The organism is Maribacter sp. C-4077, assembly GCF_055378385.1.
In genome coordinates, this window is sequence record NZ_AP038807.1 from 3,681,888 (window position 1) to 3,738,964 (window position 57,077).

At 37.5% G+C, this 57,077-nt stretch carries 61 protein-coding genes and 1 tRNA gene (1 of these 62 only partly in view); 29 read left to right on the plus strand and 33 right to left on the minus strand.

The features are described 5' to 3' along the window. The 3 genes from ACZ41C_RS15905 to ACZ41C_RS15915 all read left to right on the plus strand — a co-directional run. Positions 1-1,841: the 3' portion of a hypothetical protein gene (locus ACZ41C_RS15905; RefSeq protein WP_464562843.1), read on the plus strand. Its footprint begins 1,189 nt before the window's first position; the window shows 1,841 of its 3,030 coding nt (coding positions 1,190-3,030); its start codon lies off the left edge, out of view; the stop codon is at positions 1,839-1,841. A 129-nt stretch (positions 1,842-1,970) separates the two neighbouring features. After that, a complete protein-coding gene (locus ACZ41C_RS15910) occupies positions 1,971-2,504 on the plus strand; it encodes a hypothetical protein (protein ID WP_464562845.1) in 534 nt (177 codons plus the stop codon). A gap of 243 nt (positions 2,505-2,747) precedes the next feature. Beyond that, a complete protein-coding gene (locus tag ACZ41C_RS15915; RefSeq protein WP_464562847.1) occupies positions 2,748-3,221 on the plus strand; it encodes a hypothetical protein in 474 nt (157 codons plus the stop codon). On the opposite strand, the gene ACZ41C_RS15920 is transcribed toward ACZ41C_RS15915, so the two are convergent. The 18 genes from ACZ41C_RS15920 to ACZ41C_RS16005 form a co-directional block, all read right to left on the minus strand. Beyond that, positions 3,222-5,903, minus strand: coding sequence for a hypothetical protein (locus ACZ41C_RS15920; protein ID WP_464562849.1), 2,682 nt, complete (start codon positions 5,901-5,903; stop codon positions 3,222-3,224). Between the two features lie 27 nt (positions 5,904-5,930). Continuing rightward, positions 5,931-6,488 carry a conjugal transfer protein TraO gene (locus ACZ41C_RS15925; protein ID WP_464562851.1) on the minus strand — a complete coding sequence of 186 codons (558 nt, stop codon included), beginning with the start codon at positions 6,486-6,488 and terminating at the stop codon, positions 5,931-5,933. Then, entirely contained in the window at positions 6,485-7,441 is a 957-nt protein-coding gene (locus ACZ41C_RS15930; RefSeq protein WP_464562853.1) for a DUF4138 domain-containing protein, read from the minus strand. The genes ACZ41C_RS15925 and ACZ41C_RS15930 overlap by 4 nt, the downstream gene beginning before the upstream one ends. Next, the gene (gene traM / locus ACZ41C_RS15935) at positions 7,438-8,466 is read right to left on the minus strand and encodes a conjugative transposon protein TraM (RefSeq protein WP_464562854.1); all 1,029 of its coding nucleotides are present in this window, start codon (positions 8,464-8,466) and stop codon (positions 7,438-7,440) included. Before traM ends, ACZ41C_RS15930 begins: the two co-directional genes overlap by 4 nt. Continuing rightward, positions 8,467-9,114 carry a hypothetical protein gene (locus ACZ41C_RS15940; RefSeq protein WP_464562855.1) on the minus strand — a complete coding sequence of 216 codons (648 nt, stop codon included), beginning with the start codon at positions 9,112-9,114 and terminating at the stop codon, positions 8,467-8,469. Positions 9,115-9,196: 82 nt separating this feature from the next. After that, the gene (locus ACZ41C_RS15945) at positions 9,197-10,102 is read right to left on the minus strand and encodes a type IV secretion system protein (protein WP_464562856.1); all 906 of its coding nucleotides are present in this window, start codon (positions 10,100-10,102) and stop codon (positions 9,197-9,199) included. 7 nt (positions 10,103-10,109) lie between these two features. Continuing rightward, complete coding sequence (locus ACZ41C_RS15950; protein ID WP_464562857.1) at positions 10,110-10,718, minus strand: hypothetical protein; 609 nt, start codon at positions 10,716-10,718, stop codon at positions 10,110-10,112. Then, complete coding sequence (locus tag ACZ41C_RS15955; RefSeq protein WP_464562858.1) at positions 10,715-13,264, minus strand: TraG family conjugative transposon ATPase; 2,550 nt, start codon at positions 13,262-13,264, stop codon at positions 10,715-10,717. The genes ACZ41C_RS15950 and ACZ41C_RS15955 overlap by 4 nt, the downstream gene beginning before the upstream one ends. Continuing rightward, positions 13,252-13,572 carry a DUF4133 domain-containing protein gene (locus tag ACZ41C_RS15960; RefSeq protein ID WP_097440250.1) on the minus strand — a complete coding sequence of 107 codons (321 nt, stop codon included), beginning with the start codon at positions 13,570-13,572 and terminating at the stop codon, positions 13,252-13,254. The genes ACZ41C_RS15955 and ACZ41C_RS15960 overlap by 13 nt, the downstream gene beginning before the upstream one ends. Positions 13,573-13,574: 2 nt before the next feature. Beyond that, entirely contained in the window at positions 13,575-13,934 is a 360-nt protein-coding gene (locus ACZ41C_RS15965; protein ID WP_464562859.1) for a hypothetical protein, read from the minus strand. Then, positions 13,864-14,040 carry a hypothetical protein gene (locus ACZ41C_RS15970; RefSeq protein ID WP_464562860.1) on the minus strand — a complete coding sequence of 59 codons (177 nt, stop codon included), beginning with the start codon at positions 14,038-14,040 and terminating at the stop codon, positions 13,864-13,866. The genes ACZ41C_RS15965 and ACZ41C_RS15970 overlap by 71 nt, the downstream gene beginning before the upstream one ends. Positions 14,041-14,213: 173 nt before the next feature. Beyond that, positions 14,214-14,660, minus strand: a complete 447-nt coding sequence (locus tag ACZ41C_RS15975) for a hypothetical protein (protein WP_464562861.1) — start codon at positions 14,658-14,660, stop codon at positions 14,214-14,216. Between the two features lie 2 nt (positions 14,661-14,662). Next, positions 14,663-15,346 carry a ParA family protein gene (locus tag ACZ41C_RS15980; RefSeq protein WP_464562862.1) on the minus strand — a complete coding sequence of 228 codons (684 nt, stop codon included), beginning with the start codon at positions 15,344-15,346 and terminating at the stop codon, positions 14,663-14,665. Between the two features lie 310 nt (positions 15,347-15,656). After that, positions 15,657-16,058: a helix-turn-helix domain-containing protein gene (locus ACZ41C_RS15985; RefSeq protein ID WP_097440245.1), complete on the minus strand. Its 402-nt coding sequence runs from the start codon at positions 16,056-16,058 to the stop codon at positions 15,657-15,659. Further along, positions 16,055-18,517 (minus strand): TraM recognition domain-containing protein, encoded by a 2,463-nt coding sequence (locus tag ACZ41C_RS15990; RefSeq protein ID WP_464562863.1) that lies wholly within the window; start codon positions 18,515-18,517, stop codon positions 16,055-16,057. Before ACZ41C_RS15990 ends, ACZ41C_RS15985 begins: the two co-directional genes overlap by 4 nt. Next, a complete protein-coding gene (locus tag ACZ41C_RS15995; RefSeq protein ID WP_464562864.1) occupies positions 18,501-20,018 on the minus strand; it encodes a hypothetical protein in 1,518 nt (505 codons plus the stop codon). The genes ACZ41C_RS15990 and ACZ41C_RS15995 overlap by 17 nt, the downstream gene beginning before the upstream one ends. A 103-nt stretch (positions 20,019-20,121) precedes the next feature. Continuing rightward, positions 20,122-20,934, minus strand: coding sequence for a hypothetical protein (locus ACZ41C_RS16000; RefSeq protein ID WP_464562865.1), 813 nt, complete (start codon positions 20,932-20,934; stop codon positions 20,122-20,124). A 117-nt stretch (positions 20,935-21,051) separates the two neighbouring features. Then, the gene (locus ACZ41C_RS16005; protein WP_464562866.1) at positions 21,052-22,260 is read right to left on the minus strand and encodes a hypothetical protein; all 1,209 of its coding nucleotides are present in this window, start codon (positions 22,258-22,260) and stop codon (positions 21,052-21,054) included. 89 nt (positions 22,261-22,349) lie between these two features. Here ACZ41C_RS16005 and ACZ41C_RS16010 point away from each other — a divergent pair, with 89 nt between their 5' ends. From ACZ41C_RS16010 to ACZ41C_RS16100, 19 genes are all read left to right on the plus strand, one after another. Then, positions 22,350-23,171 carry a M23 family metallopeptidase gene (locus ACZ41C_RS16010; protein ID WP_464562867.1) on the plus strand — a complete coding sequence of 274 codons (822 nt, stop codon included), beginning with the start codon at positions 22,350-22,352 and terminating at the stop codon, positions 23,169-23,171. Next, on the plus strand, positions 23,161-23,544 hold the full coding sequence (locus ACZ41C_RS16015) for a hypothetical protein (protein ID WP_464562869.1): 384 nt from the start codon (positions 23,161-23,163) through the stop codon (positions 23,542-23,544). The genes ACZ41C_RS16010 and ACZ41C_RS16015 overlap by 11 nt, the downstream gene beginning before the upstream one ends. Positions 23,545-23,547: 3 nt before the next feature. Further along, positions 23,548-28,569, plus strand: a complete 5,022-nt coding sequence (locus ACZ41C_RS16020; protein WP_464562871.1) for a helicase-related protein — start codon at positions 23,548-23,550, stop codon at positions 28,567-28,569. Positions 28,570-29,179: 610 nt separating this feature from the next. After that, on the plus strand, positions 29,180-29,794 hold the full coding sequence (locus ACZ41C_RS16025; RefSeq protein ID WP_464562873.1) for a recombinase family protein: 615 nt from the start codon (positions 29,180-29,182) through the stop codon (positions 29,792-29,794). A 24-nt stretch (positions 29,795-29,818) separates the two neighbouring features. After that, a complete protein-coding gene (tcmP, locus tag ACZ41C_RS16030; RefSeq protein WP_464562875.1) occupies positions 29,819-30,658 on the plus strand; it encodes a three-Cys-motif partner protein TcmP in 840 nt (279 codons plus the stop codon). Position 30,659: 1 nt separating this feature from the next. Then, positions 30,660-31,385, plus strand: a complete 726-nt coding sequence (locus tag ACZ41C_RS16035) for a DUF5131 family protein (RefSeq protein ID WP_464562877.1) — start codon at positions 30,660-30,662, stop codon at positions 31,383-31,385. 155 nt (positions 31,386-31,540) lie between these two features. Then, positions 31,541-31,879, plus strand: coding sequence for a hypothetical protein (locus ACZ41C_RS16040; RefSeq protein ID WP_464562879.1), 339 nt, complete (start codon positions 31,541-31,543; stop codon positions 31,877-31,879). An 81-nt stretch (positions 31,880-31,960) separates the two neighbouring features. After that, complete coding sequence (locus ACZ41C_RS16045; RefSeq protein WP_464562881.1) at positions 31,961-32,362, plus strand: hypothetical protein; 402 nt, start codon at positions 31,961-31,963, stop codon at positions 32,360-32,362. 16 nt (positions 32,363-32,378) lie between these two features. Continuing rightward, positions 32,379-32,651, plus strand: coding sequence for an Imm27 family immunity protein (locus ACZ41C_RS16050; RefSeq protein WP_464562883.1), 273 nt, complete (start codon positions 32,379-32,381; stop codon positions 32,649-32,651). 123 nt (positions 32,652-32,774) lie between these two features. Beyond that, complete coding sequence (locus tag ACZ41C_RS16055) at positions 32,775-33,170, plus strand: hypothetical protein (protein WP_464562885.1); 396 nt, start codon at positions 32,775-32,777, stop codon at positions 33,168-33,170. A gap of 3 nt (positions 33,171-33,173) precedes the next feature. Then, a complete protein-coding gene (locus ACZ41C_RS16060) occupies positions 33,174-33,416 on the plus strand; it encodes a hypothetical protein (protein WP_464562887.1) in 243 nt (80 codons plus the stop codon). 21 nt (positions 33,417-33,437) lie between these two features. After that, positions 33,438-33,986, plus strand: coding sequence for a hypothetical protein (locus ACZ41C_RS16065; RefSeq protein ID WP_464562889.1), 549 nt, complete (start codon positions 33,438-33,440; stop codon positions 33,984-33,986). Positions 33,987-34,006: 20 nt separating this feature from the next. Further along, positions 34,007-34,453 (plus strand): hypothetical protein, encoded by a 447-nt coding sequence (locus tag ACZ41C_RS16070; RefSeq protein WP_464562891.1) that lies wholly within the window; start codon positions 34,007-34,009, stop codon positions 34,451-34,453. A gap of 14 nt (positions 34,454-34,467) precedes the next feature. Beyond that, positions 34,468-34,863 (plus strand): hypothetical protein, encoded by a 396-nt coding sequence (locus ACZ41C_RS16075; RefSeq protein ID WP_464562893.1) that lies wholly within the window; start codon positions 34,468-34,470, stop codon positions 34,861-34,863. 18 nt (positions 34,864-34,881) lie between these two features. Further along, a complete protein-coding gene (locus tag ACZ41C_RS16080; RefSeq protein ID WP_464562895.1) occupies positions 34,882-35,592 on the plus strand; it encodes a hypothetical protein in 711 nt (236 codons plus the stop codon). Next, on the plus strand, positions 35,592-36,077 hold the full coding sequence (locus tag ACZ41C_RS16085; RefSeq protein ID WP_464562897.1) for a hypothetical protein: 486 nt from the start codon (positions 35,592-35,594) through the stop codon (positions 36,075-36,077). Before ACZ41C_RS16080 ends, ACZ41C_RS16085 begins: the two co-directional genes overlap by 1 nt. Before the next feature lie 168 nt (positions 36,078-36,245). Further along, the gene (locus ACZ41C_RS16090) at positions 36,246-36,587 is read left to right on the plus strand and encodes a plasmid mobilization protein (protein WP_464562899.1); all 342 of its coding nucleotides are present in this window, start codon (positions 36,246-36,248) and stop codon (positions 36,585-36,587) included. After that, entirely contained in the window at positions 36,584-37,606 is a 1,023-nt protein-coding gene (locus ACZ41C_RS16095) for a relaxase/mobilization nuclease domain-containing protein (RefSeq protein ID WP_464562901.1), read from the plus strand. The genes ACZ41C_RS16090 and ACZ41C_RS16095 overlap by 4 nt, the downstream gene beginning before the upstream one ends. Before the next feature lie 7 nt (positions 37,607-37,613). Continuing rightward, on the plus strand, positions 37,614-37,811 hold the full coding sequence (locus tag ACZ41C_RS16100; protein WP_464562903.1) for a hypothetical protein: 198 nt from the start codon (positions 37,614-37,616) through the stop codon (positions 37,809-37,811). 9 nt (positions 37,812-37,820) lie between these two features. Here ACZ41C_RS16100 and ACZ41C_RS16105 read toward each other — a convergent pair whose 3' ends face one another. Continuing rightward, positions 37,821-39,086 carry a tyrosine-type recombinase/integrase gene (locus ACZ41C_RS16105; protein WP_464562905.1) on the minus strand — a complete coding sequence of 422 codons (1,266 nt, stop codon included), beginning with the start codon at positions 39,084-39,086 and terminating at the stop codon, positions 37,821-37,823. A 43-nt stretch (positions 39,087-39,129) separates the two neighbouring features. After that, a tRNA-Met gene (locus ACZ41C_RS16110) sits at positions 39,130-39,203 on the minus strand. 133 nt (positions 39,204-39,336) lie between these two features. On the opposite strand from ACZ41C_RS16110, the gene ACZ41C_RS16115 reads away from it, so the two are divergent. Together ACZ41C_RS16115 and ACZ41C_RS16120 are read left to right on the plus strand one after the other, a co-directional pair. Continuing rightward, positions 39,337-39,720, plus strand: a complete 384-nt coding sequence (locus tag ACZ41C_RS16115; protein WP_138258050.1) for an START-like domain-containing protein — start codon at positions 39,337-39,339, stop codon at positions 39,718-39,720. 52 nt (positions 39,721-39,772) lie between these two features. Then, positions 39,773-40,618 carry an aminotransferase class IV gene (locus tag ACZ41C_RS16120; RefSeq protein ID WP_464562908.1) on the plus strand — a complete coding sequence of 282 codons (846 nt, stop codon included), beginning with the start codon at positions 39,773-39,775 and terminating at the stop codon, positions 40,616-40,618. 407 nt (positions 40,619-41,025) lie between these two features. Here ACZ41C_RS16120 and ACZ41C_RS16125 read toward each other — a convergent pair whose 3' ends face one another. The 5 genes from ACZ41C_RS16125 to ACZ41C_RS16145 form a co-directional block, all read right to left on the minus strand. Next, on the minus strand, positions 41,026-41,586 hold the full coding sequence (locus ACZ41C_RS16125; protein WP_138258052.1) for a YqgE/AlgH family protein: 561 nt from the start codon (positions 41,584-41,586) through the stop codon (positions 41,026-41,028). A gap of 111 nt (positions 41,587-41,697) precedes the next feature. Then, entirely contained in the window at positions 41,698-41,970 is a 273-nt protein-coding gene (locus ACZ41C_RS16130) for an HU family DNA-binding protein (protein WP_138258053.1), read from the minus strand. Between the two features lie 176 nt (positions 41,971-42,146). After that, the gene (fmt, locus tag ACZ41C_RS16135) at positions 42,147-43,094 is read right to left on the minus strand and encodes a methionyl-tRNA formyltransferase (protein ID WP_464562911.1); all 948 of its coding nucleotides are present in this window, start codon (positions 43,092-43,094) and stop codon (positions 42,147-42,149) included. Continuing rightward, a complete protein-coding gene (locus ACZ41C_RS16140; protein ID WP_464562913.1) occupies positions 43,094-44,989 on the minus strand; it encodes a RecQ family ATP-dependent DNA helicase in 1,896 nt (631 codons plus the stop codon). The genes fmt and ACZ41C_RS16140 overlap by 1 nt, the downstream gene beginning before the upstream one ends. Further along, on the minus strand, positions 44,990-45,550 hold the full coding sequence (locus ACZ41C_RS16145; protein ID WP_464562915.1) for an AAA family ATPase: 561 nt from the start codon (positions 45,548-45,550) through the stop codon (positions 44,990-44,992). It abuts the gene before it with no gap. 87 nt (positions 45,551-45,637) lie between these two features. On the opposite strand from ACZ41C_RS16145, the gene ACZ41C_RS16150 reads away from it, so the two are divergent. The 3 genes from ACZ41C_RS16150 to murA all read left to right on the plus strand — a co-directional run bounded on the left by ACZ41C_RS16150 (position 45,638) and on the right by murA (position 48,093). After that, entirely contained in the window at positions 45,638-45,925 is a 288-nt protein-coding gene (locus ACZ41C_RS16150) for a DUF493 family protein (RefSeq protein ID WP_464562917.1), read from the plus strand. A 194-nt stretch (positions 45,926-46,119) separates the two neighbouring features. After that, complete coding sequence (locus ACZ41C_RS16155; RefSeq protein ID WP_138258058.1) at positions 46,120-46,770, plus strand: DUF4290 domain-containing protein; 651 nt, start codon at positions 46,120-46,122, stop codon at positions 46,768-46,770. 15 nt (positions 46,771-46,785) lie between these two features. Next, positions 46,786-48,093, plus strand: a complete 1,308-nt coding sequence (gene murA, locus ACZ41C_RS16160; protein ID WP_464562920.1) for a UDP-N-acetylglucosamine 1-carboxyvinyltransferase — start codon at positions 46,786-46,788, stop codon at positions 48,091-48,093. 10 nt (positions 48,094-48,103) lie between these two features. On the opposite strand, the gene ACZ41C_RS16165 is transcribed toward murA, so the two are convergent. Genes ACZ41C_RS16165 through ACZ41C_RS16185 form a run of 5 tightly spaced genes read right to left on the minus strand, consistent with a single transcriptional unit; the run spans position 48,104 to position 51,681 of the window. Then, a complete protein-coding gene (locus ACZ41C_RS16165; protein ID WP_464562922.1) occupies positions 48,104-49,105 on the minus strand; it encodes a pirin family protein in 1,002 nt (333 codons plus the stop codon). Between the two features lie 54 nt (positions 49,106-49,159). Then, on the minus strand, positions 49,160-49,564 hold the full coding sequence (locus ACZ41C_RS16170) for a GNAT family N-acetyltransferase (protein ID WP_138258061.1): 405 nt from the start codon (positions 49,562-49,564) through the stop codon (positions 49,160-49,162). Between the two features lie 41 nt (positions 49,565-49,605). Next, entirely contained in the window at positions 49,606-50,052 is a 447-nt protein-coding gene (locus ACZ41C_RS16175; RefSeq protein WP_138258062.1) for a VOC family protein, read from the minus strand. Positions 50,053-50,071: 19 nt separating this feature from the next. Beyond that, positions 50,072-50,236 carry a Lacal_2735 family protein gene (locus ACZ41C_RS16180; protein WP_138258063.1) on the minus strand — a complete coding sequence of 55 codons (165 nt, stop codon included), beginning with the start codon at positions 50,234-50,236 and terminating at the stop codon, positions 50,072-50,074. A 17-nt stretch (positions 50,237-50,253) separates the two neighbouring features. After that, entirely contained in the window at positions 50,254-51,681 is a 1,428-nt protein-coding gene (locus tag ACZ41C_RS16185) for an amidohydrolase (protein ID WP_138258064.1), read from the minus strand. 258 nt (positions 51,682-51,939) lie between these two features. Here ACZ41C_RS16185 and ACZ41C_RS16190 point away from each other — a divergent pair, with 258 nt between their 5' ends. After that, positions 51,940-52,998, plus strand: coding sequence for a DUF6340 family protein (locus tag ACZ41C_RS16190; RefSeq protein WP_464562926.1), 1,059 nt, complete (start codon positions 51,940-51,942; stop codon positions 52,996-52,998). On the opposite strand, the gene ACZ41C_RS16195 is transcribed toward ACZ41C_RS16190, so the two are convergent. The 3 genes from ACZ41C_RS16195 to ACZ41C_RS16205 form a co-directional block, all read right to left on the minus strand. Further along, positions 52,999-54,315 carry a cryptochrome/photolyase family protein gene (locus ACZ41C_RS16195; protein ID WP_138258066.1) on the minus strand — a complete coding sequence of 439 codons (1,317 nt, stop codon included), beginning with the start codon at positions 54,313-54,315 and terminating at the stop codon, positions 52,999-53,001. After that, positions 54,316-55,002 (minus strand): SDR family NAD(P)-dependent oxidoreductase, encoded by a 687-nt coding sequence (locus ACZ41C_RS16200; RefSeq protein WP_464562928.1) that lies wholly within the window; start codon positions 55,000-55,002, stop codon positions 54,316-54,318. Positions 55,003-55,185: 183 nt separating this feature from the next. After that, positions 55,186-55,683, minus strand: a complete 498-nt coding sequence (locus ACZ41C_RS16205; RefSeq protein ID WP_154919578.1) for an SRPBCC family protein — start codon at positions 55,681-55,683, stop codon at positions 55,186-55,188. Positions 55,684-55,885: 202 nt separating this feature from the next. Between ACZ41C_RS16205 and ACZ41C_RS16210 the strand changes: the two genes are divergently transcribed. Then, positions 55,886-57,070, plus strand: coding sequence for a T9SS type A sorting domain-containing protein (locus ACZ41C_RS16210; RefSeq protein WP_464562931.1), 1,185 nt, complete (start codon positions 55,886-55,888; stop codon positions 57,068-57,070). The last annotated feature ends 7 nt before the right edge of the window (positions 57,071-57,077 follow it).

Below are 57,077 nucleotides of genomic sequence, written 5' to 3' on the forward strand. Positions count from 1 at the left end.
AGAATCTTTTCACAAAATCTTATAGTTTAAAAATCCCCTTATCAACGCAAAAAGTTAATGATGATATCGCACACTTTTTATGGCGTCATCAAATTTCTGAGCGACCAATTATTTTAAAAATTTATGAAGATTACTGGCAAAATTTTATAGATACATTTAAAGAAAAAGATTTTAATGATTATAAAATACTTAATAGGAGATTCTCCAAAGATTTGGAAAGGTTGACAAGCGAAGAGACCACTAATCTATTGGCTGCTCATTTTTATGATTTAGAGACTATCGAAAGGCAGGATTATCAGTTCTTTAAAGCGCTTCTTGAATTCAATCTTTCAGAAATACATCGAAGTTATTTAATTAAAACCTTAGAGAAAAAATCGGATATTTATGTGAAATTACTTTTGTTTATAGATGACTTTATACCTTGGATAGACTATGAAGAAACTGTCCTATACACAGGTTTGTTAAATAGTGATAAACAGAAGTTATTTTTTAAAAAATGTTTATCTCTGGTTGAGAAAAAACAAGCCTTTTTAACTCTAACAGATTTTCATCGGATTTTAGCCATAGATTATAAACTTTACTCACAGGCAAGGAATTTGGGTGTTTATAATTTGGATTTTAGTTTGGCACTTATATTAAATATTGCTTCAAAGGTTAAAGAAGGAGAGGAGATTAATCAAAAAAGCATATTTGAAATTGTATCCCAAATTATTAATGACCCGAAGGAATTATTACAAATCACTGGATTTTTCGATAAATGTCACGGAAGACAAAGTTTAAAAATTGTTAAAGATACACTCCCTCAGGAATATGAACTAATAAATAAGCCAGATAGTAATCCACGCTTTGCAGTATATTGTGAGGGGCGCTTGGCGATTGATAGAAATACCGACCAACCTACATTTTGTGAAAATTCTAATAATAAATTTTATTGGTGTGAAAATTCTAAGTGTTATGATATTGCAAGAAAAGCGCATGGAAATAGCGAATGGAGAAACTATTCCTTAATGGACATTTTTCGAATTTTAAACATCCCGTTTTCCGAAAAGCAATACGAACAGTTAGTTGGTACTATCAATAAAGCTAACAGGTTTTTTGAACATCTAAATTGTAGGGAATGTGGTCATATTCTGCATCCATCTGGTTTAAATAATTACGGTTTTTATCGCGTAAGTAATTTCTGTTGCAAAAACACGGAGTGCAGTAATAATGAAAATATTTATCTATCACATTGTGCCAATGGTCGATGTTTAGATATTGTAGATAGCAGAACTAGTGTACGCTGCAGCACAGATGGTTTTGGTAATGCCTGTGGCTGGTATGTTTGCAACAATTGCCATGCTTGTTGTACTACTAACAATATATTAGCAAGAGCCGATCGGCTAAGGCAAATGAATCAAGACTTTAATTGCCCTACCGAAGGTCACAGGGATAGGCAAAAGTTATGCTGCAATAAGTGCGGTACGGAGATGGTTCAACCTGCATTGAATTACGATACATTGTTGAATTGGCTATTAGATAATAGAGATACACATCCATGTATTACTAATAGTGGTACAAACCAATATGGAAGACATTGGTTCCTTTGGCAACAAGGTGACTTTTCTAGCGAGAAGTATCGTGAAACTGTTGTTAATTTCAAGAGAAACGGGTTTAATGTTCCAGATTTTGATGACGAATTTAGAAACTCCTATTTAATAGCGGAACCCAGATATAATAATGCCATTGGCCATTATTACAAATGTAAAAAATGCTCCCATGAGCTATATATTAGTAGAGATGTACTACCTCTTGATCAATATTTTGCAATTAAAAGCTATCATATTGACAGAAAAGATTAAGGCGATTTATCCCTTTGATGTCCTATTTTTATAGCTTTGAGCTCATCTTATAAGGTTATAACACTTGCTTAATTATAGCATGAAATCAATTTTTTAAAGCAACCTATAAAGGGGGCTTTTTTTTGTCAGATGGAATTAAAAGCAATAAAATCCTTGGCCGATACAGTCCCAAACTCTATAAATAAAATAGAATGGTGGTTGTTAAAGTATTATGATCATTATAAAATCAGTCATAAAGCTGAATATGAAAAGTATAGGTTTACTAACCACGACGGGTCAAAAGTTAGACTCCCCCGATTTGAAAAGGAAACCAACAATCAAAAATTTATGGAGTTATATGAAAAGCTAGATGAACTTTCTAGTTTCCATAAATTTGAAGACTACTTTGTAAAGCAAATGTTAGATTTTAATAAAATAGGTTCTAATATTACAAAAGTTCAGGATTGGTTAGAAAAAAATGAGGCGCTAGGTAAAGATAAATTTGTTTGTTTTCTAATGGATTATTTTGATGAAGAAGACGAGGAAAATACTGGATATTTAAAAATAAGTTTAAAGCTTGAAAAGGCTTATAATATTTACGTCGATAGCGCAGATTTTAAAAATACTGTAGAATTTTTAAAAACTTTTAATGAGTTATATTGGACTCTCAAAATAAAGGAATAATTCCCATGCGGAAGTTGGTCATTGCACCCTCCTAAAGTCGGGTACCACGACCAACCTCCTCGGGTGCGCAGCAAGAGCTTTCTTTGGTACACGTCCTCTTTGCGGTTTCAAAGCTCCAACGGCACCACCAAATACCCTTTAAAACCGCAAGGCGCATACCAAAGAAAGCACTTGCCTTTAGCCATTCCAGCCAAATTGAACAGCCATAATTTTGTTATCTTTAAACTAATCATTGAATAGATAATGAAAAATAATTTTCTTTTGATTTTCTTCTGTTTTCTTTTGTCAGCTTGTCAAGACGATGATTTTGCCTTGGAAAATAGGGATGAAGCCATCAAGGGGCAATGGAGCTTTAGGGCCATTACCCTAACTCCATCAATTGACCTTAATAATGACGGTATTCCAAATACCGATGGATTTGAAGAGGTTGAAACCTGTTTGTTGGACGACCTGTTCTTTTTTGGCGATACTGGGGGAGAAGCCAATGTCTTTAGAATTGATGAAAACGCAAGTAGATGCAATGACACCCCGCAAGGAAGCTCAACCAAGTTCCGCGATAATTATATGTTCAATGATGACAAAACGATTTTAAGCTTTGTTGAAAGCGATATTATATACTTTGTTCAAGAAATATCCTCAAACACCCTTGAGTTAGAGTTTGATGAAGTCATTGATGGTCAAACCATTCGAGTCAATTATATCTTTAATCGAGATTGATTAAACACGTATGACGGACCCAAAACTCTTATCCGACCAGATACCATCGCTATCCTGTACTTCAATTTCAAAATCCTGGTCCAAGTAACGAAGCCTACTTTCCCTATTTTCCTCCTCCAGGCGCCAATAGATATCCCCTTGGGTGTTGGTTTCCAATTCATTAAAATTTCTGACAATTGTATCCCAACGATTGTCCTGCCTATTGTATATCCTGATTCGGACTGTAGTTATAGTTGCACCATCAAATGCTTGGGATTCCCCAAAGCCTGACCTCCTTATATACATTCGTACGCGGTAATCACAGCCATTTAACCCTCCACAACTCACATTTTCTTTTTCAGCTCGTCCAAAAGCAACAGGTCTTCTATTCACATTTACCGTCATATTTTCAACTTTGGTGTTGCCTAAGTTGTCCCGCACCGAAACCGAAATAATATGGGTTCCATTGGCATAATCCAATGGTGTGTAGTTAAATGAATTGTTTCCCGTTGAAGCAGGTCTAAAAATTCCTGGACTGATGCCACCGTAGTTAAAACTGCCGTTTTGATCAGTTACCAATTGGATCTCATAATTCACATTCAAATCAGTTCTGTCTGGATTAATAACCACATTAAAGTTTTCGGTCAATGTTTCTTTAATAGATAGATTTGCCGGTACACTAATTTGAAATCCAATTGTGTTAAAATTAATATTTACAGTCTTATCTTCGGTGATATTATTGGATGATACCACTCTAAATGTCACTTGATGGTTTCCGACAGAATTACCGGTATAAGAGCCATTAAACGTTCCAGGTACACTCGTCAAGGCAATATTTTCACCGGGATTATAATCCACTCCTCCAATAGTTAGTACCCCATCACCGTTGCTGGAATAGGTCTTATTGTAGTTTAGTTGTTCCACACCTTGTTGGTTTAGAGTATAACTTAATGGTACGGTTTGTAAAACAAAATCATTGGTGTTTGCTGCTACTACATCTAAACTGAAATCCGTGGCTTCTACATCAATGAACAACCGAATTTCTTCTTCTTGTCCTGTTACGTTTTTAGTAAAGAAGGTAATATCCGCTCTACCGGCCTTAGTGGCCTCAAAACTCCAAGTATAGTTACCTGGACCTTCCGATGTCCCATAATACGTATTTGGTGTTAATAGTGTGCCATTTGAACCACGAACAAGACCTTCTCCTTGATTTATGACATACCGGGATTCATAGGTTGTTGCACCTATGCCTGTTTGGTTTATTATAAAGTTGAGGTTTGTTGATTCGGTAATGAACAAATCATTATCCGTGACACTACCTGAAAAATCAAAGTCAATACTGACAAAATCAACCTCAGTAGTTACTTCCTTTTCAATGTTTGATGACGATTTTACTTTAAAAGTCAATGCATGCCTCCCCTCACTTATTCCAGTATATATAAGTGTATTTGATTCTTTGGTGAGTACAAATTGCTGGCCTGCTGTATATTCATCCCCTGCTATTTTTATAGACCCAGTGCCGGTGGAAGAATAAAATCCGGTATATGTGTCTCCGGTTGCACCTAATTCGTTTATTAAAAGTGTAATGTTAATGGAACTGCCCACGAAGGCTTCAATGGCGGCCGGTGTAACGGTAAGGTCATAATCCCTTTCTGAAACTACTAAAGTGACTGTACGCTGGCTTTCAACTCCTGTTTCATTTCTGACAAAGAATATCATTTCAACATTGCCAGGTGTACTGGATTCAAAATCCCATGAAAAATTGCCAGTTGGCACTACTGTAAATGTATTGGGAGCAACAGTCTCGCCTCCTGATGTAATAATGCCACTCCCTGATATAATCTCATACCTCATTTGGTAGGATGTCCCTGAAGGATTTGATTCCGTAATATTGAAATTTAGATTGGTGTTTTCGCTTATGTCAATTTCATTTTTCTGTGGCGAAGCGGTAAAGGAAAACTCGATTTCTTCCACCGTTATGCTCAATGTGTCTTTCTGGGATTGACCATTTTTATCTCTAGCTTCAAAAATCAATTTATTGACACCTGTTTCCTTAAATTCTCCTTTTAAATTGAAAGAACCGGGTTGCATTTCAACAAATTTTCCAGTTTCAATTGGGATTTCCGATGCTTCTTCTTCATTGACAAAGGTTAAATTTCCAGATCCTTGGATAAAATATATGTTTCGCTCATACGTAGCATTTTCATCAATTCCTGTATTGGTTAATAACAATGAAATAGGTACATCTTCATTAATGTTTATCGTATTGGTTGTTGTTGATACTTTCCAAATAAATGGATTATGCGCTACTAAAAAGTTTAAAGTTTCGGTTTTTTCAAGTCCATCGGCATCTGAAAAAGTTACCTCGATTTCTTTTGAACCAATTGTAGGTGCCACAAAGTCAAGGGAAAGTGTTAATTCGTTAAGAGGCATCCACTCTCTTTGGGGGAGTATTGACCCATCCGATACAAAATACCCCGAACCGTCTTTCGACTCATACTTAAATTGGTACGACTGTGTTTTTACCAATCGCTCAGGTACAACGGAAAGAGATACGTTTTCGGGAAGGTTTACTGTAGCCTTATCCCTAAAATTCATAGAGATGGTATAATCGAAACTGCTAATGATTTCAACATCTTTGTCACAAGTTGTAAAAATGAAAAGGCACAAAAGACCAAATAGTGGGTTAATTCGTTTTTTCATATGTTCTCAATTTTGCAGGGGATAACCCTAAAACAGTATATACCGAATACCGACCCCACCGAAAAAGGCGAATTGACCTAAATCACTTGAGGGGTGATAGTATTGATTTGCTTTTCCAATTATTGAAAATGACTCACTCAAATAAAAATCCAATTCTGCACCAACGAAGCCGCCATAGATGAATTCAGAACTATTATTGACCAAGGCTCCGGTAGAAAGTTCCTGTTCCCCGTTATTTATAATTTCATACCCAACTACCGGCCCAGCACCTAAAGAAGCGGCAAATTTTCTATTAAGGGCCTCAATGATATTATTGAAATAACCAATATTTAGGGTGAAATTATTGTAGGGTACACTGAAACCCTGTTGATTATCTTCAGCAAAGGATAAGAACACAGCCCCTTGAATATATCTGAACCTATTTAGGTAATAATTATACCCAGCATTTATCCCATAACCATCCTCGACTACACCTGAGGATAATTCTAAACTACTGGCATAGTTTTGCGCTTTTAAATGCTGACCTCCTAAAAGAAAGGAAAGTATACCAATTAATACGAAAGCATATCTTTTGATTTTTCTCATTTTCCAAATTTTTTAGGTCGATTTATCAATAGATGTTCAATGTCAAGACCAATATTTCTATTGCCATTTAATTCATCCAGTTCTAGTACTAAGTGCTTGTTTTTATCTAAGGTGAATTTTTCAAAAACCATGAAAAATGCGGCCGATGTATTTCCTTCTACCCTGGAAGGTTGGGCATATCTGTATATTGGCTCGAACTCACTTTTTTGGTTGCTGCTACTTTGTCTGTAATTTGTGCCGATGAAAGATTTGAGAAAATTGATATCCAAGTCTATCGGCTCTTTGTTTTCTATGTTAAATAAAAAATATAGCTCCTCACGATCATAATACACTCCCTTTAGCCAAACAAAAACGTCCCCTATTTTAGAAAAATACCGGGCTATATTTCCTTTATCACCAATATGGTTCTCGCATTTTTGTTTCAGATAGGCAATTCTGTCTTCGTCATATAAAGAAGTTGATAGTGGGGTAATTTTAATATTTTCTATACCGTCATTGGCTGAAGTTTCAATCTGGTTGGGCAATGCTACATCCGCTATTTTAATGATTTCTTTATCGATATTTTCGGAATTATTTATTGCTAAATGTTCCTTGGATACGTTATCTGCCATTTCTTTTTTGATATTCCATCGTTTAACTTTTGGGATGTCTATCAAATCAAGAATAAAATCGTAAGCCAATCCGTCTTTTGTATAAACCGTATAATTGGTGTAATCCTGTTTGACCGGTGCAACATCGTTATAGGTAAGCATTACGATGTGGGTGGCCTTTTCGGAAGTGCTCTTAGGGAATGATTCAATAAAGTTCAAATCTTTCCCATTTATTGAGAATGAAAAGGGTTCCGGTAAAACTAAAATAGTTTTATAATCCTTTGAAACCTGAATGGTATCCGCTTGTCCGAATAGAACATCGTAAGGATAGATGATTAATAGTATAAGGTAAATATGCCTCATTCAATTGTCATTAGAAGTTCATGATTATTGATCAATAGAATTTTATCTCTTTCCCTTAATTTTTTCCTTTTCAAAAAAGACCCTAAGCCTGTCATCAGGCTGTTTACATTCCCGCCCAATCCAGTGGTTAATTCATTTGTCAATTCGGTTACCGCCCTATTTTGAGATTCGGCCATGTACTCGCCCCAAAGACCCCCAGCTCTTTCACTATAAATTCCTTCCATTCCATCCCTTAGGTCTTTCAATGTCGCCTTAATCGGTATATGGTTTATGTTATCCGCATCTAATAGCACCCGATTTCCTTGTACAGATGCGAGGGCATAAAAAAATGTATTCTTAGGAATAATTTTGCCATCATACTCAAATTCTTCCGCTACAATAAGTTGGACCCTATCATCGGGCAACACGAATTGATCTCGGTATACTTTGACCTTAGCTTGAACGAAATTGGATATTTGAGTCCCTTTTTCGGCTAGAAGTGAAGGGGGATTCGCATTACTGGTTTCGAGCATTTTTTCTTTGCTCTCCCGCAGTAATTCTTTATAGTTAATGCGAGCTTCCAAAGTTTCATTCATTTGGCCTCCTTGTCCTCTGGTGCTCTTACTTCCCATTTTTTCTTGAGTTAGACTTTCGTCGGATATTAAAAGTTGATTTTGTTCTAAGTCAAATGAAATATCTTCCAATTCCTTTAAAACCCTTTTAATGGAATCCTCTTTTTGAGATTTTTCAAGCAATTCTGGAGAGTTTTCAAAATTGGAATTTTGGTAGTCATTATTCGTAGAAGATTGTTTCCATAGCGCCTCGTCTTCTAACTGTGTGGATTTTTTTGTGTTTGGTGAAGGAAGGTTAGGATTAAATCCATTTGATTCTTCTGCTTCTAAGGAAATGGATTGAAAATCCTTTATATTTTCAATAACAAAAAAACTACTGAGAACAAAAACTATCGGCAGTGCAATGGAGAGGGTTTTATGTTTTACCACCCAATCCTTAAAATGATTTATTTTAGATTTTATATCTCCCATCATTTACTTTGTTACATCAGAATTATCGACTACCTCAAAGTCCATAATTTTCATTCCGTTTAAATTATTTGCCGTTATTCCGGTTTCTTTTACAAATCCCTTAGTAAGCAAATTTCTGTAGGTCATATTTTTTCCTTTTTCTATAGATTGTTTTCCATAGTAGGTAAATGGAAACGGATACTTTGAATAATCAACTACAACTGAATCAAGCTCAATAAGATAGCGATAGTCGTTCATTACAACATCGTGGAAATATTTTTTTTCGACCAACCGAACATATAACCGTTTACCTGAATTGTCGATCATGTAAAGAGCTCTTTGTTCAATATTATTTCTTATATGGTTTAAGTCGGGCTCAAGGGAGAAAAAAAGCTCGTGGAACTGACGAATATGTCCTTCAGTAAGTAACCGAAGCTGCTCTTTATTGTCTGTGATAGGTTCAATAGGTGTCCGAAGGCCTCCTTGGATAACATAGGCATTAAAGCGCGCCTGTTTATGTGCGGTATGGACTAGATACATTGAAACGATAGCGGTTATCAGGACCACTGCCAATGCTAAATAAACCAAAATCTGATTTCTCTTTTGATTCCTTTGGATATCATTAAAAATGTAATACTGATGTTTCATCTGTTTATTTTTATCGTTTTTCATGGGTCATATGCAATTCGCCATCCCGATAGCTGTCGGGACATCTCAATGCTTGACAGAACTTGTTATGGCCCATTTCATAATATCATTGTGTTAAGGTTCGTATCCCCTTTGATGCACCCCCAGTTTTGGCATCGATTACGGTATTTATTGCTTTTTTACCATAGTGTTTAGGTTTTGAAACCATATTACCCCCCGAAATGTTCAAACCTTGCACAACAAAATTGGCCAGGGTAGGGGCTTTGATATAAAAAAACGAGGTCATTAATATTAAAAGGGATGCGGTCAGGACTATACCAATATCCTTTGCATTATTTTGAAGCAAATGCGTGGTCAACAAGTCAACTAGTTCTACCATAAATGCGTCTACGACGTATAACATGGGAACCCATAAACAAACACTCATGAATTTCTGGAGCCATGCTTTGAAAAGCCCTGAAAGGGCTGGGATAAAGGAAAGCCCAATGTTTATGGGTCCAAAAATGATGAGAATGAATAAATAAATAATAGAGAGTGATTTGATACCTACAAATATTATGGACGACACTACATGCGCAATTGAAGTTATACCCCCAGATAGCCCTGCCATAGCAAGGGATTGTATCGCATTTAGGTCAATACTAAATAGATTCCATTCCGCTGTGGATTCTGAAAAGGACTCGATTTGAGCTTTGGCCACCTTCATATTAATACTGTCCCAATTTTTTTCAGTGCCAACAAAGGATTTTCCCAAGTTGTCATAGAACTCAAAAATGGCTAAGGCAAACACTTCGTAATTGAATAGTATAAATAACAAGGGGAACCATTTTAATGCTTTCCATAAATCGCCCCTGTCTGGGCTGGCAAAGTGCTGTATTGCAAATATGCCGATACCAATCTTCGCAAAATGGAATCCAACCGATAAGGTGGGGCCCAATGAATCAAAAGCTTCCTGAAGGTATTCATCAAAAAGTGTATTGACCAAGAAACGGAAGCCGGAACTTTCTTGCATGCTCTAATCAGTTTACGGAAATTATAGATTGTATCGCCCTACGGTGCTCGTTTCTTTGCGCCAATTTCCTGTTGAGTTCAATTACACTGTTCAAAACATCTTCCATTTTTTGAACAATATTTTGGAGTTTGTTGAGGCGTGCAGAGGAATCTATTAGTTCAGGAGTTGAAGCCATCGTTTTTGCATGCGCAATCTGTGTGGATAACATTGCAACCATTTCACTTAGAAATTGCTCTGCTTCATGATGCTCTTTTTCCGTTAAATGGTTATAATCATTTAAGTTCTTCTTTACACCGCTATACGCTTCTAAAAATTTTTTCTTGATAGTTATAAGCTGTGATATTTCAGGAGATCCAAGCACAAAACTTGCTGCTGTTCGCTTGGCTGAAATATCTTGGGATATATCTTTGGATGTACTGGTGGTCGCCGTTACGTTTTTTTGCATCAATTGAATTAAGGTCGCCATATTTCCGTTTAAAGAACTAACCTGACCTTGAAGGGCAAGGATGTTCGTATTTAAAAGTCCCAATTGACCATTTGCCGCAACGTCCGTTACAGGTATTTGAGCAAAGTTTAATATTGGACAGAGTATGAGTACTAGTGTCGTTTTTTTCATAAAGACTCGTTTTTTGTAGTTAGTTCTTTATAGTCAAGTGCAGTTTTTTTCCAATCGTTCTTATTTTTTTCCAAAAGAGAATTGATAAGCGCCTTTTCATTGGGATTAGTTTCAAAGAGACATTTTGTAGAATAAGAGGTTTCCAGACCATATACTCCTACCTTTTCTTTCCAACAAATGGCAATTTCCCTACATTTTCTTTTTTCAGATATGTCCTTGTTTAAGGACAGTACCATTTGTTTTTGCTTAGCGTTCAGACCCAATATTTCCTGAATGTCATCAAAGGAATTGGAGTACTCGGCCATGTCAAGTAAAACCTTTATGTGACTATTTACCACAAGTGTTTTTCCGATATGTTTTGATGTGATGAAATCGTCCACTTTTTGGGAAATGAATATAGGCTGGCCTCCATATTTCCGAGCCATTCTAGACTGGGCATTTAAGTACTGCGCCATGATTTCATTATCAAAAAGGTTCCAGGCTTCGTCTACATTAAGTATTTTATTGATGCTTAATTTTTTGGGGTCTTTAAGCTTTTTATTGAAGACATCCATAAGTAAAAAGGAGATAATGGGAAATAACTGTTGATTATCTATTAGGTTACCTAGTTTGAAGTAAATCCAGCGTTCTCCCGTTAGCTTTGATATTCTTTCGTCTTTACTGTTCAAAAGGTATTCACGGGGGCCTCCTTCAGCATAATTCCCTAAAATCATTAAAGCGGTATTGCAATCAAAAGTATCGGTGTTGATTTTATGCTCACTAAGTAATAAAGGCAGTGCATCAACACAATAGCTATAAAAACTATTGAACCCGAAATTGGAATTATCCGTTACTTCTGAATTTTGGTAGTAACCGTTGATTAAACGCTCAAAAATTGTCTGGTGTATGATACTGTTTGAAGTGCTTCTTTTGGTTTTTTCATGTCCTAAAATAAGTTGTAACAATACGATCAATTGTGTCAATTTATGCTCTCCCAATTGTAGGTTGTTTTGATTCATATGATAGTCCTGTTCGTCCAGAACAAAGGGATTGAACGAAAAGGGCCTATCATCATCGTGTTCTATGGTAACACCTTCCAAATAAGCTGTTAGCTTGTCATAAGAATTGCCATTTTCCAAAATGATGACCTCTGCACCCTCCCGATATTCGGCATATAGGTAGGCATTTGCAAAATACGTTTTGCCGCCACCTGAGCCAGAAGCAATCAGCATCCCTCGATTGAATATCCAATGGTTCTTTTCTGGGTCTTTATATAGGCTAACTAACAAAGGTTTGTGTGTAGCGCGGTCAATCATTCGAAGTCCATGTAATCCATGAACTGGATTTTTATAACCTCCCTCGGAATAGAGAAGGGAAGCAGCCATTTTGGATGACATTGGGCTATATAATTCTGAACTTATCCCGATACCATTTCCTAGAATTCCGCCAAAGAATAAATTCTTTCTATCTACAGAATTGGTCTTGACATGAACCCCTATTTTTTTAAAAGCTGATTTTATGGAATTGCACATCATGCCAAAATCATCAAGGTGTTCAGAATACCCCAAAACATTTAAATGATAATAGACCAGTTCTTGATGCTCTTCAATCAAATTCTGCTCAAACTGATGAATTTGATTTCTATAGATGCTATTTTTATCCCCTTTACGATTGTTTGCATATTTATTCAACCTTTTTGCCCTTTTCTTAAGATTATTAACACCTGCATCCTTGGGCGGTAGATATATATACTGGTTGATAATGTGTTCGTAGGGTATTTTGAACCCTAAGGAGAAAAGGTTTCCAATAGGAAAGGGATGCTCATCAGAGTGATATTTACCGTAATAGCTATGATCAAAAATGGCTTCCGTATCAAATTGATCCAAATTTTCCAATGTGAAAAATTGACCTTGTTTTTTCCCATTGAATAAGGTTGCATTTTCAAAATCAATATCAACACCGGAGCCCTCCTCAAATGTTGCCTCTAAATAATTCGAATAATAGCCGTCCTTTTCAAATAAGTGGTCAAAATTGGATATTGTAGAAGTTAAAAGCTCACTTTCATTAATAAGTTGATTAATCGCCATTGCCTTTAACCTAAAAGTCTCTAAGACCGTCGTATCAAGGTACTCCTTAGGTATTGGACCATCGAAAAGACCATTTTTTGATTTTTTTAAATAACCATTTGCGCTTAGCGGATTACATTTAAAATAATTCTTTGGAACTAGATGGAGTCCAAGAAAACAGCGGTGTTTCAAAAAAGGTCTGTTTACAAAGTGTAACTCGTCCTCCAATTCAAAAAAATCCCTATCAACTCTCGTTTTGTCCAGTTTGTAGCTGTCGGTAAGGAACAAATCTTGTTTATGAACCAAAGTATTTTCTCCCAAAGTGGTTATAATATTGGCGAATAAGCGATTGAACTTGGCATATTCATTCTTGTCCAATGAGAATATTTCCGGGAGTTTTAATTCGAGTGGAATACAAAGACATCCTTTTTCTTTGGAAACTAGGATCGGGGATTCATATCCATAAATTGGAAAAGCATCCATTAAGCTTAGTGTATCCATGTCAAGAGCGTTTTTTTATTTGAGGACCCTTTAATGGAGGTCGGTCTGGCTTTGTTTGCCCTTGCCTTTAAATAACCACTTTCACCAAATGAAAATGAATAGTAAAGCATTAGAAAAAAGTAGCTAAATGCTGCTATTAACGAAACTAGAAACCCCAGTAAGGTTGTGGTGAAGGCACCTAAAATCATACCAAGTACAAGCGAAATGAATATGCCTTTAAATGCTTGGTCTACATATTTAGCCTTTAGGCCAAAGAAGGTCACGTCCTTCTGTAAGGCCTTAGGGATAGGATAATATTTATCTTCCATGACTACCTAGATAGGTTCTCGCCTATTTCCAATAGTCCATAGAAAATTACCAAGCCAAGAATGATATTCCCGACTTTTTTGGTCAAATCCTGACTTTGTTCCCGAACAATCAAAAAAGTAATTGCGGCGATTCCTAGTAATACGGCTGCAGCAATTTTGATTATTCGAAAAATGCTATTCCCAATTTGTGATGCACCTTGCTCGGCAGCATTTACTTGATTTACCAGCTCATTAATTTGAGCATGGGTTTCAAATGGTAGTAATAATAGGATACCACCAAAAAGAAGATACTTAATCTGGTGGGGGCTGACCTTCCTCGTTCTCAGGAAGGTCTTCATTTCTGATAACCTTGAGTTTTTCATTTTTTTTAGGAATTAAGGATTCGGTATCCTTTTCAGACGTTCCAAAAATGTCCAACAGTTCGGAACTGCTTACATTCTTATCGACTTGGTTGAGTAAATGGTCCATGTCTAAATCTTCAAAAGATGAATTATTTACAAATATATTAGAATTTTGCACATTTGAAAGAGAATCGGAAACTTTTTTTTGTTTGCTTTTTTTCAAAATAACAAATACGATGATATACCAAAGAATACAGAGTACACCAATGATTAACCAAGCGATATGTTCCCACTTCCAATTCAAATGTTATGTAATAGTCTTAATAAATCTTCCAATTCATTGGTATGGTAATGTTCAAGTACTTTTCGCATAATATCGTTTCTCGATAGCTTTTTATGTAGCTTATAATTAACAGTCCTGGTCAATTCTTCATAGTCATCAAAACACTGTTGGCTCAACCTAAAGATAAATTGTTCTTTTCTGTCTGAAAAGTTTTCCTCCGCCAAAAGGTGTTCCAAGCCTATAATCTTAGGATGTTCCTTAGTTGCTGTTATATTCCGATGGGTAGAAATAGAAGTATTGGATATTTCATCAAAATTACTATTGCTTCGGTTACTACCTGGATTTATGTCGGGTGAGGTTCCCTCATTCCGCTGAGCCTTTAAGTTCTTTACAGTTTCTGCCGGACTCATATCGTCGATCATTGCCGCGGTAAGCAAGCTGCTAACATTTATTTTTTTTCCCATGGTCAATCATTTAAAATTTCGATTACTTCGTTTATGAATTCATTCAATTCCATTTCACCGTTTTCACGGGATTCAGGAATGGGTTGTAGGGTATTGCGATACTTCTCTCTGTAAATAGTCCTATCCATCACTACTGATTGCATTAGCGGCATGCCTGATTTTTTAAAACCTCGCCTTATTGCTGCAAACTTGTTTACTTTGACTTTTTCGTAGCGATTAAAGAACAAGTTGACTCCTCTTAATACCCTACCATCGTTTTCTAAAAAATTATTTTTTAATGTTTTATAAAAAATTACGGTGCTATTGATTTCTAGTTCATCCAAAAAGAAAGGAATAAATATATGTTCTACATAAAGAAGGCCTTTCACCATTTCTTCGTTAAGATTACCTGGGAAGTCTAAAATGATGAAGTCAACGGTTCCATAGTAGGTTTTGATAATGGAATCCAACTCTTTCACAGTTGATTTTTCTATTGGGTAAAATTTCGCAGCTAGCTGTTCCGCTTCGGAAAGTTCCTTTAAATCCCTTTGCCGTTTCTTGTAAACCGAGTATTGTGGATTATCCAAGTCTATTAGAACCACTTTTTTATCGTGCTTAAAGAATAAGTTAGTAGCCAGTATAATATTAATGGTCGTTTTGCCACTGCCTCCCTTTTCACTTGCACAAGATATAATTGTTGTTTTCATAGTATTAATTTTAGGCATCATATGACAATAGGGTCATATGAACATATCGTCATATGATGCTATATAGGTTTGATTATATGTTTATAGATGTAATGGTTGCACTATTGGACTAATGCTAGCCTCAATGCTTTGTTCAACTATAGGTATCGCTATTACTATATGTAAATATTGCTATATACAAATAATGCTATATCTATTGATTTAGTACTTCAAATGAATAATGCCCTATAGCTATATATATAGCATTTAATTAGTTCAAGAAATGCTGAAAATAAGGAAGTGAACGTCGTTAATATGAAGTTCTGGTGTATTACAATGAAGATTTGAATTCGTTCATGGCCTCTATCATCTGAGATTCCATTTCAAGGAATTTCTTTTGAAGATCATCCTTGTAGGCCATGTTTTCAATCAAACTACGTTTTGGCACAAATTCATTATCCGGGAGTAAAATCCAGATAGGATTATAGCCTAAAGTATAATAATAAAGGATAATTTTTATAGAATTGACCGTGGACATTCCCCGCTCTACGTTTACTAAAGTATTACGGTCTATTTGGAGCTTATCACTCAGTTTCGTCAAGGAAAATTCGCTGAACCGTTTATCTGAAATATCATCTATTTCAATTAATTCAAGACGTATCTCCTTTAAACGTTCTCCAATATAACCAAAGTCCTTTGAGTCAAGTTTTATTATACCTTCAATATCCATCATTCATAACTTTCTATGGGATAGGAAGAAAAAGGCTCTTCCATTTCCGTATCATATTCTTCGTGCAATGTAATCAAAGTTTCTAAATCATCCTCGGACAAGTTCTTTTGGAAGTTCTCCATAAAGGATTTGGCTGCTTCATCAGAATTACTCATTGCACTGGCCATTTCACTATTTATTTTTTCTTCATCAAATATTGCATTTTTTAAAACTTCACCGGTTAACGATGAATATTCATTTTTCACTAAGGTGTCAACCTCTCTCATAATGTTTTCAAAGTTCTGGCTGGACACGCTCTCTATTTCGCATGCAATAAGATATTCTCTAATAATATCGGAGAAAAATTCTCTTATCGCCTTATCTGGATTTCCACTGGACATTACATTCATTAGATCGTACCTATGTTTCACCAAGTTGTAGCGCTTGGCTAAGCCTTTCATCTGAACTGCTTTTGTAGCATTGTTTTCATATTTATCTATGTATTCAAAGAAAAATGAACTTCCTAAAACTACTTGCCTTTTCGTTTCTTCAAAAAGTGATTTAAAAAAGGGAACCTTGTAAACAGTGTTCAATTCATTGAGAAGCATATCATGCTTCATTTGAAAGTCTTTTGGGACGAACTCATTGATTATAGGTAATTCATATCCCATAGCTGAGCTTTTTGCACGAATATCTGGTTCTAATTGTCCAAAGCACTTTTTTTCCTTGATTTGATGCTCGAACGTATCTGCAACAATGCCTGCAAAATATCCAGTGGACATGGTCGCAATTTTACTTCTTGGTAATAGATCCATCATTTGTGTACTTATGTTGGTGCCAACTTCATTGGAACTCGTGTTTTTACTTATCTGTTCTTGATGTATTTTTCCGAATAGTTCATTCAATCTTCTTGCTGTTTCTCCTTTGGCAGCTCCACAGATAACATTTGCGCAGTTATCATAAATTACCTCTGCCATATCTTTACCGTAATCCAAAACCAATTGGGTAAAACTTTGTATACCTAAAATCGTGGCTATTTTATTTTCCCTACCGGTATCAATAATGGTGCGTAATAACATGATAAATAGTGTCGGCAACTCATCTAATATTAAAGCCATGGGCCGTTTTTGTGGTTTGTTGACTTTTTTCATGAGTCCGTTCATGTACATGCCCAAAGCTGCGGAGTATACTTGTTTACGTTCAGGGTTGTTTTGTAGGGATAGTATTTTGGGATGGTCGGGGTCATTAATCTCCAATGTGAAATCATTGCCCGACATCACGTAAAAAATCTCTTTGGTTGCCAACTTGGATAAACTGATTTGAACCGTACTCGTTTGACCGGATAGCTGTTCCATAGCTTTCTTTTCCAAGGCATCCTTAAAGGGTATTAAGATTTGACGTACCTCTTTGTCCTGCATCATTATTTGCATAAGCAGGTCTACTTTAACCGTAGAAAGTATCGAAAGATGTCCAGGAGTACATATATCCAATTTTAATTCATCTGCTTTCTTTTTCAAATACCAAATGCATGCTCCCGTAAAACTAATTGCACTCCTAGAGAAATAGTCCTGTTTTTGAATCCATTCCGGGTTCAAGTTTTTTAGTAGGGTTTCAGCAATGTCTATAGCATCCGATTGGTTGGTTATAAGGTTCTGATGCATGGGGTTACAACGGTGGGTCATTCGAAGATCATCAAAACAGATATAGAACATTTCAGGATAATTGCCTTGTGAACTTGTGCCTTTTGTTTTGGAATCCATCAAATAGCCATATGCCTTTTTAGAGAGAGAGTTGAATTTGAAATCATAAATGACCATTGCAAATCCTTTACGGATCAATTGACCCATTATTTCCTCGATAACGGAAAAGGACTTACCACTGCCTGGGGTTCCAATTACCAATAAGGCACGGAATAAATTGACATAGTTTATCCAGCCTTTTCGCTTTTTGTTTTTATGAATATAAGAGTAAGGGATGTTTGCGGAATGAGGAGTGTCGATATAATCTTCGTTCTGTAAAAACGTTTCATTACGTTCATTAAAAGGGTCGGTTTTGGATAAATTATCAAAATTCATAAGTTGAAATAAACGCATACCATACGTCATAGCTCCTATGTAGCCTAAAGCAAAAATTATGAATCCGAGCTTTTGGGTTAGTTGGGTTACATGGATATGCCAACCTGATAGAAACAGTAATCCAATGGAGAGTAAGAAACCAATTAAGGTTGGTGTTTTTGATATTTTATCATCTCTTTTTGGCTTGTAAATCATAATGCCACCCATTAAAAGCCCGACAAGAATGTATCTTGACATAATTCCTGTTGCAGGAATATTGGACAATCTAAGGAAATTATAAACCGATTGAAGAATTTCCATAGGTCCAAATAAATGTTCTATTAACGGATAATATTCCACAGAAACAATAAGTAAAAAGTAGGCAGCCGAAAGATACATGCCTGAGTAACCATTATTTCTTTCTTCCATAGCTTATATTTTTAAAGCTTTCCTGGTGGGATAACTGTGATTTCTTTTCTTGATAGAAAGAGATTATTTGATCTTTTGGAATCCATCGATAGGCTGCTTCACCGATATCGCATAGCACCTTTTCCAGACCAACCATCATTACTTTTCCAATGGGGGAGTAATTGGGTAAGTACTTAACCTTATGAACTGCCCATAAGGTTTTCTTTGTTCCCCTGTCAATTGAACTAACATCCTTAACCTGTTCATGGTTTTTAAACCATAGTAAGTCCTCGTTCCAATCTTTATGTAAGGGCGATTTTTGGATTTCGATCTTTGGACATTCCAATGCATTTGTCAAAATGGAAAAGAACTTTTCCCAATACCAACGTGATCCATAAGTACCGAGACCGAGGCGTAAAATGCTATCCAACTGTAATTCTATAATTAGTGTTTCTTTAAGGGAAATGATTTTCGCAGGTTGCAAATCAATTTGATGATTTAATTCTTTTAATTCTGATCTAAGTTTTTCTTCCAATAGTCCTATTTTATGACCATGTACTTGAAGTTTCAGCTCTTTATTTTGTCTATGTAGGACGAAATCGTGTTGTTTCTTTTCCCTATCCATAAGGCACTTAAGAAAATACATATCAAAATAGAATCCGGCTACATCATGGTCGAAACCTAGTTTTATTGGTAGTTTGGCATCAGGGTCAATTTTATTTTTCCATAAAAAAAATTGCTCTAGTTTCCTTTCGTCCAATTGCCCGTTAAATGCCATATAAAATAGATTGGGCAAACCGTTGGACTCATGATAGGACATGGCATCGAAGGCACTTTCAAAACAGGCTATTGCCTTCATATTTTTTAATGCATTCGATGTAAACAGAAAATGATATTCTGAATTCATGAATCTTCTAAACTTTTGAAGTTTATTTTTTTTGGTATTCCAATATGGCCTATTAAATAAAATGTAATTCGGAATGTTACCTTCTATGTCTGTCAAAGGCAAAGCAATATTGGTAATCTGATTTCCTTTTGATGTATCGTAAATACCATTAAGAACTTTATTGTTAAACGCCTCGGACTCTAAAGTTTTTAAGCTTAACCCTCTATCTTTTATTAGATAGTTCCATCTCTTAAGGGGTTTAATTGAAAAAGTAACCTCCAGATTTGATGGTTTTTTGGCACGAAAAAGCGCGTTGGTCTTCGTTTCGGAATAATGACAAGCGTTGATCGCTTCCAACCCTACATTAATAGCATCGTAAAAATTAGCTGTACGTTGAAGTAAATAACTAAAAAACCAACCCTTATCTTTTGTGTCATTTCTATTAAAGTAGGAAACCGGGCTGTGCTTTGTATTAAGAACTATACGTTCTTGGTCTTTTCCAAATTCTTTTGATCCCAAACTTGATTTAAGTAGGGCATAGCCCTTTACTCGTAAATAGCCAGAAAAGTCAACTTCTTCGTTAATTTTAGAAATGAGCATCCTGTAATGCATTCTATTGTCTGCATAGTCTTTCATAAGTATGATGTGAGTTGATGATAGAAAATAACCGTTTTACCCATCAGGTGATTATGATGGGAATAGAAAAAAGGCCGGATGAAATTTCCGGCCAATTACATTTCTAGATTTTCATTCGCTGGCTAGAATTCTTTTTTTTTTCGTCGTTGACTACTTCAAGATTTCTTGCCTTTTCCAATTGAAGGCTCTTTGTGATGAAAATTTCATTTCTAGGGGTATAGGAAACCAAATATGGCTGGTTGCCCTTGGACTTGGTCTTTATTTTAATCTCAATTTCCTCCCCTTGGTTTAACGACTTTGCTTGGGCCGCAGTAAGTTTGGTCCCGTACAAATAGGTGTTGGGTGTTAAGGCCGATTTGGTTCGTATATCGAGTAGTTTTGGCTCATAATAGGCTAACTTTTCAAACAATTCACCATCCTTGGTAATCCCTTGAAAAAGAACAACTTCTTTTTTAGAGACCATACGTTCAAATTCATCGGGGCTAAACTTGTGGTTATAGGCCATAGCCTGGTCCAGGGTAACTTGATTTTTTCGTTTAAACTGTACAAACAAACGAGAACCCATGTTGGGATCATAAACCATTTGAACCATTTTGGAAGTTTCTTTAAGCTCTCCATCGGATAAGTAAGTGGAGACATGAAAATGTTCCTTTCCTTGGACTAGGTTATCCCTTACATTTTCAGGTAATTTTTCAAAGCTGATGTATTGACCTTCTAGTTGCTCTTTAACATCACCATACGCATAGCGTTGTGCAGGGTTTTGTACGAATTCCAACCATTTACTTTCTTTGGCCATGCTAAAGCGCTGTCCATCTTGGGTCAGAACATTTACTTTGCCATCTTCTTCGTTGATAATAGTTGCTTTTTGCCATCTTTGGTTCACTTTCACGAACACTTTTTCTAACTGATTTTCCATTTTTCAAATTTTAAATTAAGGATCATTTATAATTAGTAACTTTGAAATTCCGGACATGACCTTTCCATTTTCATATCCGGAATTAAGGATCGAAAAGGGGTGGGAGCACCCCTTTTTTTATACCGCTATTTTAAAAGCGCTAATCTCTTGTGGGCTTACATTGGTGCTCTGATTATATTCATATTGCCAATTTTGGGTTTGTGGTTTAATAATATCGATCATCTTTCCAAGGTAATTCCTATAATAACTCCATAGGAAGTAACGTAAAGCATTAATTTCAATAGGTAACTTGCAGGCTACCATTTCTTTATGTTTTGAAAGTACCATGCTCTTTTGGTTTACCAAAGTATGGTCCACAACCTTGTTGAATTTTAAATATTCCTTAGCAAGTGCCTGATTATATTTTTGGATTTCTTTGTGCAATTGGGATATTGCTTTTTCCGATTCTGGATCAAATTGAATCATTAAGTGATCTTTTTCGATCTTAATGAAAAACTTACCGTCATTGATACACGATATCAACATCAAATCATCAATGTAACCTTCAATTTTGCTGTTTCCAGTGAAGCTTAACATCATTTTGGCCACTTTGGTTTGCTTGTATATTTGAACCAATATTTTGCTAGTCTCATAATTTATGTTCTTGATGGCCAGATATACCGCGTTACTTAACTTGAACTTCTGTTGAAAGTAGATGGCCTCAAGTGGATTATTGAAAACGATTAGTTGCTGTATTTTTTTAGGTACCTTACTAAACCAAATGGACATACTTGTGTCGCTTTCAGCAACAGGAAATGTTTTGGAGTCTTTTTGCTGTACAAGCCCCGTTAAATTATTCGATAGATTGTAAAAGGGAAAATATAGAAGACCTTTATCGTCTTGAAATAACCGTTCTTCGAAGCAAGCTTTCAAATTATCATCTTCCAATAAAGTAGAAGATTTTAAGGTTTTGGCAAACTCTTTAAAGTGATTAAAAGATTCATCAACTATTTCTTCTTTGTTTGGGGCTACATTGGCTAATTGAAACTCTTTTTTACTGTTTAAATAGGAATAACAAGCATCGACTTTGTTCCATAGGCCTTTAGAACTATCTTTTTCGGTCTTTGAACATCCTGTCAAAATCAAATCAAAAACACGTTGTTTCTTTTCCGGCCTGCTGCACATGTAATACAATTGACGGTTACCAGTATGGAATACCACGGCATGGTCCTTGCCCATTCGGTAAATCTTATGTTTCACTTCATTCTTGATCATAGGATAGCCAAAATAGTCCATCACGGCATTGATATCTAGTTTGTCATCCGATGCTCTCCAAATATTATTCATATTTCAATTGTGTAAAAAATTAGTATAATTGTAAAATATTAATCAAATATAATTATTTTTGGTTTTAAAACAAGTAATCCCCTAAAAAAATGGAAACTGGAAATAGTACAAATAATTCTTGGCGGCAAATGTTCCATTCATTAAGGGGGCCAATTTTCCTAAATGGAACTTTTAATAGAAAAATAAGTTCGTTGAACCCAGAAAATAGAATGTTATGGCTTTTGTTTGTTTTGTTCTTATTTGTGCTCATCTATAATGGTTTATTCTCAAGGTCAGGTCAGTTCTATAATGACTACAATAAAAGCCTTACCACAAAAACTCAAATGGATTCGCTGTTATCTCCAGCAAACCAGAATTTTTTGAAGAATCACCTGGCAAATGCCAAAAACTTCAAACAAATCCAAAAAGAAACAGAATTTTGGGAAATCCCATTAGAACTAATCGACAGTATTCCATCTGCAAGCCCTCTAAAAAGGAATGCTTTTTTCCTATCGAGTAAATATGGTATTCGACAGCATCCCATTAAACATTCAAAAACAATTCATCACGGAGTTGATTTAGCTACAAAAAAAGGTACTCCCATTTTCGCCAGTGCCGCTGGCACGATTATCCACATAGGTTATGAACCGAAAGGGTATGGCCATTTTGTTCGTATTAAACATTCCTTTGGATTTGAAACGTTGTACGGCCATTTAAATGAAGTCGTCTTAAAAGTAGCTACAAAGATTAAGGCACAACAGCTAATTGGTTATTCTGGAAACACAGGTTTTTCAACAGGTCCCCATCTACATTATGAGGTCATAAAAAACGGGAAAGCCATAGACCCAATTCCATCCTTTGGCATGAAATATAGAATTTTTGAACAACGATTACACACCATAACAAATAAAAACATAGAAAATGAAAAATGAAACACTCCTATTGACCGAGTCAACCCTCAATTTTAGAAAGGAACATCCGGAAATGATACAACTATGGGAAAAGCAAATAGTAAAGGATACCTGTAACCCCGATTTGCATTTTTGCTTGTATGCACTTGACGATTATAGACAACTACGCGCCCAGCTTATAGCCTGCGAATACCTGTATGAATTCGCTATCAATGCCCATATTATTCATACTGACTGGCAAAGTATTTATGTTCAAAACGGACACACCGATGCAGAAGCTGTGGAGTTTGCAAATCAAGAAATACTTCAAATCTATGCTTCCATCAATCAAAATCCATTATCCGAAAAGGATAAAGTGGTACTTGAAATTTTAGATAGAGAATCTAATCAATAGGTTATGCGCACTCAGGAACTTTCAATGATTCTGGAGGCCATTAAATCTGGAAATCCAAGGAATCTATATATCAACAATGGTGGTTTGGCCCAATTAGGCGAACTTTTATTCTATCCAAAAAAAGGTAGGGAAGAACTTCAAAAAGAACTTCTCCTAATCCTTAAAAATTCTTTTCCAAAAACCTACGGCACATTCTTGGAATCTTTGAAGAAGTACCACCTAACTAGTTATTACACGCCTAAATCTATTATTGAATATAAAATTTCATTGCTTAAAAGTGCAGGCTTCGACCCTAAAACAATCCTAGAACCGTCCGCGGGTAATGGTGCTTATGTTCAAATCCTCAAACAAGCATTTCCAAAAGCCTCTATTGTAGCTCTTGAACCTGATTTGTTGTCTTACGAAATACTTAAAAATAACAACCTACAAAGTGAAAACGTCACGGTGCTAAACACGACTTTTGAGGCCTACTATTTGGAACATCAAAACAAGACCTTTTATGATTTGGTTATTTCAAATATTCCTTTTGGAGATATACCGATTGAAAACGCTTTTGAACATAATTACATTATAGATCCTGTTCTTAAGAACGTTGGTAATTACTTCAATGCATTTGCACCCGAAATGTGTTCGATAGGTGGGGTAACAGCACTATTAATTTCATCGGCATTCAATGAAAAGTCCATTTATAATGGTCTTAGGGAGTCAATTCTAATGAAGAATGATTTGATTTTAGCAAATCGATTCAATAATATGTTGTTCAAGCAAGAAAGGACGAAAGTGGTATCTGATTTGATGCTATATCAGAGGAAACGGGATAAGTCTGAGTTAACAACCAATGAGAGGCTATTTGCCGATACTATTTCAATAGACTTAGGACAAGTGCCATATACCTCCAATGCCTTTTTTAATCAATTCCCTGGTCAGGTCAATGGTGAAGTTGTACGGGGCTATTTTCACGGTCGTCCAAATTTAACTGTCCAACCAAATGAGGAGCAACTTACCAAATTTTTGGAAAGACAACTATATTCGTTTGAATATGATTTGCATAATGCCCTTCCAAATACTTCAGTATCCAATACTTTAAAGACAAAAACAACAAATACAAATCAAGATGTTGCTAAAACACCTGAAACATCCCAGTCCAATGTAACCCAAATATCCAACAAACAAGAAATAATCAAACTCGGCGATGCCTATGTAAAAAACTATACGCGCTTATTTTTTGGCTCTTATAATTTTGATACAACTGGAAATCTTTGGTACTATCAGGATACGTATACCAAAACCAAAGTTCCCCATAAAGTCCAGGAACTAGTATCGGACTATGTTCGATTAAGAAACAATCTGGTTTTACTGCAATTGAATTTAGAAAAGGGATTGTTAAATGAACTGAACTTGCAAAAGACTTTTCAAGAAGTAGATTATCAATTGGACCTATTCCATTTTAAATGGACCAGTCTTGATGCACATAGAGTTTTTTTAAAGGAAGATTTTTACTTTTCCAGAATACGAACAAGTACAGAGTCACGTATTGAAGGCAAGGGTTATGGTAAAAATCCAAATTTTACTTTTGCGAACTTTCTTAAAGTATTACCAGAACAAACTTCAAATACTACAGTTTCTTTAAAAAAGGAACCTGAAGTTAGTAGTATTGAAGTCCTTCAGCACAGTACACCCTTAGATTACGTAAAAACGCAATTTGACCAAACAGGAAAGATAGATATAAAGAAAGTTGCTTTAGCGTTTAAAAAAACTGAAAAGGAGCTTTTGCTAGAAGGACTTTCTAAAAAGAATTTTTCCGTGCAACCCTATAATAATGGGGCAGAGATAAAATACGAAGTTGTGCCTTATTTCATTTTTGCAAGCGGTTTGATCGAAAATAAAATTATACTGATACAGAAAAGCAGTCCCCCTTATGGTTTGGACAGTAATGTGCTTATTGAAGCTTTGAATAAAGTAAAACCGGCACAACTTCCTTTAGAAGCAATCGAATTTAATTTTGAAAGTCATTTTATACCTATTCATGCCAAAGAAGCCTTCTTAAGGCAATTAATTAATGAGACAGTTAAAATCAACATTGGTCAATTTAGTTCAACCCTTACCTTATTGTTTTCACAGGATTATAATCAAGAGGCGCACGAACGTTTTAGTGTTGTTTTGGACAAGGAGGTTAGGGCAGGATATAAGCGTATTCTCCAAAGCTTTTCAGAGAATAAATACCCTATAATATTTTCTTCCTTTAAAGATGCACAAGGTAAAACCATTAAAAAATTGGATAAAGATGCCACCCTAATGGCCCAAAATATCTATGAAGAATTACAGCTACATTTTAAATCCTTTATCGAAAGTGATGAGCATTTAAAACTTGAAATTGAGCAAAATTATTACAAGGCCTTTCTAGCGGATGTTAATTTGCAAGTTCCTAAGGATTGGCTCCGTTTTCCAAATACCTTAGTTCATGAACCTTACCAACATCAAATCGATTCTGTATTATTTGGGTTGAGTAGGGGTAGTGCATTAAACGACCATCAAGTTGGTAAAGGAAAAACCTTATCCATGGCCTTATTGGCCTATAAGCTAAAACAACAAGGTAAAAGTAGAAGAACAATTCTATTGACCTTAAAAAGTGTTGCGCCGCAATTAGAACGGGAAATCAAATCTAATTTCCCTCAGCTCAATATCCTGCGATTGGACTCAAAAAATATGGCCAAATCAAAACGAGCAAGAACCTTGGGTTCCCTAGCAGCAAATAAGCGGATAGATTTGGTCATTGCTGAACATGGTCATTTAAAACAAATACCCAAACAACGTGAATTTGTGCTGGATATATTGGAGAGCAAAATACGAATGATCGACCAAGACCTTCAAACTGCCAAAGATTTTGGGAACCTTAAGGAGTCTAAAAAATTAATAAAGGGACTCATTAAACGTAAGTCCAATCTAGAGGAAAAATTGAAACATACCTTAAAGACCCTGGATGAGAAAAAGGAAGGGGATACAACCTTTTCTGATTTGCAGTTGGATGCCATACTTATAGATGAAGCCCACTATTTCAAAAACATAGGCTTTACCACAAGACATCAAAATGTTTCTGGACTTAACAATAATGCCGATAATCTGCAAAACTTGGATTTGGAAATCAGTATTGCATCCATACACCATAGGGTAGGAGCGGACAAAAATGTATTCTTTTATAGTGGTACGCCCTTAAAGAATTCTGTGACGGAGCTCTATGCCTATCAAAGGTATCTTATCCCTCAAGAACTAAAAAGAAAGCAAATCCATAATTTCGATGCTTGGGCCTCTATTTTCCTGAAACAAAGTGTTAGCATAGAACCCAATATATTTGGGGATCCCAGGATGCATGCCCGTTTCCGTTATTTTATCAACTTGCCTGAGTTGAGTAAAATGTACAATTCCTTCACACATATCTGTAGGGATAAGCATTTTAAAACACATAACCTTAAACTGGATAGGGATTTTGTGATATTGGAAAGTTCGCCTGCCTACGAAGACCTAAAAGCTGCATCTCTTGATTTTACCAAAAATAGAAATCAAAAAAACCTCTTTACCATTCCTATGTATAATGAAGGCCAGATGAAATCAGCACATATAACTGCTTTGAACATCAATAGAAGTTTACTGATTGACCCTTTATCAAAAGAAAACATATCTATTTCATTTTCTGAAAAGGACCAATTTAAACTAAGAAGAATTGCTAAGGATATAGCTGAGCTTTATCATCAAACAAACCCACATAAAGGGGTTTGTTTGGTATTTAGTGATTTGAACGTTTGGAAGCCAAATCAATACAATACCTATAACACTCTTGCACAATTCTTGATGGATGAACATCAAATTCCCAAAACCGAAATTGCCTTTGCACAAGAACGCAAGGCAAAAAATGCTACCGAAAAATTTCAAAGGGATATAAATGACGGAACTATTCGTATAGCTATGGGTAGTACACAAGTACTTGGTACAGGTACTAATATCCAAAAAAGGGTAGTCGGGATTTTTCACATGGATATTCCTTATTCACCCGATGCTTTTGACCAAAGAGCGGGAAGAGGATTGAGAAAGGGTAATGAAATAGCGAAGCATTATAAAAATAGGGTAATTGAGCGCTTTTATGGTATTAAGGACACCACCGATATTTTTTCTTATTCATTGAACACCCATAAGGAAAAATTCAGGGAACAGATTCGTGAAGCAGATCCAAAACAAAGAGTATATGATGATTTAATCCCAGACGATAAAAACCTATCCTATGCACAAATGCAAGCAGCCTTAATTGGGGATATGGAACAGTTTCAGTTGGTCAAGTTATCCGATGACCTAAAGTTCTTACAAGCGCAAAAAAGATTGTTTGAGCTCAATAAAGCAAACTCATTTAAGATAATAGACAGGATTAAGTCTGAAAATAAAGAAATTAAAGCACAGCTATTCGAACTAGAAAATACAAAGCAAAGTTTAGGCGCAGCTATGGTCGCAGAATTGGTATCGGATTCCCCTTTTTTTGAGCCATTGACGATAATCGAAAAATTAATTCATGGTACTTCTTTGGAAATGAAATTGAATGCTTACGATAATGTAAAACAAAAGATTGAACATCTAAACAGCTCCCTAGTTTTGAAATCTAAACTTAATGTAAACTATAGTAGGAGGGTGCTCGTGACCAATTTACCTTCAATTCAAGCCAATTTGGTTTTTGTGGCAGATTATGTGCCTAGCCAAAAACACTATTTGTTTTCATATGGTCTAGAACTAAAACATGGTGTAATTCAAGGCAAACGTCAACAAAGATTTGACCCAGAAAAAATTCATCTTCAACTACTTAATCTTGTCAAAAAAATGGAGAGTGAAATCCGGATGAAGAAATTTGATCTTAACCATAACTTAAAGTCCTTGGAAACCCATCAAAAGAAGGTCACTATTGAGTTTCCAAAAGAGAAACAAATGAAGATTTCAATTTTAAACGAAGAAATCAAAACCATACAACGTAGAAGGGCTATAGGGTAGTCCCAAATGCTAGCTATTAGTTGCAATATTTTTTAACCCAAAAGGTTGTCGCGTATCAACCTTTTCCTTTCCCTGCCCATAAAATATTTTTTAACGAGCTCTGAGCAACATACTTCTTACATTCTTAACAGTTGCGCCTGGGGGCGCTTATGGCTAGGGGAAAGAAGATAAAGGTGGATTTATCAAGGTATATGGCGGATATTCTGACGGACATTGCATAATTTGAAGGATATCCAAACATAAAATCATGCTGACCTTTGATCTCTTACTACAAAAATTTTCGTTATTCGGTTTTATCTGTTTTCTATTCGTATTGCTTTTGGGGCTTTATCGGGTTAAACGAATATCTAGATTGCCTTTGATTGTGTTTCTAATTGTACTCTTTGCAATACCTGGCATATCAGGTCTACTTTGGTTATTTGCTGCTTATGAGGTGGCAGTTTGGGGGTGGTGGGTTAGCAAAAAGTTCAATTAAAGGGTCCTGGTTTTTGAAACTTAAACCACCGTTTTATTGAACTTATAGTATGTTCAATGTTCATTATTTTTAAAAAGTTCATTTTATCGTACTAATTAATTAGTTTAATTTTTCACATATAATTAAACTTAAGCCATGGTTTTTGGATATGCCCGGGTAAGTACTGCAGAACAAAGTCTGGATTTACAATTGGATGCGCTTCTCAAAGAAGGAATTGCCCAAAAGAATATTTATACAGATAAAGTTTCGAGCACCAAGGAAGAACGGAAAAGTCTGGCCAAGCTGCTGGACTATGTTCGAGAAGGCGACACGATTGTGGTTTGGAAACTGGACCGGTTGGCGAGGAGCCTGATTCATTTCACAAAGCTGATGCAAGAACTCGATGAAAAGGGTGTAAAATTTCGAAGTATTACAGAATCCTTTATCGATACGACCAAAAAGTCTTCCCAATCAGAATTCATCATCAATATCTTTGCGGCTTTGGCACAACTGGAACGTGATATAATCATTGAACGGACTAAGGCCGGTTTGGAATCTGCCAAACGCCGGGGAAAAGTTTTGGGTGCCCCGAAAGGAATTAGTAAGAAAAACCAACAAAAGGCCGTACTTTGTGAGGAGTATTTTAAGGAAGGAAAGCTTTCTGTATCAGAAATATGTGAACGATTGGATATTTCAAGGGCAACCTACTATAAGTACTTAAGGTTTAGAGGGCTTTCAGGCCAATTGAGACCATATGGACAAGTAGATTAGTGGATTAATAAGACACCAATAAGTATGGCGAAGAATTTTAAAGCAATTCAAATAGTCCAGGATGATTCTTTAGAACTTATGGAAGTTGGGAACTGGTCACAGAAGAAATACAAATTAGTTGGGAAATACTGTGATATTTTTACGTCCGGAATGCGAAATAAATGGAATCTTATCTACATCGATTTATTTTGTGGCCCTGGATTCGTGAAAAACAAACAATCTGGCGCAATACTCAAAAACAGTGCTTTAATAGCAATGAGTTTGCAACATAAATTCAACTTTTATGCTTTAAATGATTTCAACTCCAAAAACTGTGAGGCATTAGAGACCAGAATAAAAAGGTTATACCCAAACATATCATATAACATTTTCAATCTTGATGCAAACACAAACATTGAAGAAATAATTCAGCAAATACCTGAATTCAATAATGGAAAGCCTGATTTATTCTTCTGCTTTCTTGATCCTTTTTCGTTAAACCTAAACTTTGAAACAGTCCGAACCTTAGCAAGATTCCAATCCGATTTCCTAATTCTACATGCCCTTCAAATGGATGCCAGAAGAAATATTGTAAAGTATATGGGTCAATCAAACGATACCGTTGAAAAGTTTTTAGGTAACTCAAATTGGAGAAATAAATATCAAGAGCAAGAATACATCCAAAAAGATTTTACAAAATTTCTATCTGAGGAGTATGATAGTTCCATGAATGTGTTGGGCTATGAACCGGCAAAAAAGGAAATTATCAAGAATACGCAAGGAAATGGAATATATTATCTTGCCTTTTATTCGAAACATTCAAGAGGTTTGGATTTTTTCGAGAAAGTAAGCAAGGGGGATAATGATCAATTAGAACTTTTTTAATATGGCACAATCAAGTATTGAATGGACTGAAATGACATGGAACCCAACAACCGGATGTACAAAAGTATCGCAGGGGTGCAAATTTTGTTATGCTGAAATTATGTCCAGACGATTAAAATCCATGGGAGTTGATAAATATAAAGACAATTTTAAAGTTCGAACACATAATTCGGCTTTAAAAGTGCCCTATACTTGGAAAAAATCAAAAGTTGTTTTTGTCAACTCAATGTCGGATCTCTTTCATGAAGAGATTCCGATTGCCTTCATTCGAAAAGTATTTAAAGTGATGAACGACAATCCTCAACATGTCTTTCAAGTATTGACTAAGAGAGCCGAAAGGCTTTTAGAACTACATGAAGAATTAAAATGGAGTCACAATATTTGGATGGGCGTTTCAGTTGAAGATCAAAAAGTAGAAAACCGAATAGATTTTTTAAGAAAAACGAATGCACGAGTAAAGTTTTTATCTCTTGAACCATTAATCGGCCCTTTACCACACTTAAACCTGAAAAACATCGATTGGGTAATAGTCGGGGGAGAAAGCGGACATAACCCAAGACCTATGGATGCTGAATGGGTAATTGATATTCAACAACAATGTGAAAATTCGGATGTTGCATTTTTTTTCAAACAATGGGGTGGAAAAAATAAAAAAAGGAACGGAAGAGAATTAAACGGACGAACATATGATGAAATGCCTGAGATTGAATTACAACATAGTGTTTGAGAATTGTTATGTAGCCTTCCGCATTTACAACACTTTATAATTTATAAGTTGTAACTTTAATTGAAAGTTCAAATAAACGATGTGCTTTTCCCCCTGGGCACCGAACCGGACGAGCTTACCAAGTTGATGCGAAACATGGATAACGATAAAATCAAATGAAAATAAATCGTTCACAGAAGGGAGCGTTAGGTTTTTTTTTAATAACCTGGGCTATTTTAAATATAGTCCTAAATGCAATTTTTTATGATGATTTAACAAGGAACGGTTTTTTAGGTTTTATGTTATTGGTACTTTTTGTTGGCATTTATCTTTCAATCACAAGTTGGTCATCAAAACAAAGTGGAAAAGAGCCGAGACCAAAAGACGAATTAAATAAGAAATTGGAAGACCTGTTTAGCTCTTTCAATAAAGACAGTAACTCTGAGGATGAAGAATTGTCCGAAGAATTTTTAAGCGACATGAGAGACAACAATGGTGATAACTTAAACAATTAAAGAAAATGAAAATACAGGACAGGCCGTTAAAATCAAGAAATTGATAAAGTTCAATAAACTATTGAATCTAAAAAAGACATCATGCCAAAGTTTACAATTACATGTTTAATTCTCATATGCTTGATGTCTTGTGCTCAAGATTTGAAGTGTACGGATTTTCATAATGGACAATTTTTGGTTTTAGCAGATTCAATTTATTCAGAATCTTCCAGATATTCTAGAAAAGGCACAAGGCAAGTTGAATGGTCCGAGCTTGGAGATAGCGTTTATGTTAACGTGAAATACGTTGACGATTGCAATTGGATTTTGACTTATGATACCAAATCGAATGAACTCGATGAAATAGAAAAATTAATAAATGCTTCTGGAGGAATGCAATTGGAAACCATTGAAATAAGAGGAGATACCTTATTCTATAATGGCGTTCTAAAGAATGACACATTGAATTTTGTTCAGCCGGGAAGTATTTTAAAACTCAAATAACAAAGTTCAAAAAACAATGAAGTACAAGGGTTTTGAGTTCTTTGGGTTTACAGAAAATCTAATACAATCACTTAAATTGAAAAAGGAAGACACAGACTCTGAAAACTGGTTTATTTTTTATAAAAGCCAAAAAAGCAATTGGATTAAGTTTTATCCATTCGCTGAATATCATGGTGGTGGAGTACCTTATTTGATAAATATCGGTCCAAATGATTTTCGTTTATGGTTAAAGGAAAATGAAAACTTCGTAGCCTCTATAAGAGAGTTGATAAACTCAAAAGTTCAATAAAGCGATAATTAAAACATATTCAAAGGGTTACAAAAAAACTTTAACTTTCGGTTAGATATTGGCATTGGTTACAAAAAATTTGTAACCAACTGATTTTAAATCTAAAAGTTCAAAAAAACGGTTATGGAATTAAGCGCAATATTGAGTGGTTTGATAAAAATATTTGGTTCAATTACCACTATTGGAAAAGATAGGAGAGAGCTAAAAGATTCTGCTTTAAGGGCAATAAATACAGCCTTGGTAGAAACTTACCTCTACTATAGAGATGTCAAACCAGAATCCAGAGATTTGGATAGAGAAGCAATACTTGTTAAATATTGGGCTGCAGCTGCTATTCCAATAAGACATTTTGATTCCGAGCTGGCTGATATCTGTTCTTTGAAAGCTGATTATTGGCTTAATCCCCAAAATTATAATGACAACCAAATAGTTGAATTGGGCATTGAACTTGATAATGTAAGACAAGCTTACAGAAGGCATTTACCACCTGTGTATGCATTTAAGAAAAAGTCCAATTAAACAATGAAGCCCATGGAGTGGAATGAATATCCGAATAGTTGCCCCAAATTCTCTGGTCCATATTTAATATCGGTAAAGATGAATCTTGTAGATGCTGAGTATTTTTTTAGGGCAATTGCATACTATAATCAGGATGAAAGGACTTGGTTTAAATGGGATCCTTTCAACTTTAAAAATGAAATAGGGGAAAGAATTGAACAAAAAGTTATTGCCTGGAAGAAAATAGGACCAGTTTATTCTGAATAAAGTTCAAAAAAAACGATACACATGATAAAGAAAATTCTTGCTCTCATAATAATAGGAATACCATTAGTCTGCCATTCCCAGTTATCGAAATCTCTGGCAAAAATGAAATCCGATGCAGAACCAGATTTTGCCAACTATGAGCAATTGTTTTTTGATGCAACAAAATATATCTTCGACAATCCTGTAAATTTTAAATCCGAGGAATTTGTAAGTGCCTGTCGAATCGTGGATTTTTGGAAGAATGAGGATACAGGAATTAATGTTCCCATATTTGGAAACTTTTACAATGCATTAAACCCTGAAAGTAATCAGCGTTATTTCTATATGATTGCCATCACCCATTATATTTTGGAAGAAAAGCTTAACAATGACCGGTATCTGAAAAACATGAAAATTGATGGCCAGAAATTTAGCGAACAAGAGGATGTTCGCGAATCTCAGATTGGAGGAGCAAAGATTTTTTTAGATTACGTTTCAAAGGAAACTAATGGAATTTCTATAAATTCAAAAGCAAAGAAATTTTTAAAAGCTCACAAAAAAGGTGAATTAGAGAAAGTCTTTTTCAATTAGACCAAAAGTTCAATAAAACTATGACCCTCTATTGGTATAAATTATTGGAGAAAAAGGCAAGGCAAGGCGATACTGGATTTACAATCCCTTACTTAATTGGAGCACCTACATGTCTTAATAAACCGGTAGAATTCAATATTAATAGTTTATTGAATGAGGTGGCCGATAATCAAATAGGAGAAGTAATGCTTATATATTGCAACACTACAAGAGATTTTATAATGACTATCAGCAGTTCTTTTATTTTGGCTAAGAGCTACTATAAGCATAGGAAATTTGGAAACTTACTAGTTGTTACAGAAAAAAATTTAAAGGGTCTTGACCATTTGAATCACATTATATGCTCATTCGAAATTGATTATCAAAACTCGATTGATTCAGAGAATTTTTCTGTTGTAAATGGGGAGCCACAAAAATACTCGCAAGAAGATGTAAGTTTTATAACCCAATGTTTAAAGTCCAATTAAACTAAATCATCTAGATGAATAGAACTGAAATCAATTATACATTCGAATTCGATTTTTATGAGTCATTGCAACTAATTAAATTATTAGAGGATTCAATTAAAAGTATTTGGTCTCAAATACCTATCAAGGAAAGGGAGGCGAGAGAATGTGAGATTAAGATGAACAGTTTTAGAGATAAAATAAACGCTAAGAAAACTAATTTCTTTTCTAACTATGAGGAATCATATTTAAAATATAAATCAGAAGTCCATGAAATCGAAAAGGAAATTCATGCTTTGAAAAGTAAAAAAATGGGGCTGCTTGAAATTTATATCAAAATTGCTAATACCTTATTTGCTAATCGAGCATTTGATTTGGAGCTTTCAGAAGAAAATTATAGTAGATGGAGGAAGGACCTAAACTTAGATTAACCAAAGTTTAAATAAATTATGAATAATAGCACAATACAGACTATTGATTTTACTATGCTAGGAAAAAGTAATAATTCCACTGCCATAAATGATGTTCTCAGTAATCTGTTCGTTTATCTTATTCATCAGGACAATCTTAAAATAGGTCAGAAGGATACCTTCCGAAAGGTATTAGCAGAAAAAAACTTACCCATGTTGGATATGGCCAAGCAGTTTGCTATTCATTTGATTAATAATTTTTCAGATGAAGTAGTACAAGAACTTTCTGCCATTCAAACAAAAGGTTTACGGTTTAAAAACATACTGGATAATGAAGTGCTCGTTGATTTTGTGGAAATGGAACTAATAGACCCCACTACCACATACCGAAAGTGGGAATTTGGAAAATTTGCCATAGAACACTTTATCAATGATATCAACAATACAGAATTAGAGAGAATAAAAAGTGATAACGAAATTGGATTTGAAGAGTTTATAGAATTATTCGCTTCAAACTTAGATAACCAAGAGACTAAATTGGACGATCAAGAGAAGCTGTTCTTAATTGTGGCTTTAAGGCACAAGTTGTCTGAAAACAAACTGAATATACCTACTTACGATATAGTGGGGAGTTCCGTGCAGCGCAACCTTTTAGGAATGTCCCTACGTATGGATATCCTCAAAAATTCCTTCAGGGAATCCCTCTCCCTAACCATAAAAAACCAAAATAGAAAAGGCCCCAAGCGATAATGAACGCCAGAAAGTTGCTTACATACCTGGACCAACTCGAAAGGGAGCCAAACCTAAAAGTCAATGGGAACACTTACACCCTGGAACAGGTTAAACTGGCCAAAAAGATTACTGCCGATATAGAGTTGGAACTTGGAGTAAAGCCTTCAAAACCAAAATTATCAAGAAGACGGGCATTTATAGTCATTTTGGAAGAGTTATATTATGATGTTCCTGAATACCCTAAGGAGTTATCATTGGATGCGATTAACTGTCGAGCTATACAACGCTTTGAGTTTGCCCAACGTACCTTAAATGGGCTGACGACCCCTCATGAAATCCACCCAAAAGATGCTTGTCGGTTTTTCGAGGACAACGGTAGCAAAAAAATGAACTACAGAAGGGCGCTATCCCATCTGGTAAATTATCGTTTCTTGTTTTTTCAGATTGCCCCAGCTGCAGAATCCCTTAAAAAGAAATACCAAGAGGTTTTACTTTGTTCCTAAAAAGTGGTGTACACTTTTTTATGTACATCACTTAAAAACCATTCCTTCACTTGCCCTTAGGTTTGCCATAAGTTAATCGGAGGTCACGTAGCAAGCCATGTTTTTGCAAGCAAAAACAGCTCACTTTGTTCGCAGGCTTGTTGGGGATCCTCCCCAAACCCCATAATTATGGCACGTCCAAAAAAGGATATTGAATCATTGAAAGCGATACGGGTCAACGTTCGGATGACGGTCAACGAATACCTGATCGTCTCCGGGAATGCGGCAACATTGGGTATGGGAATACCGGATTATATCCGAAAAAAAGTAATAGGCGGACCGCTACCGAGAACCAAGGTAACGCCGGAGGATAGAAGACTGTTCGTGGAGTTGAGCCGTATAGGCAACAACATCAACCAGCTTTCCAAAAATTCCCATCTGCGCATGCACGTTCCAAAAAATCTGTCTCTACAGTTGTCAGAACTACGGAATCTTTTAGGCGAATTAAAATCAAATATCAAGGATAAATGATAGCCAAGCAGATAAAGGGAAAGGATTTTTACGGACTGTTGGCCTACAACCAAAAAAAGGTTGAACTAGGCCAGGCCAGTGTGTTGGATGCCAACATCGATTTGGGCAACGCGGTGGATATGTCCAAGGAATTCAATTTGGTCAGGCAGTTACGTCCCAGGTTGGGCAAAGCCGTGTACCACGTTTCCCTTAACCTTCCGCCCGATGAAAAAATGAACGATAAAAATTTTGTTTCTATGGGATTGGACTATCTAAAGGGAATGGGATTCGACGATAATCAATATATCATGTTCCGTCACGATGACCAAAGTCACCAACATATCCATATTGTGGCGAACAGAGTAAAATTTTCCGGAGAATTGGTAACCGATAGCAAGGATTACAAGCGAAGTGAGCTTTTGGTAAGAAAATTGGAGCAGAAATATGGACTTTCCCAACTTACCGAGGAACCTTCTGTGCGAAAGGCGGCCCTAACACAAAACGAAATCGAGAAAACGCTTAGGACGGGCAACGCACCTGTAAAAAGTTTATTGCAACACCAATTGATGGAGGCTTTAAAGCGCTCGGAAAATATAGAGGAGTTGATTTATCAATTACAGAAAAAAAGTATTGAGCCAAAATTTAACATCAGTAAGACTACAGGAAGAGTTTCCGGCATTTCCTTCCGATACGAAGGAGTTATTTATAAGGGAAGCAGCTTGGGAAGGCAATATTCATGGAACAACATCATAAAACAAATCGACTATGAACAAATCAGAGACCGTGCAATTGTTCTCCAAACTAATGCAGCAGAACAAGGAGATTTTAGAGGAATTAGCGCAGATAAAGAAAGGCCAGGAGAAAATCAGAAACAATCAAAAAGTATTATCGGAAGGGCAGGGGAAGTTATTGGCCAACCAACGGATCATTTGGGACTTTCTGAAAAAGATGTCCTAGGGCAGGACCCGTTCAACAATTTCAAAAACGAATTGGATAGTTCGATTTGGAGAAGGCGAAGAAGAAAGGGTAGAAGTAGATAACAAAAAAATGGGTCTAGGTGCGGAAAACATATTAAACCTTTTGGTCGATAGCCTTACAGTTGAGGAACTGGAGGCAGCACTTGAGCGCAAAAAAGGTGTTTCAAATAACCGTCCAAGACCCATGACCGAAAAAGAACGCCTATTCGATGAATATAGAAAGCGAATTATAGCATTGGGCATTGTTCATCCACCTAAATCTATTTGACTTAAAAATCTAATTTAAATATCCGCTATAATCCTTCGGCAATTCCGCATCGATGTCCCTTAAATAAGCCTTTAAGGCGTCTAATGTCGAATGTCCAGTAATCAACATGAGTCTGTCATAAGTCTCGGTAGTAGAGTAATTTTTTCTCAGTTCACGGTACAGCTTCGTTATAAAGGTATGTCGAAAGGAGTAGACTGTATGGTCTTTGCCCAATTGAAACGAATTTCCTTCCTCTTTTAAAAACAGGTTATATTGAATCTTTGCTTTCTTGAAGCGCTTTGAAAAATAGTTTCGCTTATTATTTTCTGTGGTGTCCCAAGGACCGACGCCACCAGGCGTGACCAGAAAATGGTTGGCATTTGAAAAATCAAGTTTTTTCATCTCATCCAGGATCAGATCTGGGATAATTTTTGTTTTTACCAATTTGTTCTTGGCTTTTACCTGAAGTTCCTTTTCCTTAATATTGATATCACCTACCTTTAATCGGCACACTTCTATCGGCCTTAAAAAATTATAAGATACCATTTTAATGAAGAAAAGAAGTTGTGGGTCATTTACCTTTAAAAATTCATAAAGACCATCAACAGTATTTAAAGCATATGTCTTGTTCCGTTTTGGATTGGTCTTTAACTTCTTAATATTGTGTATAAAATTTCGAGGAATAATTTCATTGTCCTCCAAAACAGAAAAAAGAGCACCCAATACTACTTTGGTATTGTTTCGGTTACGGGCACTGGATGTTTTTTGTATCTGGTTAAGATGCCCATTTACCACTTTTTTGTCAATATCAAGAATATTCCGTTCAAGAAGCCCCTGGTCTTTTAAATACTTTTTAAATCTTCCTAATCGACTCCTATAGTCCCTAATTGATGTCTCGCTCAAAAGATTTTTCTTAAGGTCAAAGGCAAAGTCAAGTGCTGATTCAGCGGTATAGGCCATGATTTTGCCATCCACTTTTTCTACATAGGGAGAATAACCATCTTTCAACATTTGATGCAGCGCATCACGAATCAACTGTAAATGGAACAAACGCTCTTTTTTGGACTTGTATCTTTGATTGACCTTGAGCATAACGGGTGTTTGCCGTTTTAGAATGGGATTTCCTTTACTATCCTTTTTTGTAGGATGTGCGAAAGAATAATACACATACCAACGCTTGGAGAGGTCAAAATCGTCCCCACCATGGTAAATTTTTGGCTCCGTAAATTTCTTTTTCAAACCGTGACTGTATACGGTAGCGTATACGGTTTGTAAGGTATTAAAAAAATAACCCATTGACAAGAGGTTTAAGAACCTGTTATTCAATGGGTTGCAATTGTAGCGAGAGAGGGACTTGAACCCTCGGCCTCCGGGTTATGAATCCGACGCTCTAACCAGCTGAGCTACCTCGCCATGGTAATTTTTGCGGCTGCAAATATAGAGTTTAATTTTTTGTTCATCAACATATGAGGTCTAAAAAATATTAAGCATCTTTTATTTTTTAATCATATAGAAATATATATATTGGGCGCATAAAGACGATCGAATGAGCGAAAAAATTAAATTTGAAATAGAGTACGTTATACAATCCTCCCCCCAATTACTTTATCAATACTTGGTAACACCCTCCGGCCTTTCCGAATGGTTTGCCGATAATGTAAATTCACGGGGTGAGAAATATATTTTTATTTGGGACGGTGCAGAGGAAGAAGCAAAATTACTGAAAAGAAAATCCGATGAATTTGTACGCTTTTCTTGGGCCGAAGGTGATGAAGGAACCTATTTTGAGATGAAGATTATTGTCGATGAGATTACCAAGGATGTATCGCTATTCATAACCGATTTTGCCGAAGAGGACGAAGTGGACGAGGCAAAGATGTTATGGGAGAACCAAGTATCCGATTTAAAACAGGTGCTAGGATCAAAATAGAATTTCTTTATGAAACCGTATCTTTGGGCCTTTAAAGTAAAGGCCTTTTTTTATGGTAAATTTTAATGGGGAATTAGTTGGAAACGAACAAGGTTTTTTTAATCACCAAAACCGCGGTTTCAAGTATGGGGATGCTCTTTTTGAGACCATAAGGGAAGTTAACGGCCATATTTATTTTTTGGAGGAGCATTACCTTAGACTTATGGCTTCTATGCGGATTTTACGCATGGAAATCCCCATGAATTTTACCATGGAATTTTTTGAGGAAGAAATTCACAAGACCATAAGTCCCAATGAAACCTCACCTGCCCATAGGATTCGCTTTGCGGTTTACAGGAATGATGGGGGTTTATATACTCCACAGACTAATGATATTTCCTATGTGATTGAAGTAAGTGATCTCAATGCACCTTTCTATGTTCTGAACGAAGCTGTTTATGAAGTAGAACTCTTTAAGGATTTTTATTTGAATACCGACATGTTGTCAAACCTAAAGACGAACAATAAAATAATTCACGTAGTGGCGGGCATTTATGCAAAGGAGAACGATTATCAGAATTGTTTGTTGCTCAATAATGATAAGTCCGTCGTGGAAGCCATAAACGGGAATATCTTCGTAGTAATTGGAAATTTAGTCAAGACGCCCCCCTTGAAGGATGGGTGCTTGGACGGAATCATTCGAAAAAAAATACTTACCATGTTGAAGGATGATGAAGTTTTGGAAATCGTAGAGGAGAGTATATCGCCCTTTGAACTTCAAAAGGTAGATGAGCTTTTTATCACCAATACTATCCAAGGAATCGTTCCCGTAACAAAATACCGCAAAAAGGAGTATACATCGGCGATGGCCAAAAGGCTCGTTAAAAGATTGAATGCCCTTGCCCGATTGGCCGTTTAATCCGCATTATCCAAAAACAGGTACATCTTAGCTTTTATTGAAATAACTGGTCATTTATAGTAAAATAGGTTAGCCTTTAAGTATTTCGTTATCAATACCATGTCAAATAAAAATGGCTGCCGATTTACTGATTCATTTGCCTGATGCCTTCATCGCACAAATTTCAAGGAAACCAAGGTATTGATAAACTTTACTGCTTCTGCACGGAAAATGTAATGGGAGTAAGCTTTTGCTCATTTGGTAACCGCAACGTGTATATTAAATATGTTTAGAGTTATCAGGGGAATACCTTTTACAGAACATCATTTAAATACTTTGTACCTGTAATTCCATATTCAATTTTTGGTAGTTGATCTTCGCTAACTGCTAACTGCTAACTGCTAACTGCTAACTGTAATTGGAGTCCCTCAATTAAGACTAGGGTTTTCCGGTGCATTGGACCATAATAGATAGTCTCCACCTAGTTCCAGCATTTTTTCCTTCCAAAAAGCTCCAGAGGGTTTTTGTATAATCTGACTCCGATATTCATTCTTGACAACTATCCAAGACTTGGATGATAGCTCCTTGTCCAGTTGGAGAGAAGACCAACCTGAGTAGCCCAGAAAGAACCTTATATCGTCTTCGGAAATAATGTGGTTATTGATAAGATCTACGGTCTTATCAAAATCACCGCCCCAATAGATACCGTCCGAAATTTCAACGCTATTATCGATTAGATGGGGTACTTTATGAATAAAGTATAGATTGTCCTGCTCAACGGGTCCGCCATTGTATACTTGAAAGGGTTTGGAGATTTCGGTAACAAGATCACTTATTTGATATTCCAAAGGTTTATTGAGTATAAATCCTACGGACCCCTCTTCATTGTGCTCCGCAATAAGAACTACAGATCTATTGAAGGAAACGTCCCCTGTTAGAGACGGCTCAGCAATTAACAACTTACCCTTGTTTGGCTTTAAATGCACCATATTTAAACACCTGAATAATTCTAAAGTAAGACATTTCACATTAATTTTCCAAACTGGGAATAAAAAAAGGCACTTAATAAGTGCCTTTTCATATGATAATCTTGCAATTATTTAGTTAACTGCATCGCTTAGGTCAGAACCTGCCTTAAACTTAACAACGTTTTTAGCTGCGATTTGGATAGTTTTACCAGTAGATGGATTTCTACCTTCTCTTGCATTTCTTTTAGAAACGGACCAAGACCCGAAACCAACTAGAGAAACTCTATTGCCCTTTTTTAGAGCACCTTCAACATTTCCTAAGAAAGACTCCAATGACTTTTTAGCCGCTGCTTTAGTGATGCCCGCGTCTGCTGCCATTGCATCAATCAATTCTGTTTTGTTCATAATCTGATTAAATTAATTGTTGTTAAATAATTTTAAACCTATAACAAATTTATATGGATTTACGACCAACACAAGTAAAATGGGGGCAAATCCCTTATTTTGTTGATAACTCAAGAGGTTTGTTGATAAAGTAAGGCTTTTTTTACGTCTTCGGCTATCCCAATAATGACGGGGCTTCAGCCAATTTTGGCATTTTTTGATAGATTAAGGCCGTTCAACAGATCTGCTACCGTCATTTTTCGTTTCCCCTGTAGTTGTACTTCCCATAATTTCAGGAACCCATTTTTAACCGCAACCTTTAGCTCTTTTTTGTCGAACAGTAAACTCCCAAAATCCAAGGAATGGTCTGTTTTTTCCTTGGTGGCCTTATAGACTTTAATATCCAGTTGTTCCCCATCATTTGTTAGGGTGCTCCAAGCGGCGGGGTAGGGGCTCAATCCCCGAATCTTATTATAAATTTCATCCATGGGACGGCTCCAGTCGATTTTGCATGTATCCCTTTGGATTTTATGGGCCACTTTCAATTCGGCCGGATTTTCCTGTACAATAGCATCCATATTTCCTTGTGAAATCCTTTCCAAAGTTTCCATAACGGCATCGGCGCCCAATACCATCAAACGGTCATGTAAGGAACCAGCGTCCTCGTCCTTGTGAATTTCGGTTTCCTTTTGGAGGATGATAGCCCCTGTGTCTATTTTATCATCGATAAAAAACGTCGTGACCCCCGTTTTTGTTTCGCCATTGATAATGGCCCAGTTGATGGGGGCCGCGCCCCTATATTGGGGCAGCAGGGAGGCATGGAGGTTAAAAGTGCCAAATTCCGGCATTTGCCAAACAGCCTTTGGCAACATTCTAAAGGCAACGACCACTTGAAGGTTCGCGTTCAATGCCTTTAATTCTCCCAAAAAATCCTCGCTCTTGAGATTGGTCGGTTGTAAAATGGGCAGGCCCTTGTCCTGGGCGTATTTTTTTACTGCGGACTCGTTTAGTTTTCTTCCCCTTCCAGCAGGTCTGTCAGGGGCCGTAACCACACCTACTACTTTGTAACCGCCTTGAAAGATGGCATCCAAAATCCCCACGGCAAAATCTGGGGTTCCCATAAATACTATTCGTAATGCTTGCATTAGATGATTTTATATTCGTTTTTGGAGGTAAGCTCCACAATCCCGTCTTCCAAAAGTTCTTGTAATACCAGTAGGAGCAATTCTTGTTGGCAATGAAGCAAAGTTAGCAATGTTCTTGAGGAGGCATCCTGATTTTTCAGTAATACTATCGCTCTGTTCTTGAGTTCCAGAAGTTGAGTACCCTTAGGAGGAGCTCCTAGACATACGTCGCAGATTCCACAGGAAGCGGGGTTCTTTTCCCCAAAATAGGTTAGCAATTGCTTACTTCGGCATACATGGTCCGTTCCAATATAATTAAGCATGGCCGTTACCTGGGCCTGTTTCAATTGATTCTGTTCGTTGATAGTTTTCGCAAATCGATTTATGGTCTGCTCATCTTCCCTTGGTACCAAAAAGGTAATTTCAAGGTCACTATGGGAAGCATTGTATTCGATTATTTCATCCCGCGCCAAAATTTCGAGGTATTCCAGCACTTTCTTTTCGGGGAAACTTAATTTTTTGGCCAGGGTAAAGGTATTGATGACCGTATGGTTTTCAAAAATTCCGCCATAGGTTCGCAATATCAATTTTGTCAGGTCGTCTAAAAAAGCGTTTCTACCTAAATAGCCTAAAAGCAATTCTTTGGTGCATATAAAGAGTACACTGGACATACGGTTGAAAGATTCAGATAGTGCGATGACGGAGTTTCTATCCATAATCTTCAATACATTGTATGTTATCAAAGTATTTAACTGATAGGCATCACAGAATTCATTGAAATGTATTCGAAATGTTTCGTTACTCCCTTCCCCATAGGCGATTTGAAAATAGTTGTTCAGTTTTCTATAGATGTATTTTACCGTGGAGACATCGGGCAATACATCTAAAAATTGTTTTTTGGCAAGTTCTTGGTCGGTTTTATTTGTGATGAGGATTGCAGTGGCCTTTTCCCCATTACGTCCAGCCCTGCCTGCTTCCTGAAAATAATTTTCGATACAGTCCGGAACTTGATAATGAATCACAAGGGAAACATCGGCCTTATCGATACCCATGCCAAAAGCATTGGTGGCTACCATTACCTTTATCTCGTTCTGGAGCCATTTGTCCAATTTGTCCCTTTTGTCCTTTTCGGGAATTCCCCCGTGATAGAACGTCGACGAAATCCCATTTTGTAAAAGATAGTTACTGATATCCTCGGTAACCCTTCTCGAGCGTGTGTAAATTATTCCGCTACTTTTTAGTCGCTTGCAATAATACAAAAGTTGAAACCGCTTGTCTTCTTGGGTATCTACCCTAAAGGAAATATTATCCCGTACGAACGATTGTTTTTGAATCAGTGGATTCAACAATTCCAATTGCTTAACAATATCCGCTTCTACCCTTTGTGTGGCCGTAGCGGTCAAGGCCATCATAGGGACTTCTGGATGAAGCTCCCTTAGGATTTTACATTGTAGGTACGCCGGACGAAAATCGTGGCCCCATTGCGAAATACAGTGGGCCTCATCGACCACCAAAAAATTGACGTTCATCTGACGGATGCGGTCCTGTACCATTTCCTGCTCCAAACGTTCAGGAGACATGTATAGAAATTTGTAGTCTCCATAGACACAATTGTCCAGAAGATCATTAATCTCCTCAAAACGCATCTTGCCGGTCATGCCAATGGCTTTTATACCCATGCTTTTTAATTGCGAAACCTGGTTTTGAATTAAGGAGATTAGAGGGGAAATTACGATACAGATACCCTCGGTGGCCATGCTGGGAACTTGAAAGCAAACCGACTTCCCACCACCTGTGGGCAATAATGCCAATACATCCCTACCATTGAGGGCCGCTTTAATAATTTCTTCCTGAGAGCCCTTAAAATGTGGGTAGCCCCAATATTCTTTGAGTACTTTATGTGGATCTAAGCTCACTTATATGATTATCCTTTTCACTATAAAATTCAAACGCTCCGCTACAGTTCCAAATGGTACTTCCTCGATGTCGTAACCCAAAGATCGGTAGGTCTCTTCCAGATGAATATGTAGGTCTACAGCCTGGGAATAGCTTTCCAATCGCTCATTGTCCTGTACATAGATTTCTTCCCAAGGAGGGAGAATGAACACTTGGTCATATCTATATTGCTTACAAATCTCCTTGAACTCCACATCGTATGCTTGTCCAAAATAGTCCATATAGGCCAAAACATCGGGGGTGCCCCGGTCGTAAAAAAGTACATCATTTTTTAGGTTTCCGGCCTCTTGGAACTGTGCCAATCTACCTTTTAAAAGTGTATGGTTAAATGCCAAAGAATCGTCCACAAATTCAATGGGGTTGCTCAAAACCGAATCTGACCTTTGCGATTTTTTGGCCTCCAGGGTCATGGTACGAATGATTTCATGAAAGCAGTAATATCCACTATCTTCCAAAGATTTAATTACCGAAGTCTTTCCGGTGCCGGGGGCACCGGTTATCACAATCCTCTTAAAGTCCAAATACTGTAGATTTACCCTGTAAATTTACGCAAACGCTAGGTTTTAAAAAACTAATCATTTACCCGTATCTTTGTAAAAAATAATATAATGGCAGAAAATAATTCTGATGCGTTTTATAGTAAATTAAGGGAACAGTTATCGGCGACTAGCACATGGCCCTCAAATTACTTGTACAAATTCATTGTTTTATCTGATCAGGAAAAAATCAATAGCATACACAAGATTTTTGACAATATGGGTGCCGTCATCGAATCAAAAAAATCCAAAAACGGAAAGTACACCAGTGTTTCGATTACCGTCAACCTAAAGAATCCGGACCAGGTCATTGAGAAATATAAGGAAGTAGGGGCTATAGATGGGGTGATTTCCCTGTAGAATCAATGGTTCCAAATTTCTAGGGGTATTTAAGGAGATACAAGTGTGAGGGATTATTCTTTGGATTTCGGGCAAACTTCAATAAGTTAAATTTCGATTATGTGGTAAAATAGTATTTCCGCCATAATTTTATTACTTTGCAGACGTTAAAAAGAAGACTTCTTCGTAACATTTTTTAAGATAAATTTTCCAATTTGGATTTAGTAAACAACCTCGAATACAATACAGAGCGTCCCCAATTGATCATCCCTGAATACGGTAGGCATTTTCAAAAAATGGTGGACTATGCCGTTTCCATAAAAGATGATGCGGAACGTAACCGTGTGGCAAAGTCCATTATCAGCGTTATGGGCAACTTGCAGCCCCACTTGCGCGACGTGCCTGATTTTCAGCACAAATTGTGGGATCAGCTATTTATCATGTCCGACTTTAAACTCGACGTGGAATCACCTTTCCCAATAACCTCTAAGGAGATGTTGCAAAAGCGTCCAGAACCTTTGGAATATCCCCAGAACTATCCTAAATACAGATTTTACGGGAACAACATCAAACGAATGATCGACGTTGCCGTACAATGGGAAAAAGGTGACAAGCGCTCCGGCCTGGAGTATGCCATTGCCAATCACATGAAGAAATGCTATCTCAACTGGAACAAGGAAGTTGTGGACGATACCGCAATTTTCAACCATTTGTACGAGCTGAGCAATGGTGAAATAGATTTGGCCGCCAAAGGCGAAAATCTTACCGATAGCGGACAATTCCTTAAAAACAAGGTTGCCAAAACCCCAAGGCCAAGTTCCGGTAAAAAGAATAGAAACAATAATCGCGGTAAAAAACGCTACTAAACTTCCATTTCCTAGATGGGAACATTTAAGATTGAAGGCGGACATTCACTTTCCGGTGAAATAACGCCACAAGGTGCAAAGAACGAGGCATTGCAAATTCTGTGTGCCGTACTTTTGACATCGGAAAAAGTTACAATAAACAACATCCCGGACATCGTTGATGTGAACAAACTGATATCCCTTTTGGAAGATCTTGGTGTAAAGATTCAGAAAAGAGGAAAGGGTTCCTACACGTTCAAGGCCGATGATATCAATTTAGATTATCTACAATCCGATCAGTTCAAACAGGACGGGCGAGGACTTAGGGGTTCCATTATGTTGGTTGGACCATTATTGGCCCGGTTCGGAAAAGGATATATTCCAAAACCTGGAGGGGATAAAATAGGTCGTAGGCGTTTGGATACCCATTTTGAAGGCTTCATAAAGCTCGGTGCCAAGTTTAGATATAACAAGGAGGAATATTTCTATGGGGTTGAGGCAAAAGAGTTGAAAGGTACCTATATGTTGCTTGATGAAGCTTCGGTTACCGGCACCGCCAACATCCTAATGGCAGCGGTATTGGCGAAAGGTCAAACCACCATATACAATGCGGCATGCGAGCCTTATTTACAACAGTTGTGTAAAATGCTCATTCGGATGGGTGCCAAGATTTCGGGAGTCGGGTCCAACTTGTTGGTCATTGATGGTGTGGAATCCTTGGGGGGAACGGAACATACCATGTTGCCCGATATGATCGAGATCGGAAGCTGGATCGGCTTGGCAGCCATGACTCGAAGTGAATTGACCATAAAAAATGTAAGTTGGGACGATTTGGGACAAATACCCACGGTTTTCAGAAAACTGGGGATACAATTGGAACGGAGAGGAGATGATATCTTTATTCCGAAACATACCAACGGATATGAAATTCAAAATTACATTGATGGGTCGATATTGACCATTGCCGATGCGCCTTGGCCCGGGTTGACTCCAGACCTTCTTAGTATTATTTTGGTAGTAGCCACTCAGGCGAAAGGGGAAGTCATCATTCACCAAAAAATGTTCGAAAGCCGACTGTTCTTTGTGGACAAACTATTGGATATGGGTGCCAAGATAATTCTTTGCGACCCGCATCGTGCTGCCGTCATGGGGCACAATTTTAAGTCGACATTGAAAGCGACCACGATGACCTCACCCGATATACGTGCTGGTGTATCCTTACTGATCGCTGCCTTATCCGCAAAGGGTACCTCAACTATCCACAATATTGAACAGATCGATAGGGGCTATGAGAATATCGATGTACGATTGAAAGCTATCGGGGCAAAAATAGACAGGATTTAATTGGGGATAACTATTTTTCAATTACAGTTCCATCCGGATATTTCGCGAACCTACCTTTTTCGGCATCATGAACATTATCGGGATAGGGCCATGGCCATCCACCAAATTGGGTCAATCTAAACTGTGAGAAAGCTTTTTGAAGTTCTTCCTGTGTGGTCATTACAAAGGGACCTTGTTGGGCAACGGGCTCGTTGATAGGGGCCCCCTGCAGCACCAATAGCTTGGCAACTTTTGAACCTGCTTTTAGGTTGATATCCGCTTCAGGATTCACATCCATACCAAAGTTTTTGGGGATTGTTTCGGTCTCAATGCTAATTTCGTCCCCTTCATAAAAATAAATACTTCGGTTAATGCCTTTCTCTGCCTTTGGAAGACGGATTTCTCCGTTGGCCTCAATAACGATACTCCAAATAGCTACTTTATTTTCAGGCTCCGATGCCCAAGAATCCGGCGGTGGTGCAAGCGCCGTAATATCATTAAAGTTCCCGGCAATTACGGTAACCGTAGCTTTTTCCCTTATTATTATAGGGATATCCTCATGCCAGAGCATCTTAAAATAGGGATCGGCAAACTTGGACTTTTTTGGTAGGTTCAACCAAATTTGAAATAGTTCCAAGGTGTTTTCCTTATCGCTATGCAATAGCGGAAACATTTCGCAATGTTGCACACCGCTTCCTGCGGTCATCCATTGAGTGTCGCCCAAGCCAAATCTTCCTGCTGCACCTAAGGAGTCGGAATGATCGCAAAAACCTTGGTTAACAACTGTTACCGTCTCGAATCCAACATGTGGATGTGCGGGGAATCCGGGAATGGTTTGACCATGATACATACGCCAGTCCTGGTGGGGGTCAAAATCCCCGCCCAAAGGTCTTCCTTTCAGTAGTTCTGGATTTGGACCTAAATCTGGTGTACCTTCAGGAAAATGATCTAAGTGGTGTACACAGAATAAAAATGGGTCCTGGGTCTGCCATTGAAAACCGAGAGGAAACTTTCGTATTATAGTTTTGCTCATTAAAATGATTTTTAGTTCAAGATAGCTACGTAAAATTACGCTACCAGATTATCTTCACAAAATTCGCTCCATCACTAGGTAGGATACTCCTTCCTTTGAAAAGCTATTTTTTGTTTTAATCAGTTCAAAATTTTCATAAAAGTCGGTTTTGTCCAGTCGGGCATTGCACCAAATTTTTTGTACCTTTTTTTGAAGACAAATGGCGATTATATGGTCGATAAGCGCCGAAGCATATCCTTTTTTTTGGTATCCATGTAATGTTGCAAGCTTTCTAAATTGGGCCGAATCATCCGCTATAAAAAGGGAAATACAGCTCACCAATTTATCTTCAACGAAAATTCCGTAATGTGCTCCGGAGGTATCTTTCTCCAGCTTTACGAATTCGATTGGATGGTTGGGCCACATAACCTGATGCCTGATCGGCCAAGTGTTTTCGGGCGATATCCCTTTTATTTCCAACCCAAAACAGTTTTGGTCATTATAAAGATGAGCATGACTTTTTAATGAACGGCCGTATTGATTTCCACCCAATTATTTTCAGGATCTTGCACATAAATTTGTCGGACTCCATCGGCCCGCAAGGTAACGGCGTTTGGTTTACCTGGCCAGTCCGAGTATGGAACGTTCTTTTCTTCCAAATGGGCAATAAATTCATCCAGTTTCTGTGTGGCCAAACAAAGATGGACACTTTTGTTGTGCTTCATAGGTACGCTGTCCTTTCCGATCAAATGCAATTGCGAGTTCCCATGGATTACAAACCAACGAAATCCGGAAGTGGCTGAAGGATGGGGAATTTCCTTAAGTTTTAGAATGTTCTTATAGAATTTTCCCGTTTTTTCCAAGTCCTTCACAATGAGCGAATAATGGTCGTACTTAAAATCGAAGCCCGTTTCTGATTCTTCCTGGGCCTTTAGCGAATATTGAAGAAAAAAGAAACAAAGGACCATTAATGTTGGTCTTTTAACTTCATTCCAAGGCATCCAGTTTTTTCTGGATTTCGTCCGCTTTTGCATATTTTTCATCACTTGCTTTTCTGTTAATGGTCGATAGTTCAAAAGCCTCTTTCATGAGCTTTTGATATTCTACAGTCAATTTTTCCTTTTCTGTTTTTCTTTTAAATAATCCGAACATAGCAATCTTATTTTTTCTTAATTTTTTCCAATAGGTGGTGGCCCATCAATCATGGGCTCGTACACCTCATTTCCTTTTCTGGTCTTGAACTCTTCCTTCACGGCCTCCACCATTTTTGGGTTTTCAAAAAGGTCCAACATGGTCATACCCATCGCTTTGGCCGCATGCACCATTCCTTTATGGCCAATGGACATACCGCCGCAGGCCACAACGGCCCAAGAATGCCAGGGTGTATCTTTTGGCGCTACGGTAACTCCCAAATTAATGTTGGGTACATTCCAGCTCACGTCGCCTACATCCGTGGAACCGCCACCCGGATTCTCTTCCGTTTCCTTAAGCGGGTATACCTTACCGTCCATTCCAACTTCGGGTTTTCCCGTCGCTTTTTGGATGGCCCTTCCAAAAGCTTCCTCCTCTTCCGTATAGGTAATAGGGCCCAATAGCTCCAGGTTGGACTGCATGATTTCACCACCGGTCCTATTGACCAAGGTTTCATAAATACCGGAGACCAATGAAATTTTATAGTCTACATCCGCCATGATGGCAGCACCTTCCGCCATGGCCTTTACGCGTTCGTAGGTAGGCAACATTTTGGACCTCTTTGGGTCGCGAACCCGTACCCAAAGCTTTGCATAGTCCGGGACCACATTTACTACCTGTCCGCCATCTTGTATGTGATAGTGAATACGTGAAGTTGGCAAAATATGCTCCCTGTAGTAGTTGATGCCGGTGGTATACAGCTCCAGGGCATCGGAGGCACTTTTGCCGTTCCAGGGGTCCGCGGATGCATGCGCTGTCTGTCCGTAGAACTCAACGATGAAATCGATTAGGGAAAGGCCCGTTTGTACATCGGCCTCAATACCTGCGGAAGGATGCCAGCTCACATTTACGTCCACATCGTCCCAAAGTCCGGCCTCAACCATCCACACTTTAGCAAAATACTTTTCTTCTGCTGGTGTGCCCAAAAACTTGACGGTCCCCTGTATTTTTCCAGCTTCCATTAATTCCTTTATGGCAATGGCGGCCCCTAAACTTGCCGTGCCGAACATATTGTGGCCGCAACCGTGGCCCGCCGCTCCTTCTTTTAAAGGCGATTTTTCCGGGCTCGCCTTTTGAGAGATTCCGGGTAGGGCATCAAATTCACCCAAAATACTAATAACCGGTTTGCCGGAACCGTATGTGGCCGTAAAGGCAGTGGGGATATTGGCAACGCCCCGGGTTACAGTCAGTCCATTTTTTTCGGCATAGTCAGCAAGGATTCGGGAAGATTCCGTCTCTTCAAAGGCTGTTTCTGCCAACGCCCAAATGGAGTCGCTGATTTTGATAAGTTGCTCCTTATGATTTTCAACGGAAGCAATGACCGCTTTTTTGTCCTTACTCATTTTTTGGCCCTGAACAACGTTAATCAGACCGAAGCAGCATGCTAGTACTAGGAATTTTTTCATTTTTATCGGTTTACTTGGTATGGATTATTTAGTGTTTCTAAATATAAATTGAAAGAATGATTTCATTGTAGCGTAAATATAAGGTTTTAAAAGGTCTGAAGGAAGCGCCTACAATATAGGCTTGTTCAAATTTTTATGTTCTTAGAACAGATAATCCAAGACTTCTAAGTTCTTGACGTTTTTTACATACTTCCTGAAATACTTAACAGTAAAGTTTTTCGTTATAAATCAACCAATTATATCCTTAAATCCGATAGCATGAAGAACATTTTAAACATATTCCTAATTGCCGGAATCATTCTAATGAACGTTTCCTGTAGTTCTACCAATAGATTGACCATGGGAGTGACGCAGGCTCCAAGGATTGCCATTCCGGCCCATGTGACCAAGATTGGTATCCTCAACAGGAGTATTCCATCGGAAGAAAACAATAAACTGGATAAACTGGATAAGGTCTTGTCCCTTGAAGGAAAGGATTTGGACAAAGAAGGCGCAGAATATGCCATTCAGGGGCTTCTGGATGCATTGAAGAGGGACAGCAGATTTGAAGTGGTCAGGATAATCGAAGATGTTGAGGGATCGCGCAAAGGTTTGGGTGTTTTTCCAGCTGCCTTGCCTACGGATTTTGTAGCGCAAATTTGTCAGGAGAACGAGGTGGACATTTTATTTTCCTTGGAGTTTTATGATACGGATACAACGCCCAGTTATGAATTAACCACCGTAAGTATACCTAACAACGTAGGTATTAACATAGGGATTCCAGGTCATAGGTTAACCTTAAATACATTAATTGAAAATGGCTGGAGGATTTACGATCCCGTTACAAAAACAATTTTGGACGAATATATTTTTAATGACTTCCTTACATCGGTGGGAGAGGGCGTCAATCCGGCAAAGGCGTTTGAAGCCATAGCGGGAAGAAAGGAAGGCGTTTTGCAAATAAGTAACACCATTGGCATGGATTACGCGCTCTTGACAAGGCCCATTAACGTGCGAGTAGCACGGAATTATTTTGTACGCGGCACCAACAATTTTAAAATCGCGATGCGAAGGGCCAGAACTGGCAATTGGGATGGAGCGGCCGATTTATGGGCTACGGAACTTGATAACAGAAAATCCAAAATTGCCGGAAGGGCCCATTACAATATGGCCATCATCAATGAAATCAATGGTGATTTGGAAAGGGCCTTGGAGTTTGCATCCGCTGCGTATTCCGATTATGATACTAGACTGGCCCTGCAATATGTCAATATCCTGAGAAGAAGATTGGCGGAACAACAGGAGTTGGAAGCCACATTTGAGCAGCTTTCAAGATAATCAATTGTTAAGTGCCTCTTTATAGGTTTCCAAGCAGCGCTCTCTGGCCATTTTATGATCTACCATTTTATCTGGATAATTCAGTTCCTGTAATTCCGGTACCCATTTGTTGATATACTCTTTTTGCTTGTCGAATTTATCCACTTGGGTCATTGGATTGAATATCCTAAAATACGGGGCCGCGTCAACACCGCTACCGGCCGCCCACTGCCAGTTGCCTACGTTGGCACTCATGTCATAATCCAAGAGCTTTTCGGCAAAATAGGCCTCTCCCCAGCGCCAATCGATCAATAAATGTTTGCACAGGAAACTAGCGACGAGCATTCGCACCCGATTATGCATATAGCCGGTCGAATTTAGTTCACGCATTCCGGCATCTACAAGGGCATAACCCGTTTGTCCCTTTTTCCATTTCTCGAATTCTTCCTCCTTGTTGCGCCATTCGATTCGGTCATATTTTGGTTTAAAGGCCTTGTCTTTGGTATGAGGAAAATGCCAAAGGATTTGCATAAAAAATTCGCGCCAAATCAATTCGCTCCAAAAAACCTCATTATCCTCGTTGATGGCCTTTTTCATCATTTTCCGTATTGATGCCGTTCCAAACCTTAAATGCGGTCCTAATCTAGAAGTACCATTTTCTTTTGCCGGATAGTTTCGGGTATCCTCGTAATTATTGATTAGGGTAGGGGTGACAGTAAAATCCGGCACCTCTATGTCCGATTTTTTAAACCCTAAATCGCTCAACGTAAGGTTGGGAAGCCTCGTGTTTTCGATTAGATTATCCAAATAACTATTCGTATAATGGATTTGTAGATGTTTATCCTTGTCAAAGGTTTCCTTCCATTTGTTCTTATAGGGTGTATACACCACGTAAGGATCGCCATCGTCCTTCATAACTTCGGAGGTCTCAAAAATAACTTGGTCCTTAAAGGTCTTGAAGGCTATATCCTGGCTCGCCAAAAGCTCCTCGATTTCCCCATCACGGTCCCTCGCATACGGCTCATAGTCCCTATTCGTGTACACGCTTCCAATATTGTACATCTCTATCAATTCCTCGAAAATCGATTTTGGCGTTCCGGAATATATGGCCAATGAGCTGTTCCAGTCATCTTGTAGTTCTTTCCTCATTTTCTGCAAGGTTTCAAAAATGAAGGTTACCCTAGCATCGTCTTCGGGCAGTTTGGAAAGAATATGGGTATCGAAAATGAAAATGGGCAGTACTTTGTGGTCCGACTTCAATGCGGCCAAAAAGCCTACATTATCATCCAGCCGTAAATCCCTTCGGAACCAAAAAATAGTGACGTTCTTTTTGGACATTTAACTAAGGTTTAGTGTAGAGATTCCTCCATCAACTCCAATGACCTGTCCCGTCATCCAAGAGCTTTTATCGCTTAGAAGAAAGGAAACTATATTCCCTATGTCTTCTGGTTTTCCAACTCTTTTCAATGGATGTCTTTCCCCCATGGATTCCCTTTTTTTGTCGTTGTTGAGCAGTCTGCTGGCCAGAGGAGTATCTATCAATGAAGGTGCCACGACGTTCACCCTTACTTTTGGCGCATATTCAGCGGCCAAGGATTTGGCAAAGCCTTCTATGGCACCTTTTGCCGCCGCAACGCTGGTGTGGAAGGGCATTCCATTGGAGACAGCTACCGTACTGAAAAATACCATGCTTGAATCATCCTTCATCTTGGGTATAATGTCCTTTACAACCCGAATCAAACCAAAGAAATTGATTTCCATATCGTTTTCAAAGGTTTCCAAACTCATCATCTTAAAAGGTTTCAGGTTGATACTTCCAGGGCAATACACAAAACCATCCAAATTGGGAATATCGTCCATATTTAATACATCTTCCGTGGCATCGAACTGAATATGGTTAATATTTTTATCGGATTCCGGGAGTTCCGTTCTGGATGCTACCAAAAGATTATGAGTTTCCTTTAATTGGTCTACTACATCCAAACCAATTCCATGAGATCCACCTATCAATAATATTGTTTTCATCTGTTTATTTTTATTGTTTTTCGTAGGTCAGGTGTAATTCGCCAATGACCATCTCGTTATGTATCAAGACTTGTTATGGCTCATTTCATATGTTTAAAATTAGGTCAATAACTTGATTCTTAAACATTTCCTTTTCTAGAGTTATGTAATTCACTATAACAAATCCCTTGATACGGGTTTCATTTATATAGATTTAAATTCAACGGTGTTTTGTTTATCTAGCATACTACCAAAAAGTGAGGTCAATTTTTGCTCTCGATGCATAAATATTTGCTTTAATTGCTTTTTTACCAGAAATGGGTGCGACATCCGGCCCAAAATCCCAAAGGGCAATTTATAATCAATGATATCTTCCATTAAAACACCACCGGGTATTTCGCTGATGAAGTGTTTGTGATGCCACAATTTGTAGGGTCCAAAACGTTGCTCGTCCACAAAATAGCTTCCGGCCTGCACATGGGTTATCTCCGTTACCCACTTGGTGGAGTACCCTGGAAAAGGTTTCACGATATACTGGATAATTTGGCCGGGAAACATTTTCCTATCAGCGCCATCCAGAATATCAAAACCCATATGTTCTGGTGTAATTACCTTTAGGTTCGCAGGATTCGATAGAAACTGCCAAGCCTCTGATTGACTTATGGGCAAATATTGTTTTGACTTAAGCTGATAAAGTTTCATACAATCCTTTTAACAAATATACCTAATTTTTGTTTAACAAATATTGAATTAAGTTAAACAAAATATAAAGTCTTAGCATTTATCTATGCAAGAGGATATGAATTTTCACCGATGAATCTGAATCTTTGATAGTTTAAATAAGTGCACGTAAGCTGCTTACCAAAAGGATTTTGTATTTTCCCTTTGCAATGTGAGTTTTGCCATGAAATATTTTACAGTTTTGTTGGTATTATTTACGTCCGTGCTTACGGCGCAACAAACGATTTCTGAAGTTGGCGGTTTGAATGCCGAAATCAACGAATCATCCGGATTACTTTTTTTTAATGACCGATTGATAACCCATAACGATTCTGGGAACGAGCCAATTCTGTATGAGATGGATACCACTTCCTTGGCCATAACCAGACGCATAACAATTACCAATGCCCAAAATACGGACTGGGAGGCATTGACACAGGATGCCAATTATATCTATATCGGGGATTTTGGGAACAATGTTGGAACGAGAACGGATTTGGTGATTTACCGAATTGCGAAGTCGGACTATCTAGTGTACGACCAGGTACAGGCCGAAAGAATCGAATTCACATATGAGGACCAAACGGATTTTACCAATAACGGAAGTTCCGATTGGGATGCGGAAGCTTTCATCGCTTTGGATGATGCGTTGGTTGTCTTTACGAAGCAATGGCAAAGTCTGGGATCTGTCGCATATTCCATTCCAAAGACCATCGGTAGCCATGTCGCTACGAACATCGGTTCATTAAACGAGGTGGGCTTGGTGACGGACGCCGTTTATGATAGTGCAAGAACCGAATTGTATTTACTGGGATATTCAACCATTCTAATGCCGTTTTTAATCAAATTCGAGAATTCCATCGGTACGAACATCTTCAATGGAAGTTTTAGCAGCTACGATTTAGGACTGTCCTTTGTACAAACCGAAGGTATCGCCCAAATAAGTGCCAACCAATTCCTCTTTACTTCTGAATTTTTTTCACGACAAACACCTTCCATCACCAGTGCCGCAAGACTGTTTAAATTTACATTTGTCGATTCCGAGGTTCCCGATGAACCGGAAACCCCTGAGGAACCGGAAACCCCCGAAGAACCTGAAACCCCCGAAGAACCCATAGAAATTGACGAGGACGAAACGATACTTATATATAAGGATCTAAATATAGGTTCGTTCGTTTATGAAATTCAAACCTCCAATACGGTTTTTGGAAGTGCCATTTTTGATGCAGGCGGGAGGCTCGTTTGGAACTCCGGGAATGAAGTAGATACATCGGGTTCAATATCCAACACAATTAACGGACCCGGGATTTTCTATTTTGCAGCCTATCTAAATACGGGTACCCTTTCCGTACCTTTTGCCATTTACTAGCACTTGT

What these genes read in the sequence shown, in the direction of transcription:
- ACZ41C_RS15930 (WP_464562853.1), bottom strand. Translation starts at nt 7,441, where the DNA reads ATGAGGCATATTTACCTTATACTATTAATCATCTATCCTTACGATGTT.
- tcmP (WP_464562875.1), top strand. Translation starts at nt 29,819, where the DNA reads ATGGCGAAGAATTTTAAAGCAATTCAAATAGTCCAGGATGATTCTTTA.
- ACZ41C_RS16085 (WP_464562897.1), top strand. Translation starts at nt 35,592, where the DNA reads ATGAACGCCAGAAAGTTGCTTACATACCTGGACCAACTCGAAAGGGAG.
- ACZ41C_RS15945 (WP_464562856.1), bottom strand. Translation starts at nt 10,102, where the DNA reads ATGCAAGAAAGTTCCGGCTTCCGTTTCTTGGTCAATACACTTTTTGAT.
- ACZ41C_RS15970 (WP_464562860.1), bottom strand. Translation starts at nt 14,040, where the DNA reads ATGGACCATTTACTCAACCAAGTCGATAAGAATGTAAGCAGTTCCGAA.
- ACZ41C_RS16195 (WP_138258066.1), bottom strand. Translation starts at nt 54,315, where the DNA reads ATGTCCAAAAAGAACGTCACTATTTTTTGGTTCCGAAGGGATTTACGG.
- ACZ41C_RS16130 (WP_138258053.1), bottom strand. Translation starts at nt 41,970, where the DNA reads ATGAACAAAACAGAATTGATTGATGCAATGGCAGCAGACGCGGGCATC.
- ACZ41C_RS16080 (WP_464562895.1), top strand. Translation starts at nt 34,882, where the DNA reads ATGAATAATAGCACAATACAGACTATTGATTTTACTATGCTAGGAAAA.
- ACZ41C_RS16055 (WP_464562885.1), top strand. Translation starts at nt 32,775, where the DNA reads ATGGAATTAAGCGCAATATTGAGTGGTTTGATAAAAATATTTGGTTCA.
- ACZ41C_RS15940 (WP_464562855.1), bottom strand. Translation starts at nt 9,114, where the DNA reads ATGAAAAACGATAAAAATAAACAGATGAAACATCAGTATTACATTTTT.
- ACZ41C_RS16045 (WP_464562881.1), top strand. Translation starts at nt 31,961, where the DNA reads ATGCCAAAGTTTACAATTACATGTTTAATTCTCATATGCTTGATGTCT.
- ACZ41C_RS16185 (WP_138258064.1), bottom strand. Translation starts at nt 51,681, where the DNA reads ATGAAAAAATTCCTAGTACTAGCATGCTGCTTCGGTCTGATTAACGTT.
- ACZ41C_RS15950 (WP_464562857.1), bottom strand. Translation starts at nt 10,718, where the DNA reads ATGAAAAAAACGACACTAGTACTCATACTCTGTCCAATATTAAACTTT.
- ACZ41C_RS15985 (WP_097440245.1), bottom strand. Translation starts at nt 16,058, where the DNA reads ATGATGGATATTGAAGGTATAATAAAACTTGACTCAAAGGACTTTGGT.
- ACZ41C_RS15995 (WP_464562864.1), bottom strand. Translation starts at nt 20,018, where the DNA reads ATGAAAGACTATGCAGACAATAGAATGCATTACAGGATGCTCATTTCT.
- traM (WP_464562854.1), bottom strand. Translation starts at nt 8,466, where the DNA reads ATGATGGGAGATATAAAATCTAAAATAAATCATTTTAAGGATTGGGTG.
- ACZ41C_RS16210 (WP_464562931.1), top strand. Translation starts at nt 55,886, where the DNA reads ATGAAATATTTTACAGTTTTGTTGGTATTATTTACGTCCGTGCTTACG.
- ACZ41C_RS16050 (WP_464562883.1), top strand. Translation starts at nt 32,379, where the DNA reads ATGAAGTACAAGGGTTTTGAGTTCTTTGGGTTTACAGAAAATCTAATA.
- ACZ41C_RS15920 (WP_464562849.1), bottom strand. Translation starts at nt 5,903, where the DNA reads ATGAAAAAACGAATTAACCCACTATTTGGTCTTTTGTGCCTTTTCATT.
- ACZ41C_RS16200 (WP_464562928.1), bottom strand. Translation starts at nt 55,002, where the DNA reads ATGAAAACAATATTATTGATAGGTGGATCTCATGGAATTGGTTTGGAT.
- ACZ41C_RS16010 (WP_464562867.1), top strand. Translation starts at nt 22,350, where the DNA reads ATGGAAACTGGAAATAGTACAAATAATTCTTGGCGGCAAATGTTCCAT.
- ACZ41C_RS16190 (WP_464562926.1), top strand. Translation starts at nt 51,940, where the DNA reads ATGAAGAACATTTTAAACATATTCCTAATTGCCGGAATCATTCTAATG.
- ACZ41C_RS16015 (WP_464562869.1), top strand. Translation starts at nt 23,161, where the DNA reads ATGAAAAATGAAACACTCCTATTGACCGAGTCAACCCTCAATTTTAGA.
- ACZ41C_RS16100 (WP_464562903.1), top strand. Translation starts at nt 37,614, where the DNA reads ATGGGTCTAGGTGCGGAAAACATATTAAACCTTTTGGTCGATAGCCTT.
- fmt (WP_464562911.1), bottom strand. Translation starts at nt 43,094, where the DNA reads ATGCAAGCATTACGAATAGTATTTATGGGAACCCCAGATTTTGCCGTG.
- ACZ41C_RS16035 (WP_464562877.1), top strand. Translation starts at nt 30,660, where the DNA reads ATGGCACAATCAAGTATTGAATGGACTGAAATGACATGGAACCCAACA.
- ACZ41C_RS16040 (WP_464562879.1), top strand. Translation starts at nt 31,541, where the DNA reads ATGAAAATAAATCGTTCACAGAAGGGAGCGTTAGGTTTTTTTTTAATA.
- ACZ41C_RS16095 (WP_464562901.1), top strand. Translation starts at nt 36,584, where the DNA reads ATGATAGCCAAGCAGATAAAGGGAAAGGATTTTTACGGACTGTTGGCC.
- ACZ41C_RS16065 (WP_464562889.1), top strand. Translation starts at nt 33,438, where the DNA reads ATGATAAAGAAAATTCTTGCTCTCATAATAATAGGAATACCATTAGTC.
- ACZ41C_RS16005 (WP_464562866.1), bottom strand. Translation starts at nt 22,260, where the DNA reads ATGAATAATATTTGGAGAGCATCGGATGACAAACTAGATATCAATGCC.
- ACZ41C_RS16205 (WP_154919578.1), bottom strand. Translation starts at nt 55,683, where the DNA reads ATGAAACTTTATCAGCTTAAGTCAAAACAATATTTGCCCATAAGTCAA.
- ACZ41C_RS15925 (WP_464562851.1), bottom strand. Translation starts at nt 6,488, where the DNA reads ATGAGAAAAATCAAAAGATATGCTTTCGTATTAATTGGTATACTTTCC.
- ACZ41C_RS15980 (WP_464562862.1), bottom strand. Translation starts at nt 15,346, where the DNA reads ATGAAAACAACAATTATATCTTGTGCAAGTGAAAAGGGAGGCAGTGGC.
- ACZ41C_RS16025 (WP_464562873.1), top strand. Translation starts at nt 29,180, where the DNA reads ATGGTTTTTGGATATGCCCGGGTAAGTACTGCAGAACAAAGTCTGGAT.
- ACZ41C_RS16020 (WP_464562871.1), top strand. Translation starts at nt 23,548, where the DNA reads ATGCGCACTCAGGAACTTTCAATGATTCTGGAGGCCATTAAATCTGGA.
- ACZ41C_RS16000 (WP_464562865.1), bottom strand. Translation starts at nt 20,934, where the DNA reads ATGGAAAATCAGTTAGAAAAAGTGTTCGTGAAAGTGAACCAAAGATGG.
- ACZ41C_RS16105 (WP_464562905.1), bottom strand. Translation starts at nt 39,086, where the DNA reads ATGGGTTATTTTTTTAATACCTTACAAACCGTATACGCTACCGTATAC.
- ACZ41C_RS15965 (WP_464562859.1), bottom strand. Translation starts at nt 13,934, where the DNA reads ATGAAAAACTCAAGGTTATCAGAAATGAAGACCTTCCTGAGAACGAGG.
- ACZ41C_RS16125 (WP_138258052.1), bottom strand. Translation starts at nt 41,586, where the DNA reads ATGGTGCATTTAAAGCCAAACAAGGGTAAGTTGTTAATTGCTGAGCCG.
- ACZ41C_RS16120 (WP_464562908.1), top strand. Translation starts at nt 39,773, where the DNA reads ATGGTAAATTTTAATGGGGAATTAGTTGGAAACGAACAAGGTTTTTTT.
- ACZ41C_RS16175 (WP_138258062.1), bottom strand. Translation starts at nt 50,052, where the DNA reads ATGGTCCTTTGTTTCTTTTTTCTTCAATATTCGCTAAAGGCCCAGGAA.
- ACZ41C_RS15960 (WP_097440250.1), bottom strand. Translation starts at nt 13,572, where the DNA reads ATGGAAGATAAATATTATCCTATCCCTAAGGCCTTACAGAAGGACGTG.
- ACZ41C_RS16165 (WP_464562922.1), bottom strand. Translation starts at nt 49,105, where the DNA reads ATGAGCAAAACTATAATACGAAAGTTTCCTCTCGGTTTTCAATGGCAG.
- murA (WP_464562920.1), top strand. Translation starts at nt 46,786, where the DNA reads ATGGGAACATTTAAGATTGAAGGCGGACATTCACTTTCCGGTGAAATA.
- ACZ41C_RS15915 (WP_464562847.1), top strand. Translation starts at nt 2,748, where the DNA reads ATGAAAAATAATTTTCTTTTGATTTTCTTCTGTTTTCTTTTGTCAGCT.
- ACZ41C_RS16070 (WP_464562891.1), top strand. Translation starts at nt 34,007, where the DNA reads ATGACCCTCTATTGGTATAAATTATTGGAGAAAAAGGCAAGGCAAGGC.
- ACZ41C_RS15975 (WP_464562861.1), bottom strand. Translation starts at nt 14,660, where the DNA reads ATGGGAAAAAAAATAAATGTTAGCAGCTTGCTTACCGCGGCAATGATC.
- ACZ41C_RS15990 (WP_464562863.1), bottom strand. Translation starts at nt 18,517, where the DNA reads ATGGAAGAAAGAAATAATGGTTACTCAGGCATGTATCTTTCGGCTGCC.
- ACZ41C_RS16060 (WP_464562887.1), top strand. Translation starts at nt 33,174, where the DNA reads ATGAAGCCCATGGAGTGGAATGAATATCCGAATAGTTGCCCCAAATTC.
- ACZ41C_RS16075 (WP_464562893.1), top strand. Translation starts at nt 34,468, where the DNA reads ATGAATAGAACTGAAATCAATTATACATTCGAATTCGATTTTTATGAG.
- ACZ41C_RS16115 (WP_138258050.1), top strand. Translation starts at nt 39,337, where the DNA reads ATGAGCGAAAAAATTAAATTTGAAATAGAGTACGTTATACAATCCTCC.
- ACZ41C_RS16180 (WP_138258063.1), bottom strand. Translation starts at nt 50,236, where the DNA reads ATGTTCGGATTATTTAAAAGAAAAACAGAAAAGGAAAAATTGACTGTA.
- ACZ41C_RS15910 (WP_464562845.1), top strand. Translation starts at nt 1,971, where the DNA reads ATGGAATTAAAAGCAATAAAATCCTTGGCCGATACAGTCCCAAACTCT.
- ACZ41C_RS16150 (WP_464562917.1), top strand. Translation starts at nt 45,638, where the DNA reads ATGGCAGAAAATAATTCTGATGCGTTTTATAGTAAATTAAGGGAACAG.
- ACZ41C_RS15955 (WP_464562858.1), bottom strand. Translation starts at nt 13,264, where the DNA reads ATGGATACACTAAGCTTAATGGATGCTTTTCCAATTTATGGATATGAA.
- ACZ41C_RS16090 (WP_464562899.1), top strand. Translation starts at nt 36,246, where the DNA reads ATGGCACGTCCAAAAAAGGATATTGAATCATTGAAAGCGATACGGGTC.